We start from the raw sequence: 54,336 nt of genomic DNA, 5'->3' as shown, positions 1-54,336 counted from the left end.
GGCATTGAGCCGGATCGACATCGACCTCGCCCGCACCCATCTGCACCTCATGATCACCGGTAAGGAAGGCGCCTGCGGGATCATCCCCGCCGGTGACGGCAAGCTCCAGTGGTGGTTCGACGTGCGCTGGGCCCCCGGCGAGCCGCGTCCGGCCGCGCCCCTGGCCGAGCTGCGGCGCCGCTTCGGCCACTGGGCGTCGCCCGTCCCCGAGCTGCTCGCCCAGGCATCGGAGGCCGACCTCGACTTCTTCGGCCACCACTGGCAGAAGGTGCGCCGGGAGTGGGGCAAGGGCCGCGTCACCCTGCTCGGCGACGCCGCCCACCTCATGCCCCCCACCCTCGGACAGGGCGCCAACCAGACCCTGGAGGACGTGTGGGTGCTCGGCCGCGAGCTGGCCAAGGGCGGCGACCCGGCGCCACGGCTGCGCGCCTACGAACGGGCCCGCTACCCGCACGTCAACCTGGTGTCCAGGCTGGCCCGGCGCAGCCCCGCCAACTGGCGCATCCCCCCGTTCGTCGGCCGGATGGTCTCCGAGACGTCCCAGAGCGGGTTGCTCGCCCGCTTCAGCAACCGCCTCACCGCCGCCCTCGCCCACTGAGCGCGGGCACGCCGGGTCGCGGGCTCCGGCGCCGGTGGTAGGCGTAGGTGACGGCGGCGAGCAGCGGCCCCCACAGCAGGAGCGGAAGGTAGCAGACGGCGAAGATCGCGGCCTCCCAGCCGCCCGCCTGGCTGGGGAAGTCCGGCGGGATCGGCTCGCCGCGCATGGTCACCCCGGCGAGCTCGGTCACGAAGGCCGCGCTCCACAGGACCGTCAGAATCACGGCGCCCGACGCCGCCGGAACGACGGCGGCCGGCGTCGGCACCCTGCGGCCACGCAACCCGGGGACCCAGCGGGGAAACCGCTCACCCCACGCGGCCACCAGCCCGACGGCGGTGAACGCCGCCAGCTCCGACACGATCGACAGGAGCACGACGTACAGCCGTTCACCGAGCCCGATCCCGCGGTCGAACGCCGCGGGCAACCGCCAGAGGCTGGACGGCAGCACGGTGAACGGCACGGCGTAGGCGGCGATCCGCGCCCAGCGGGGCACCCCGGCCACCGGCGCGTGGGCGGCCCGCCACGCCGTGCGCAGCCGCCCGCCGGTCACCGGCGAGCCCGCGGTCGCGGCGGCCACGGGGAGCGGCGCCGCGGCGCCGCGCGAACGATCAGTTCTCGTCATGGCGCTCACGCTAGGAACGAGCGGGCCGCCCTGCCTCCCCCCGGCGGGGGAGTGCGGCCCCGGCGGCGTCAGCTAACGTCGGTCCACGTGAAACGCCCTCTCGCCCAGGCCGCGCGGGCCGGGGTCTACCAGCTCCTGGGCGCCGCGCTGCTGGCTCCGGTCGCCGCCGGGCTCGGCCTGCCGATCCTGGCCGAGCTGACGCCGGGCCGCCTGCTGGTGCTGTGGGCGGCGTGCCTGCCCGCCTCGGTGCTGCTCGCGCTGCTGCCGCTGACCCGCCGCCTGGAGGTGATCGCGCTGTCGGATCTGCTCGACGTGGACGTGCCCGAACGCGGTGACCGCCTCTACCTGGTGGCCCTGACCAGCCTGCACCTGTACGTCGGCGGGACGCTCAGCGCGGCCGTCCTGGCGTTGTCCCCCGGGCTGCTGCCGCGGGCCTGGCAGGCGGCGCCCGGCCAGGTGGCCGAGGTGCTGCTGCTCATCGCCGTCGTGCTGGCCGCGATGGTCGCCGCCGGGCTCGGCCAGCGCTGGGTCGCGCGGCGGCTGCTGCGTTCCGAGCCGTCCCGGCTGATCGACGAGCTGGACCGCCGCCAGTCGCTCGCCCTGGAGCTGCACGACTCCGTCGGCCACGCACTCAGCGTCGTCCTGGTGCAGGCCATGGCGGCCGAGGCGGCGCTGCGCCGCGCCGCCCCCGAGCTCGCCGCCCAGTCGCTCGGCCACCTGACGACCACCGCCCGCAACGCTCAGCAGGAGCTCGACGTGCTGCTCGGCGTGCTCGACGACGGCGCGGCCGGCCGGACGCCCACCCTGGAAGCGCTCGGCACGCTCACCCGCGGCCTCGACGTCCGGGTCAGCGTCGGCCACCTCGGCAAGGTGTCGCCCGCGACCTCGCGGGCCGCGTTCGCGATCGCCAGGGAGGCGCTCACCAACGCCCTGCGGCACGGGCACGGCCCGGTCACGCTCGCCGTCGCCGTCGCCGCCGAACTGACCCTGACCATGGACAACGCGACCCTGAGCAGGCCGGGGGAGCCGGGGCGCGGCCTGACCGGCATGCGCATGCGGGCCCGGCTCGCCGGCGGGACGTGCACCTGGGAGGAGGTGGGCGGAACGTGGCGCGTCCGGGCGAGCCTGCCGCTGTGATCCGGGTCGTCCTGGCCGACGACGAGCAGCTCATCCGCTCGGGCTGGGCGACCATGCTCTCCCTGCACGACGACATCGAGGTGACGGCCGAGGCCGCCGACGGACGAGCGGCGGTCACGGCCGGCGCCGGCGCGGACGTCGTGCTGATGGACATCCGCATGCCGGTCATGGACGGCCTGGCCGCGACCCGGGAGCTGGCCCGCCGCTCGCCGAGGACGCGCGTCGTCATGGTCACCACGTTCGAGAGCGACCAGCTCGTCTGGGGCGCCCTGCGCGCGGGAGCCGCCGGCTACGTGCTCAAACGCTCGCCCGCCGGCGAGCTGGTGGAGGCGGTCCGCCTGGTGCACCGGCGCGACGCGGTGCTCTTCCCCGACGCGCTGCGCCGCATCGCCGCGCCGCACGTGGGCAGCGCCCGCCAGAGCCTGCCCGTCGAGCCGACGCCGCGCGAGCTGGACGTCCTGCGGCACATCGCGCTCGGGCGAAGCAACGCGGAGATCGCCGCCGCGCTGCACGTCACCAGGGAGACGGTCAAGACGCACGTCGGCAACCTCCTGGACAAGCTCGGCGCCCGCGACCGCACCCAGGCGGCGGTGCTCGCCTACGAGCTCGGCCTCGTCGGCCCGGTCGGGGAATGATCCCTCTCAGGAGGGAGGCGGGGTACCGCATCCCGCTCAAGAGCGAGACGGGACTTCGCCCTCTCCGGCGATGTCCGGCAGGCCGCGGAGAACCAGGATTGGGGAGGTCATCACCGCTAAGGAGTCAACGAGATGAACCCCCGCATCGCCTTCGTCGCCGCCCCCGTGCTCACCTTCACCTACGGCGTCCTCCGCATCCTGGACGGCCTGGACGGCAGCCGCGGTCCCGGCCTGGCCTGGACGGCCGGGCACCTGGCCTTCATCGGCGCCCTGGCGTTCTTCGCCGTGACCTTCCACGAGATGCGCAGGCTGGCCGGCCGCGGCCGTCTGGCGACAGGGCTGGCCGTAGCCGGATATGTCGGCATCACCACGCTGATCGCCCAGTTCTCCATCGACATCGTCGTGGGGTTCCGCTCGGCCGACCACGCCGCGATGGGCGTGCTCTTCGACCAGGTCAAGTCGGTTCCCGGGGTGCAGCAGGTGGTCTACGACTTCGGGCCGATGTTGTTCTTCGTCGCCCAGATCGGCCTGGTCCTCCAGCTCGCCGTCCAGCGCCGCGTCAAGGCGTGGACGCCCGTCCTGGTGGTCGCCGACGTCATGGTGCCGTTCGTGGAGAAGGACCTCATGCCGCTGGGCGCCGCCTGCCTGCTGGTCTCCTTCCTGGCGATGGCCCGGGTGTCGCGGGCGTCCCGTGCGGCCGACGGCCGGCACCGCGTGGCCGAGCCCGCCGTACCGGCCGCCGTGTGACGATCGGGGTGTGACCCGTCGACCGCCTGGTGTCAGCACGCTGCTGAGGGGACGCGGCGCGGAGCCGCGGTTCACCTCCGCGGGCCGGACGGGCCCACGACGCCCGGCGACTGACACCCGGAACCAGCCCCGGGCGCGACGCTCACCGTCCGGGGGCGGCGACGGGAAGGGTGAGGATCATGGTGAGACCGCCCCCGGGGGTCTCGTCGGGCACGAGCGTGCCGCCCATGGCCTCGGCGAGCCCGCGGGACAGGGCGAGCCCGAGCCCGACGCCGGAGTGGTTGTCGCGGTCGCCGAGCCGCTGGAACGGCTGGAAGACGCGGTCGTGCGCCTCCGGCGGGATGCCGGGGCCGCGATCCATCACCCGGATCTCGACGTGGTCGCCGTGCCCGCTGGCGGTGACCAGCACGGTCCGGCCGGGCGGGCTGAAGCGCACGGCGTTGGACATGAGGTTGACCAGGACGCGTTCCAGCAACGCGGGATCGGCCAGCACGTCGGGCAGCTCGACGGAGACGTCGCCTTCGACGCGGTCCCGCAGCGGGCCGAGATCGTCGATGGCGCGCGGCACGATCTCCTCGAGCGCCAGCGGCTGCGCGCTCACCCCGAGCACGCCGGCCTGCAGGCGGCTCATGTCCAGCAGGTTCGCCACCAGCCGGTCCAGCTTGTCCAGCGACTCCTTCGCGGTGGCGAGCAGCTCGGACCGGTCCCTTTCCGACCAGGCGACCTCGGTGCTGCCCAGGCTCTCGACGGCGGCCTTGGCCGAGGCGAGCGGCGTGCGCAGGTCGTGGCTGACGGCGGCCAGCAGCGCGGTGCGCATCCGGTCGGCCTCGGCGAGCGGGCGGGCGAGCTCGGCCTCCTGCTGGAGGCGTTCCTGGCGCAGCGCGACGGCGGTCTCGGCGGCGAACGCCTCCAGCACCGTGCGGTCGGCGGCCTCCAGCGGCTCGCCCCTGGCGGCCAGGACCAGTTCCTCGTCGATGACGACGTCGGTGTCGGACCGTCCCGGGCAGGTGGCGGGGGCGCCGCCGGAGGTCGCGACGATCCGCCAGGCGTCCGGGTCGGACTGCTGGTCGGGCGCGCGCGCGGCCTCGGGCCGCCGTTCCAGCAGGGTGACGGAGGTCAGGCCAAAGGTCTCGCGCATGCGTTCCAGCAGCGAGGACACCGCGGCCTCGCCGCGCAGCACGTGACCGGCCATGGTGGACAGCAGCTCGGCGTCGGCGCCGGCCCGCGCGGCCTCCCTCGTCCGGCGGGCGGCGATGTCCACGATCGTGCTCACCGCCGCCGCCACCAGCACGAAGACGACCAGCGCGAACAGGTTCTCCGGGGCGGCGATGGTGAACTCGCCGACCGGCGCGGTGAAGAACCAGTTGAGCAGCAGCGAACCGCCGACGGCCGCGGTGATGGCCGGCCACATGCCGCCGACCAGGGCCACCCCGACGGTCAGGCACAGGAAGAACAGGATCTCGCTGGGCAGCGACAACATGTCCCGGAACGGCGCCAGCGCGGCCGTCAGCAGCGGCATCCCGGCCACCGCCAGCGCCCAGCCGCTCGCCCGCCGGGTCCGGGTGAGCGCGGCCCGCGTGCGGGCGGGCCGGCGGCGTCCCTGCTTGGCCTCCTCGTGCGTGATCATGTGGACGTCGATGGATCCCGACCGGGCGGTGGTCTCCACGCCGACGCCCCGGGAGAAGATCTGCGCGAACCGCCCCCTGCGCGAGGCGCCGAGGACGAGCTGGGTGGCGTTGACGCCGCGCGCGAAGTCGAGCAGCGCCCGCGGGACGTCGTCGCCGACCACCTGGTGGTAGCTGCCGCCCATGTCCTCCACCAGCGTGCGCTGGCGGGCCAGGCTGGCCGGGTCGGCGCCGGCCAGCCCGTCGGCGCTGGTGACGTGCACCGCGAGCAGGTCGGCGCCCTTGGTGCGGGCGGCGATGCGGGCGGCCCGGCGGACCAGTGTGTCGCCCTCGGGGCCGCCGGTCAGGGCGACCACCACTCGCTCGCGGGTCTCCCAGGTGGTGGCGATGCCGTGGTCGGCGCGGTAGCGGTCGAGCTGGTCGTCCACCTTGCCGGCCACCCACAGCAGCGCGAGCTCGCGCAGCGCGGTGAGGTTGCCGACGCGGAAGTAGTTGGACATGGCGGCGCTGACCTTCTCCGGCGCGTACACGTTGCCGTGCGCCATGCGGCGGCGCAGCGCCTCCGGTGACATGTCCACCAGCTCGATCTGGTCGGCGCGGCGCACCACCTCGTCGGGCACGGTCTCGCGCTGCGGCACGCCGGTGATCTCCTGGACGACGTCGTTGACCGACTCCAGGTGCTGGATGTTCACCGTGGAGACGACGTCGATGCCGGCGTCCAGGATCTCGTCCACGTCCTGCCAGCGCTTGACGTTCTTCGAGCCGGGCACGTTGGTGTGCGCCAGCTCGTCGATCAGCGCCACCTTCGGCCGGCGGGCGATGACGGCGTCCACGTCGAGCTCGGTGAAGGTGGCCCCGCGGTGGACGACGGTCCGGCGCGGGATGATCTCCAGGCCCTCCAGGAGGGCGGCGGTGCGGGGACGGCCGTGCGTCTCGACCAGGCCCACGACCACGTCCCGGCCGCGTTCCCGCGCGCGGCGGCCCTCGCCGAGCATCGCGTACGTCTTGCCGACCCCGGGCGCCGCCCCGAGGTAGACCCGAAGGCGGCCCCTGCTCATGAGCGGTCGAGCGCCAGGTTGAGTTCGAGCACGTTGACGGCCGGTTCGCCCATGAAGCCGACGGCCCGGCCGGTGGTGTGCTCCTTGATGAGCCGCTCGACCTCGGCCTGGCCGAGGCCGCGCTCCCTGGCCACACGCCGCGCCTGGAGCTCGGCGTAGGCCACGGAGATGTGCGGGTCGAGCCCGGAGCCACTGGCGGTGACCGCGTCGGCCGGGACCTTCGCCTCGGCCTCCCCCCGGACCGGGACGGTGCGCCCGGCCGCGTAGTCCTCCCCCGGCTCGGCACACTCCACCCGCCTGCCCTGATAGGTCGCGACGAACGGGGTGGCCGGGCACGCCTGGTTGACGCTGACGGCCCGGTCGGGGAAGACCTTGAGCACCGCGCCGACCCCGTCCGGGGTGCAGTACGGGCGGGCGCCGCTGACGCCCTCCAGCTCGCCGGCCGCCCTGGAACGGGCGCAGACCTGGGTGAGCAGCGACTGCCGGCCCTCCTCGCCGGCGACCGGCAGCGTGTCCACGACGTCCTCGGGGCCGAGGTTGCTCGCGCCGGACGAGGTCGGGTCGTAGCCGTCGCCCGCCGCCGACGGACGGGACTGGAAGTACGTCCTGATCGGCTTGCCGTCGGCGTCGGTGAAGGACTGGCCGATGAGCGCGCTGCCCACGGCCCTGCCGTCCTTCTCGACGATCGAGCCGTTGGCGCGCCCGTTGAACAGGGCCTGGGCGACCCCGGTGGTGACCAGCGGGTAGACGATGCCGAGCAGCGCGGTCAGGACGGCGACGGCGCGCAGGGCGGCGAGGTGCTGGCGGACCCAGCTTGGCAGGCGTTCCATTTATGACATCCCCGGAAGGAACTGGATCAGCAGGTCGATGAGCTTGATGCCGATGAAGGGGGCGACGATGCCGCCCAGGCCGTAGACGTACAGGTTGCGCGAGAGCAGCTTGGACGCGCTGGACGGCCGGTACCGGACGCCTCTGAGCGCCAGCGGGATCAGCGCGACGATGACCAGCGCGTTGAAGATCACCGCGGCCAGGATCGCGGACTGGGGGCTGGACAGGCGCATGACGTTGAGCGCGTCCAGGCCCGGGTAGACGGCCGCGAACATGGCCGGGATGATCGCGAAGTACTTCGCGATGTCGTTGGCGATCGAGAACGTGGTCAGCGCGCCCCGCGTGATCAGCAACTGCTTGCCGATCTCGACGATCTCGATGAGCTTGGTCGGGTTGGAGTCCAGGTCGACCATGTTCCCGGCCTCCTTGGCGGCCGAGGTGCCGGTGTTCATGGCCACGCCGACGTCCGACTGGGCCAGGGCGGGGGCGTCGTTGGTGCCGTCGCCGGTCATCGCGACCAGGCGGCCGCCCTCCTGCTCCTTCCTGATCAGGGCCAGCTTGTCCTCGGGGGTGGCCTCGGCCAGGAAGTCGTCCACGCCGGCCTCGTCGGCGATGGCCTTGGCGGTGAGCGGGTTGTCGCCGGTGATCATGACGGTGCGGATGCCCATGCGGCGCATCTCGTCGAAGCGTTCGCGCATGCCCTGCTTGACGACGTCCTTGAGGTGGATGACGCCGAGCACGCGGCCCCGCTCGGCCACGACCAGCGGGGTGCCGCCGGAGGCGGAGATGCCGTCCACGATGTGGCCGACGTCGTCGGTGGGGTGGCCGCCGTTGTCGCGTACCCACTTCATGACCGCGGTGGCCGCGCCCTTGCGGACCTCGCGGCCGTCCAGGTTCACGCCGGACATGCGGGTCTGGGCGGTGAACTGCACCCATTCGGCGCCGTGGATCTCGCGCTCGCGCAGGCCGTACCGCTCCTTGGCGAACACCACGATCGAGCGGCCCTCGGGGGTCTCGTCGGCGAGGCTGGAGAGCTGGGCGGCCTCGGCGAGCTCGGCCTCGGTGATCCCGTCCACCGGCACGAACTCGGCCGCCTGCCGGTTGCCCAGCGTGATCGTGCCGGTCTTGTCCAGCAGCAGCGTGGACACGTCACCGGCGGCCTCGACGGCGCGGCCGGACATCGCGAGGACGTTGCGCTGCACCAGACGGTCCATGCCGGCGATGCCGATGGCCGACAGCAGCGCCCCGATCGTGGTGGGGATCAGGCAGACCAGCAGCGAGACCAGCACGATGCCGGTGACGCCGTTCGCGTCGAGCGCGAGCGAGTCGGGGACGCCGGGGTTGATCTGCTTGGAGTAGACGGCCAGCGGCTGCATGGTGACGGTGGCGACCAGGAAGACGATCGTCAGGGCGGCCAGCAGGATGTTGAGCGCGATCTCGTTGGGCGTCTTCTGCCGGTTGGCGCCCTCGACCAGGGCGATCATGCGGTCGACGAAGCTCTCGCCGGGCTTCTGGGTGATCCTGACGACGATCCGGTCGGAGAGCACCTTCGTGCCGCCGGTCACCGCCGAGCGGTCGCCGCCCGACTCGCGGATGACGGGCGCGGACTCGCCGGTGATGGCCGACTCGTCCACCGAGGCGATGCCCTCGACCACGTCGCCGTCGCCGGGGATGACCTCGCCGGCCTCGACCACCACCAGGTCGCCCTGCCGCAGCTCGGGCGCGCCGACCGTGTCCCACCCGCCTTCCGCGTCGCCGCGCAGGCGGCGGGCCCGGGTGTCGGTCTTGGCCTTGCGCAGCGTCGCCGCCTGCGCCTTGCCGCGCCCTTCCGCGACGGCCTCGGCCAGGTTGGCGAAGATCACGGTCAGCCACAGCCACACGACGGTCGCCCAGGCGAAGAACGACGGATCGACGATCGCCAGGACGGTGGTGAACACCGCGCCGACCTCGACGATCAGCATGACGGGGTTGCGCCACAGCGTGGCCGGGTTCAGCTTCCTGACCGCGTCGGGAAGGGACCTGACGAGCTGCCGGGGATCCAGCAGGCCGCCGCCCACGCGGCCGTCCCGCCGCGCGGGGGAGGGTTTGTCCAGTACGGGGGTTGACATGTCAGGACAGTCCTTCTGCGATCGGGCCGAGCGCGAGTGCCGGGAGGAAGGTGAGGGCGACGAGGATCATCGTCACGCCGACGACCAGGCCGACGAACTGCGGCCGGTGCGTGGGCAGCGTGCCGGCGCCTTCGGGGACGGGCGACTGCGCCGCCAGCGAACCGGCCAGGGCCAGCACCAGGATGATCGGCAGGAACCGGCCGAAGGCCATGCACAGGCCGAGCGCCACGTCGTACCAGGGGGTGTTGACGGTGAGGCCGGCGAAGGCCGAGCCGTTGTTGTTGGAGGCGCTGGTGAAGGCGTAGAGCACTTCGGACAGGCCGTGGGGGCCGCCGTTCAGCATGCTCGCGCGCCGCTCCGCCGAGCCCATCGCGAACGCGGTACCGACCAGCACCAGGGCGGGGGTGACCAGGAAGTACAGGGAGGCGAGCTTGATCTCGCGGGCGCCGATGCGCTTGCCCAGGTACTCGGGGGTACGGCCGACCATCAGGCCCGCCACGAACACCGTGATCACGGCGAGGATCAGCATGCCGTACAGGCCCGAGCCGACGCCGCCGGGCGCGACCTCGCCGAGCATCATGTTGACCATCGTCATCATGCCGCCGAACGGCGTGTAGGAGTCGTGGAAGGAGTTCACCGCCCCGGTGCTCGTGAGGGTGGTCGAGGCGGCGAAGGTGGCCGAGTTCGAGACGCCGAAGCGCAGCTCCTTGCCCTCCAGCGCCGCGCCGGCCGCCTGCGGCACGGTGGCGTTCCCGGACAGCTCGAAGACGTTGGTGAGCAGGACGCTCGCCAGGGCCAGCACGCCCATCACCGCGAGGATCGCGTACCCCTGCCGGACCTGGCCGACCAGCCGGCCGAAGGTGCGGGTGAGCGAGAACGGGATCACCAGGATCAGGAAGATCTCGAACCAGTTCGTCCAGCTCGTGGCGTTCTCGAACGGGTGGGCGGAGTTGGCGTTGTAGAAGCCGCCGCCGTTGGTGCCCAGCTCCTTGATGACCTCCTGGGAGGCGACCGGGCCGCCGGTGACGCCCTGCGTGCCGCCGGTCAGCGTGGTCACCTCGTGCACGCCCGAGAAGTTCTGCACCAGGCCGCCCGCCACCAGCACCAGCGCGCCGACGAAGGCGATCGGCAGCAGGATGCGCAGGGTGCCGCGGACCAGGTCCACCCAGAAGTTCCCGATCGTGCCGGACCTGCGCCGGGCGAACCCGCGCACCAGCGCCACCGCGACCGCCATGCCGACGGCCGCCGAGACGAAGTTCTGCACGGCCAGGGCGGCCATCTGGGTCAGGTGGCCCATCGTGGACTCGCCGGAGTACGCCTGCCAGTTGGTGTTGGTGACGAAGCTGATCGCGGTGTTCCAGGCGATGTGGCCGGTGACCGGCTCCATGCCGAGGCTCAGCGGCAGCTTGTCCTGCAGGCGCTGGAGGCCGTACACGACCAGGACCGAGATCACCGAGAAGGCCAGCACGCTGCGGGCGTAGACCGGCCAGCTCTGCTCGGTGTCGGCCCGCACTCCGAGCAGGCGGTAGATGCCGCGCTCGACGACGTTGTGCTTCGTCGTGGAGTAGACGCGGTGCATGTAGTCGCCGAACGGTTTGTGCACCAGGGCCAGCGCCGCGATCAGGGAGACAATGAAGATCATTCCGGCCAGGGTCGTACTCATCAGAACCGCTCCGGGAACAGCAGGGCCACGATCATGAAGATCACCAGACCGGCGACCACGATGAGGCCGGTGGCGTTGACGGCGCTCACAGCCGCTCCACCGCCCGCACGACCAGCCCGAAGACCACGAAGATCGCGATCGTCAGGGCGACGAAGATGACGTCGGCCATCCCCACTCCTCAGTTCGATGATGAGACCATTGCCGCCCCTCGACGGGCGGCGCGCAGGTCCAGCAAACGCCGGAAAATGGGGTGTTTTGCCGTTCTTGACGGTTTCCATACGGCCGCGGCCCGAATCTTGACGGCCTCCCTACGCGGCTCGGTCCGGGTTCGGGAGGGGCGCGCGCGGTCCGGGCCGCGCTCCGGTCACGACAGGAGGTCGCGCCAGCGTTCGGCCGACGCCAGGGCGTCCAGGCTGATCCGCTCCAGGAACGCGCCGCCCCTGGCCAGGCGCCGGCCCGCGGGCGTGTCGAGCCCGAGCGTCTGCCCCGCCGCCTTGGCGACCTCCGCCGCCGCGAGCGTCTGCCGGGCGCTGATCATCGTCGAGTGGTACCAGGCGTCGTCGTCGACCACGTAGACGTCGCGCCGTCGTTGCGGATCGCGTTCGCGCCTGATCAGGCCCTGCCGGGTCAGGTAGCCCACCGCCGTGGAGATCGAGGCGGGGCTCACCTTCAGCCCGCGCGCCAGCTCGGCCGCGGTGAGCCGGCCGTCCTCGCTCAGCCACAGGCCGATGAGCACGCGCGCCACCATCTTCGGCAGGCCCATCGCGACCGCCATCTCGACGGCTCCCTCTTCCGCCTCGAAGACCTGGCGGTCCCGGGACTCGGCCGGACGCGCCGGGGCGCCGCGCCGCGCCCGCCGCGCCGTCGCCTGGTGCGCCCGCTCGGGACGGTAGTCGCCGGGGCCGCCGTTGCGGCCGACCTCGCGGCTGATCGTCGAGGTCGGCCGGTCGAGCCGCCTGGCGATCTCGGCGTAGGAGCGGCCTTCGGCGAGACCGGTCGCGATGCGCCGGCGGTCGTGCAGGGTCAACCTTCCTTCTGCCACGACCTCACTATTGCGTTCGGCCGCACACAATGCAACGTTTCATTGCATTCAGCTTCAGCGTCAAGGCATCAGTTTATCGCCCTTGAACTGGGCTTATGCGTTGCCGTTGATTGACACAATTTCTGAAAGCAACGTAGCTTTCAGTCGTGATGAACACGTACTATCGTGACGAGTCGCGCGCCTTCGTCTCGGTGACGGGGCTGCGCAAGTCCTACGGCGCCCACCGCGTCCTGGACGGCATCGACCTGTCCATCCCCGAGGGCACCGTCTTCTCGCTGCTCGGCCCCAACGGCGCGGGCAAGACCACCACGGTGCAGATCCTGTCCACCCTGATCAAGGCCGACGCCGGCGAGCTCCGGGTCGCCGGGCACGACCTGTCCAGGGAACCCGACAAGGTGCGGGCCGCGATCGGCGTCACCGGCCAGTTCTCCGCGGTCGACGGCTTCCTCACCGGCGAGGAGAACCTACGGCTCATGGCCGACCTGCTCCACCTCGGCCGCGCCGAGGGCCGCCGCCGAGCCGGCGAACTGCTGGAGCGCTTCGACCTCACCGGCGCCGCGGGCAAGCCCGCGGCCGCCTACTCGGGCGGCATGCGCCGCCGGCTCGACCTCGCCATGACCATGGTCGGCACGCCCAGGCTCATCTTCCTCGACGAGCCCACCACGGGCCTGGACCCGCGCAGCCGCCGCACGATGTGGCAGATCGTCCGGGACCTCGTCCGGCAGGACGGCGTGACCATCTTCCTGACCACCCAGTACCTGGAGGAGGCCGACGAGCTCGCCGACCGCATCGCGCTGCTCAGCCAGGGCCGGCTGGTGGCCGAGGGCGCCCCTGAAGAGCTCAAGCGCATGGTCCCCGGCGGCCACGTCGTCGTGCGCTTCGCCGACCTCGACGGGTACCGCAGGGCGGTCTCGCTGGTGGGGGCGTGCTCGCGCGACGAGGAGTCCCTGACGGTGCAGATCCCCGACACCGGCGTCGGCGCGTTACGCGAGCTCCTGGAACTGCTGGACGCGCACGCTGTCGAAGTCGCCGAACTGTCGATGCGCACGCCCGGCCTGGACGACGTCTTCCTGGCCCTGACCGAGGAGTCCGCACGATGAGAGCGATCACCGACTCGGCGACGATGTTGCGCCGCCAGATCAGGCACATGTGGCGCTACCCCACGCTGATCCTCACCTACGCGGGCGTCCCGGTGGTGTTCCTGCTGCTGTTCGTCTACGTCCTCGGCGGCATCATGGGCGCCGGGATCGGCGGCGACCGCGCCGCCTACGTCGCCTACATCACTCCCGGCATCCTGATCATGACGATCGCCAGCGCCGCGCAGGGGACCGCGATCGCGGTGGCGATGGACATGACCGAGGGCATCGTCGCCCGGTTCAAGACCATGGCCATCGCCCGCGTCTCGGTCCTGACCGGACACGTGCTCGGCGCGCTCGTGCAGAACTTCACCGCGATCGCCGCCGTGACGCTGACGGCCCTGCTGATCGGCTTCCGTCCCGCCGCCTCGGCGCTGGACTGGCTCGGGGTGGTGGGCGTGCTGGCCATGTTCACCTTCGCCGTCACCTGGCTGTCGGCGGCGCTGGGCATGGTCACCAAGAACGTGGCCACGGCCAGCAACCTGCCGATGCCGCTGATGCTGCTGCCGTTCCTGGGCAGCGGCGTGGTGCCGCCGGAGTCGATGCCGGGCCCGTTGCGCTGGTTCGCCGAACACCAGCCGTTCACGCCGGTCATCGAGACCCTGCGCGCGCTGCTGGCCGGGCGGCCGGCGGGGCCCAGCCTCGCGGCGGCGGCACTCTGGAGCGCGGCCATCGCGCTGGGCGGGTACCTGTGGGCCCGCAGGCTCTACAACCGGTGAGGTTTCCCCTTCGTGCCGGTCTTCTCGCTGACGGACTCCTGGTAGAGGTCGGCGTAGGTGCGGGAGTCCTTGATCAGGCCGTCGGCGAAGGCGGCGACGTCCTCGCCGATGAGTTCCAGGACTCCCTTGCCGGCCGCGACGCCCTCCTCGAAGAAGTCGACGATGCCCGGCAGCAGGGACCCGTCGGTCAGCCCGACCGGCCCGACCTTGAAGAAGTACCGCTGCATCTCCTTGTAGACGATCTGGTAGTCGGGCGGCAGCGCCTTGACCCGCGCCAGGTGCGCCCGCCACTGCTTCTTGCCCTCGATGATGTCCTGGATGCCCACGTCAGCCTCCCAGCCGGCCCAGCTTCTTCGCGACGTTCCTGTTCAACTGCTCGCGCCACCGGTCGCGGAAGCTGCGGCCCCCTGACTCGCCGGCCAGGGCCGCGCAGAATCCCGGGATGTCGTCGCCCAGCACCTCGTGGACGTCCTGCCCGTCGGCCGCCGTCTCCTCCAGCAGCCCCAGGACGCCGTCGAAGATCGGCATCAGGTTCCGGCCGGTGAAGTCCCCGTAGAGGAAGAGGTGACCCTTGATCTGTTCCCAGGCCGCCCGGTGGTCGGCCGGCAGCGCCGCGGCCCGGGCTTCGAACGCCTTGTAGTCCCTGGTGAGGTCGCTGCCGGTGATGGTCTCCCAGAAGCTCATTTCCCGCCCTCCTTGAGCTTGTCGATCCGGGATGTGATGTACGCCCATTTCGCCCAGAAGGTCGCCAGTTCCGCGCGTCCCGCGTCGTTGAGCGCGTAGAACTTGCGCGGCGGCCCCTGCTCGGACGGTCGTTTCGTCACCTGGACGAGCCCGTTCTTCTCCAGTCGCAGCAGGATGGTGTAGACCGTCCCCTCGACGACGTCGGCGAAGCCCAGGTCGTTCAGCCGGCGCGTGATGGCGTACCCGTAGGTCTCCTCGCTGCCGATGATTTCGAGCACGCAGCCCTCAAGCGTGCCCTTCAGCATCTCCGTCAGATTGTCCATGGTGGCTCTTCTTCCGCCGCCTTCCGAAGTACTCGGTGGTACCGAGTACTGCTATACAGTACCACAGAGTAGAGCCTTCGGGTCAGGGGCGCAGCAGGCCGCGTACCCGGTCGATCGTCGCCTCGGCCTGCCGCGCCTGGCCTGGTGGATCAGGCCGAGGACGGTCTCGGCCAGGCGCGCCGACTCCATGCGCATCGCCCGCGGGTCCAGACGCAGGTCCTGGACGCCGGACGCGCAGCTGTACTCGACGCTCACCCAGCCGTCCGGGGATTCGGCCCGGACCGTGGCGGTCTCGCCGGGGAGCCGGCTCAGCCTGCTGAAAAGGTGGTCGGCGTCGGCCGCGAGCGGCGCAGCCGTGCAGCAGCGTGTCGAGCAGCGACTCCACTGCCCGGTGGTTCTCGTACAGGCCGGTCAGGCAGCGGGTGGCCGCGGTCCGGGCGGCGACCAGGCTGAGCGGCGTGAGCGCGGCGGTCAGCACCCAGAGCGCCAGCGCGGCCATGGCCGCCGCCACCAGGAACTGGTACAGGATCATCGCGACGAGCGCGGCGCCGACGGTGCGGAGGACGAGGGCGGCGACGACCGCGCGGATCTCGATCGAGCGCAGGCCGGCCAGGCAGGCGTCCATGCGGCGGTCGAAGGCCCGGCCGTCCTCGCTCCGCCAGCTCGTCGTGGCCACCTCGCCGACCAGCGCCTCGACGTTCAGCCGGGTGGCCGCCACGTCGTCGTGCACGGCCGGCCAGGTGTCCGCGCCGTCGAAGAACGCCCGCGGGTCGTACTGGTGGACGTACATCCTGCCGACGAACGGCCAGGCGGCGGGCACGCCGAGCGCGGACAGCGTCACCGCCGCGCCCGCGCCCGCCATGAGGGCGTCGCGGGCCAGCCCGGCGGCGTTCACCGCATCCTCACGGTGGCGGCGGTCTCGGCGTCCTGCTCGTCCAGCCGCCTGACCGCCTCGGGCAGGCGCGATCGCATCTCCCTGAGCCGGGACCGGTCGATCTCGATCTCGTGGGGGCCGGAAGGTGTCCATGGATTCATCGGCATACGTGGCTCTCGTCCGTGCGGGAATGATCTGTCCAGCCTGTCCCGCCGGGGCGTGAACCGCCGCAATCCTGACGAAATCCCTACGCGCCGCGCCGCGTCACCGCCGCGGTGTCCGCCGGCGGACGACGAGCCGGCCGTGCCGCATGCGGCCGGTCAGGCGGACCCGCAACACCTCGGGCGGGTCGTCGTCGGGCTCCCTGCCGATCGCCAGCGTGCCGTGCCGTACCGAGAGCTCGTCGCTCTCCAGCACCATGCCCGGCGCCAGGACCAGCTCCACGCTGCCGCCGCTCACCCGCAGCTCGATGATCAGCTCGGGCGCGCCGCGCACCGCGCTGGTCAGGTCCAGCAGCACGTCGCTCCACGCGGTGCGCACCGCCAGCCGGTGCGGCAACGTCCAGCGGCCGTCGCGGCGCACCGAGCCGTGCTTCTCCTTGATGGTGAGCAGTTCGGCGGCCGGAGCCCCGGCCGGCGGCAGCGCGAGCGCACCGTGGCTGCCCGGTCCCGCGACCAGGTCGTTGACGAGCGGGGCCAGCGCGTTCACGGTGCGGGCGGACAACGCCACCTCCAGCCGCTGCTCGAATTCGGCCAGGTCGAGCCGGCCGTCGGCGACGGCCGTCCGCAGCAGTTCGGTGACGCGGTCGCGGTCCGCGTCGGAGGCCCGCAGCGTCGGTGAGGAGGGCTTCACGGGACCCGCCGGGAGGTGTGCCATGGGTGGTTCCTCTCTGGAGCTCAGGGATCGGCGCCACCGGGGCGGGGTCAGGCGTCCCAGGTGACGGGGAGGCTCTTGACGCCGTAGATGTCGGCGGACTCCGGGCGCAGGGCGACCTGGTCGGCCGGTACGGCCAGGCGCAGGGTGGGGAAGCGGCCGAGCAGCGCGGGGAAGGCGACGCGCATCTCGACGCGGGCGAGCTGCTGGCCCAGGCACTGGTGGATGCCGTGGCTGAAGGCCAGGTGGCCGCCGTCCTGCCGGCGCAGGTCGAGGGTGTGGGGGTCGGGGAAACGTTCGGGGTCGCGGTTGGCGGTGTTGAGGGACAGGATGACCATCGTGCCGGCCTTGACAGTCTGTCCGGCCAGCTCGACGTCCTCCAGGGCGACCCGGTAGAACTGCTTGGCGACGGACAGGTAGCGCAGCAGCTCCTCGACGGCCTGGTCGGCGAGCGTGGGGTCGGCGCGCAGCGCGGCGAGCTGGTCCGGGTTCTGCAACAGGGCGAAGGTGCCGAGGGCCAGCATGTTGGCGGTGGTGTCGAACCCGGCCGACAGCAGGATCAGGGCCATGCCCTGCAGCTCCTCGTCGGTCAGGTCGCTGTCGAGCAGGTCGCTGAGCACGTCGTCGGTCGGGTGGGCGCGCTTGGCGGCCACGAGTTCGGCCAGGTACTTCTGGGTGGCGAGGTAGGCGGCGATCAGTTCCTCGTCACCGGCCTCGCCGCCGAGGAACTTGTCGATGTTCTCCTGGAAGCGGTCCCGGTCCTCGTACGGCACGCCCAGCAGCTCGCAGATGACGATGGCGGGGATGGGCTTGGCGAACGCGGTCACCAGGTCGGCGGTGGGGCCGGCCTGTTCCATGGCGTCCAGGTGTTCGGCGGTGATCTGCTCGACGCGCTCGGTCAGCAGCCGCATCCGGCGGACGGTGAACTTGCCGACGAGCGGCTTGCGGTAGCGGCTGTGCTGCGGGTCGTCCATGAGCAGGAACTCGCCGGGCGGGGCCGGGGGCACCTCGATGTCGCCGTAGTCGATGGTCGGGTGGTGGCTCATGAGCTCCTTGCGGGAGCTGAAGCGGGGGTCGGCCAGGATCGAGCGGGCCAGGTCGTAGCCGGTGACCAGCCAGCCCTGGTGCCCGTCGGCGAAGGGGAAGCGGCTGATGGGGCCGTGCTCGCGGGCCTCGACGAGTTCCTTCGGCGGGTCGAACGGGCAGCCGGGACGGCGTTCGGCGGGCATCGGCGTGACGGTGTGCAGGGAGTCGGTCATGATCGTCCTTTCAGGAGATCTTGCGGCGGTAGGTGTTCATGGCGAAGACGTAGGCGACGACCAGGATGCCGACGCACCAGCCGAGGGCGATCCAGATGTCATTGCCGACGGGCTGCTCGGCGAACAGGGCGCGGACGGCGTTGACGATGGAGGTCACCGGCTGGTTCTCGGCGAAGACGCGCACCACGGTGGGCATGGTGTCGGTGGGCACGAACGCCGAGCTGAGGAACGGCAGGAAGATGAGCGGGTAGGAGAACGCGCTCGCGCCTTCCATGGTCTTGGCCGACAGGCCGGGGATGACGGCGATCCAGGTCAGCGCCAGGGTGAACAGGATCAGGATGCCCGCGACCGACAGCCAGGCCGACAGGCCCGCGCTCGATCGGAAGCCCATGAGCAGGGCGACGAGCATCACGACCACCAGCGAGACGAGGTTGGCGACCAGCGAGGTCAGCACGTGCGCCCACAACACCGACGAGCGCGCGGTCGGCATGGACTGGAACCGTTCGAAGATGCCGCCCTTCATGTCCATGAACAGCCGGTAGGCGGTGTAGGCGATGCCGGAGGCGACCGTGATGAGCAGGATGCCGGGCAGCATGTAGTTCACATACGAGTCCGACCCCGTCCTGATCGCGCCGCCGAACACGTAGACGAACATCAGCATCATGGCGATCGGCATGATCGCGGTCGTGACGATGGTGTCCGGGCTGCGGGAGATGTGGCGCAGGGACCGTCCCAGCAGGACGGTGGTGTCGCCGAAGAAGTGCTTGCTCATCGTGGGGGTCCTTAGGCTTTCGTGCCGACGAGGGTGAGGAAGACGTCCTCCAGGGTCGGCTGCTTCTCGACGTACTCGACCTTGGCGGGCGGGAGGAGTTGCTTGAGCTCGGCGAGGGTGCCGTTGACGATGATCCGGCCCTCGTGCAGGATCGCGATCCGGTCTGCGAGCTGCTCGGCCTCGTCCAGGTACTGGGTGGTGAGCAGCACGGTGGTGCCCTGGGCGGCGAGCTCCTTGACGGCCTGCCACACCTCGATGCGCGCCTGGGGGTCGAGGCCGGTGGTCGGCTCGTCGAGGAAGATGACCGGCGGGTCGCCGATGAGGCTCATCGCGATGTCGAGGCGGCGGCGCATGCCGCCCGAGTACGTCGCCGCCTTCCGGCCGCCCGCCTCGGTCAGCGAGAACCGTTCGAGCAGGTCGTCGGCGATCTTGCCGGGGTTCTTCAGGTGCCGCAGCCGGGCGACCAGCACGAGGTTCTCCCGCCCGCTGAGGATCTCGTCCACGGCGGCGAACTGGCCGGTGAGGCTGATGGACTCGCGTACCTGGGCGGCCTGCCCGGCGACGTCGAGGCCGTTGACCCTGGCCGTGCCGGCGTCGGCCTTGAGCAGCGTGGCCAGGATCTTCACCAGCGTGGTCTTGCCCGCGCCGTTCGAGCCGAGCAGGGCGAAGATGCTGCCCCGCGCCACCTCGAAGTCCACGCCGCGCAGCACGTGCAGTTCCTTGTACGACTTCTCCAGGCCGTGCACCTGGATCGCCGGAGCTTGTCGTGTCGTCATCACTTGGCCCTGTCTTCTCTTCGGGGGGTCTCGGTGTCGGCTCAACTACTTAGTGGTGCTGACTACCAGCTATATAGTGGCACGAGGTACTGGTACCTAGCAACACCGAATAGTCCTGATCGCCGAGGTGTTCATGGCGTTCACCTTCGCGGGCCGCGCTGACACCGCGCCGACGCCGTGCTGACACGGCACAACCCCGTCCTGACGCCGTCAGGGGCGGCGGGATGAACCTTTCATCGCCCGCGGGACGTTCGCGCTGGTCGCCGGGGCCGTGCGAGGGCCGATCTTGCGGTGGGGGCGAGCCCTGTCGTGCAATTCACGGTGATCGCTTCTCACACAATCCGACCCTTGATGAGGGGAGAGCCGATGCGTCGCGCAATCACCGCCCTGGCGCTTGCCGCGGTCGCCACCCTGGCGCCCGTCCTGGCCATGAGCACGCCGGCGGACGCCACGTCCACGCTCCAGGTCGTCTACACCAGCCTGCCGTACGACATCTGCGTCTCCTTCGGCCAGTCGGGCCAGCAGAACGGGCGCTGGCAGACCTGGTGGTGCAGCACGCACTACCCGCAGAGCTACCCGGGCTCCACCACCTACGACCTGTGGGCGTACGTGGACTGACGCCCTTCTTCCGCATATTCCGCTGGATAAGTTGCGTACATGGGCAATCAGCCCCGAACCTATGATCTCGGGGGACGTACCACATAGAGATCATGAGGGCGGATGGGCACCAAACGGGGCGCGGGGGCAGCCATCGGCTGGGCGGCGCTGTCGATCGTCATTCCGGGCGCGGCCCATCTGCGGGCCGGGTACCGACTGCTCGGGCTCGGCCTGCTGGGGCTGTTCCTGGCCGCGGGCGTGGCGGTGGCCCTCGTCGTGGCCTCGGTGGGCGGGTGGGCCATGGCGACCCAGGCCGCCTGGGCCTCGGCGATCAGCGGTGGCGCCATCGGCGTCGGCGTCGCGTGGGGGCTGCTGGTGGTCGCCTCCTACACCGTGCTGCGGCCGCGGCGGCGGCTGGTCTGGTCGGACGGCGTGGCGCTGCTGCTCGTCGCGGCCGTCGTGTCGCCGTTCGTGGTGGCCTCGCAGACGGTGTCGGAGGCCGACGCCACGCTGACCGACGTGTTCAACGCCCCCGAGCCCACGCCCATCAACCACGCCGACCCGTGGGCCGGCCGGGCGAGGGTGAACATCCTGCTGCTCGGCGGCGACGGCGCGCGCGGCCGCAACGGGACGAGCATCCGCACCGACAGCGTCAACGTCGCCAGCATCGACGTCAGGACCGGCGACACCGTGCTGTTCGCGCTGCCCAGGGAGATGGAGAACGCGCCCTTCCCCAGGGGGAGCGTGATGGGGAGGCTGTTCCCGCCGCCCAAGGGCTTCTACATCGCCGGGGCCGGGCGGGAGTCGGAGGACCTGCTGAACGGCGTGTGGGCCTACGCCGACACCCATCCCGCGCTGTTCCGCAACTCGCCCACCCGGGCCCCGGACGCCGTCAAGGGCGCGGTCGGCGAGATCCTCGGCCTCAAGATCGACTACTACGTGCTGGTCAACATGTGGGGCGTGGCCCGGCTGATCGACGCGCTCGGCGGCGTGCGCATCCATGTCGAGCAGGACATCTGCTACGGCGTGGGCCGCAGCGACGGCGGCGTGATCAAGGCGGGCACCCGCCGGCTGAACGGCAACGACGCGCTCTGGTACGGCAGGGCCCGCGACCACGACGGCTCCAGCTGCGCCGGAGGCGACAACCACACCCGGATGCGCCGCCAGCACTGCGTCATCTCCGCCATGCTCGACCAGCTCGACCCGGCCAACGTGCTGCTGAAGTTCAAGCAGCTGGCCGGCGCGGCCCGGCAGACGTTCCGGACCGACATCCCGCGCGGGCTGCTGCAGGACCTGGTGCCGCTGGCCGACAAGGTCAAGGGCGCCCGGGTGGGGACGTTGTCGATCGTCCCGCCGCGCTACAACCCGGCCTACCCGGACTTCCCGCGCATCCGGGCCGACGTCCGCAGGGCCATCCTCCGCTCGCACCGCGCGCCCGCCACCGTCGCCGCGGGCACGCCGTCCGCCACGCCGTCGGGCACGCCGTCGGGCACGCCGTCGAGCACACCGTCCGCCCGGCCGTCGGGCACGCCCAGCAGGACGGCGATGGCGTCGTCGGGGAAGCTGGCCGACTCCTGCGTGGCCTGAGCTACGGGCGCGCGCAGGGGCCGGTGGGCGCCTTGCCGAGGCTCACCCGCAGGGCGTTCTCGATGAACTCGCTGCTCTGCTTCTTGGACACGGTCTCCGCCTGGGTGAGGGCGCCGGTCATCGCGAGCCGCTGCTTCGGCACGTAGATCTGGAACGCGCCGAAGAAGCCGCTGTGCCCGTAGGCGGCTTCGCCCGTCGCGGTCAGCCGGGCGATGCCCAGCCCGTACGGCGACCCGGCCTTGACGCTCTGCGGGGTGCTGCGCAACATCGTCCGCAGCGTCGCCGGGTTCTTGAAGACCTTGCCCTCGAACAGGCCGCGCATGAACCGGTTGAGGTCGGCCCCGGTGGAGACCAGGCCGCCGCCGCCGAACGTGTCGAACGTCGGGTTGTGGTCGTAGGTGTCGCGCTCGCCGAGGTAGTTGTGGGCGCGCGGGCCGCGGTGCGGCTCCCACCACTCCAGGTACGTGCGGTCCATCTTCAGCGGCTCCAGCAGCAACGACCGGTACAGCCGGTGCAGCGGCTCGCGGCCGGCCCTCTCGATGACCATCCCGGCCAGGACGTAACCCGTGTCGGAGTAGTGGTAGCCCTTGGCGGGGGCGAAGTAGGGCTTGCCCGACCGAAGCGCCCAGTCCACCAGCTCCAGCGGTTTCCAGGTCTTGTTGGGATGGTCGAGCACGTACTGGAACCACTTCTCGTCCCCCACGTAGTCGTACAGACCGGCGGTGTGGTCGAGGAGCTGCCGGACGGTGATCCGCGACCCGTACGGGATGCGGGCGACCAGCTTCCGGTCCAGGTATTCGCTGATGGGAGCGTCCAGGCGCAGGTCGCCGCGTTCGGCCAGGCGGAGCGCGACGGCCGCGGTCATCGTCTTGGTGACGCTGGCCGTGCGGAAGGCGTCGGAGCTGCGCAGGGCGCGTCCGCCCAGCTCGTACACGCCGGCCGCGCCGTCGAAGGCGCGGCCGGGGCCGGTCACGGTGAGGATCGCGCCAGGCACGGGCGGCTTGACGACGTCGTCCAGCAGGCAGCGAAGCTGCTCGTCGGTGGCGTCGGTGGCGTTCGTTGCGCTCCGGGCCGCGGCGGCGGGGACGTGCGCCGTCCGGGCGTGGGCCGGGACGGCGAGGCCGCCGCCGAGCACCACGCCGGCCAGGACGGCGCCGAGCACGCAGGTTTTCTGGGCACGATGATGATTTTTTGACCGCATGGCCAGGATTTAATCCAGATGGTATGAGTGAGACAAGAGGTTCGCCCGGATCTTGCGGTTTCCCGCACCGAGGAGGTGCCGCCATGCCCGACCCCGGCTGGGACGAGTCCCTGCTGCCCCGGGAGCGCGAGGTGCTCGCCCTGATGGCCGAGGGCTGGTCCAACACCGGCATCGCCGACCAGCTGTACGTGTCGCTGAGCGCGGTGGAGAAGCACGTCACCGCGGTGTTCGCCAAACTCGGCCTGCCCGCGTCGACGGCAGGCAACCGCCGGGTGCTGGCGGTGCTGCACTACCTCGCGGCGACCGGCCGGCCCGGGAGACGGCCCGGGGAACGGCCGGGCGAGGGGTGGGGGAAACCGCACAGTCGGTGAACGGGGCTTGCCGCACGCCGTCCGACGGGCTTGAATCCTGGCCATGCGGTCAAAAATCGATCAGGACGGCCAGAAGAAGGCCTCGTTCATCGAGGAGGCCCGGCGGCGGCAGATCGTGGAGGGCGCCATCTCCACCATCGCCAGCGCCGGGCTGCCCCAGGCGTCGCTGGCCCGGATCGCCCAGGACGTCGGCGTCAGCAGGGGCGTGATCTCCTACCACTTCGCCGGCCGGGACGAACTGATCCAGCAGGTCGTCAACGCCCTGTTCACCGAGAGCAACCGGTTCATCAAGGCTCGGGTGGACCGGGCGCCGGACGCCCCGCACCGGCTGCGCGCCTTCATCGAGGCGAGCTTCGAGTTCATGGCGGCCAACCGCGCCAACTTCGTCGCGCTGGTGGACATCTGGGGCAGCTTCGGATCGCCCGAGGCCAAGCGCCGGTTCAACGCCGACATGTACGACCCGTGCCGCCACCACCTGGAGGGCATCCTGCGGCGCGGCCAGGACAGCGGCGACTTCCGCGACTTCTCGCCGCGCACGCTGGCCGCCACCGTCCAGGGCGCGATCGACGGCGTCATGCTCCAGTGGGTCTTCGACGAGGAGGCCGTCGACCTGGCCGACTGCGCCGCCGAGCTGACGACGATGTTCGACATGGCCACCCGGCGGCGAGCGTGACGGCCACGCCGCCGTCCGGCGGGGAAGCGGCCGGGCCGACCGCGGACGGCCTCGGCGGGTTGCTCCGGGACCGGGCCGCCGCGCACGGCGACCGGGTGCTGTTCCGCTTCGGCGGCGCCGAGACCACCGTCGCGCAGGTGGAGCGGCGGACCGACCGGCTGGCGGGCGTGCTGGCCGGGCACGGCGTCCGCCGCGGCGACCGGGTGGCGGTGATGCTCGCCAACGGCGTCGGCTTCCCGGTCGCCTGGCTGGCGATCGCCAAGCTGGGCGCGGTGATCGTCCCGCTGAACCCCGGGTATCGCAGCGCCGACCTGGCCCACGTCGTCAAGGACTCCGCGCCGGTGCTGGCCCTGGCCGGCTCGGCCGCCGCGGCCGGGGCGCTGCTGGCGCTGGGCCTGGGCGAGGTCGGGCTGCTCGACGCCGCCGACGCCGGGCCCGCGCCCGAACCCGTCCCCGCGGGCGCCTTCGACGCGGGGGCCGAGAGCGACGCCGCGTCCGGCGCCCCCGACCTGCCCGACGTCGGCTGGGACGACCTGCTCAACCTCCAGTACACCTCGGGCACCACCGGGTTCCCCAAGGGCTGCATGCTCACCCACCGCTACTGGCTGCACCTGGCCGAGCTGGCGGCCGACGTCGCCGCCGTCACCTCGGACGACGTGGACCTCACCGCCCAGCCGTTCTACTACATGGACCCGCAGTGGAACACGGTGCTGTGCCTGCTGACCGGCATCCCGCTGGTGATCCTGCCGCGCTTCTCCGCCTCCGGCTTCTGGCCGTCGGTGCGCGAGCACGGCGCCACCTTCTTCTACGTCCTCGGCACGATGCCGCTGCTGCTGCTCAAGCAGCCGCCCGACCCCGAACGGGACCGGGCCCACCGCGTCCGGCTCGTCCTGTGCTCGGGCATCGCGCCCGCCCTGCACGCCGCGATCGAGGAGCGCTGGGGCGCGCCCTGGCGGGAGGCGTACGGCAGCACCGAGGCCGGGGTCGTGCTGGCCGTCCGGCCGGAGGACACCGCGTGCGTCGGCACCGGCGCCATGGGCCGGCCCGTCCCCGGCAAGGAGGTCAAGATCGTCTTGGCGGACGGATCCGACGCCGCGGACGACGAGGTCGGCGAGATCATGGTCCGCGGCCGGCCGATGCTGACCGGCTACTGGAACCGGGACGAGCCGCTGCTGCGCGACGGCTGGTACCCCATGGGCGACCTCGGCCGCCGGGACGCCCGCGGCCACTACCACCTGGTCGGACGGCTCAAGGAGATGATCCGGCGCGGCAGCGAGAACATCGCCGCCGCCGAGGTGGAGGCGGTGCTGACCGGCCATCCGGCCGTGCGCGCCGCCGCCGTGATCCCGGTGCCCGACGAGCTGTTCGGCGAGGAGGTCAAGGCGTTCGTGCAGGTCGCCGAGCCCGTCGAGCCGCACGAGCTGGTCGACTACGTCCGGGCGCGGCTGGCCGACTTCAAGACGCCGCGGTTCGTGGAGTTCGTCGAGGCGTTCCCGATGACGCCGTCCGAACGCATCGCCAAGCACCTGCTGCCGCCCGGACGGGACGGCGCCCACGACGCCCGGGAGGCAAACCGATGAGCACCGATCTGCGGGTGCGCCGCGCCGGCTCGGCCCTGGTGGTCGCCTTCGACCGGCCCGAGGTGCTGAACGCCTTCCGCCAGCGCACCTACGGCGAGCTGGTCGCCGTCCTGGACGAGGCCGCCCGCGACGACGCGGTGGGCGCGCTGGTGCTCACCGGCACCGGCCGCGCCTTCTCGGCCGGGACCGACCTGAAGGAGGCCGGCGCGCAGCTCGCCGCCGGGTCCGACGCCGACCTGGTCGAACGGACCGCCGCGCTCCAGGACCTCACCCGCCGCTTCACCACCCACCCCAAGGTGATCATCTCGGCGGTCAACGGGATCGCGGTCGGCGTCGGCGTGGAGCTGGCCATCGCCAGCGACCTGCGGCTGGCCGGCCACGCCGCCTCGTTCGCCTTCAAGGAGGTGCACCGCGGCCTGTTCCCGAGCAACGGCGTGCTGTACTCGCTGCCCCGCCTGGTCGGCCACGGCCGCGCGGTGGACCTGCTGCTGACGGGCGAGACCGTCGGCGCCGCCGAGGCGTACCGCGCCGGCCTGGTCAGCAGGCTGGTCCCCGACGCCGACCTGCTCGACACGGCGCTGGAGCTGGCCGAACGCGTCGCCGCCGCGGCGCCCACCCCGGTACGCCTGATCAAGCAGGCCATGCGGCAGGTCTGGGAGCTGGACCTGGAAGAGGTGCTCGACCTGGAGACCGAAGGGCTGCTGGCCTGCCTGCGCGGCCAGGACGTGCGCGAAGGCGTCCGCTCCTTCGTCGAACGGCGCCCCGCCGTCTACCGCGGCCACTGACCGCTACCACTGACCGCTACCACTGACCGCTACCACTGACCGCTACCACTGACCGCTACCACTGACCGCGGCCACCGACCGCGCCGCCCGTACCGCCCCCGCGATCAACCTGACCCCGGCCCCGCCATGGGCCGGGGTCCGACCTCTCCTATCCGAGAACAGCAGGGAGCCGAACGCCATGACCGGGCACGACAGCGGGGGATCGCTCCACCGCGGACTCAAACGACGCCACATGACCATGATCGGGCTCGGCGGCGTCATCAGCGCCGGCCTGTTCGTCAGCAGCGGCAAGGTGATCGCCGACACCGGCCCGGCGGCGCTGGTCGCCTACGCCCTGGGCGGCCTGATCGTCGTCCTGGTGATGCGGATGCTCGGCGAGATGGCCGCCGCCCGGCCCTCGGCGGGCTCGTTCGCCGACTACGCCCGTGCCGCCCTCGGGCCGCGCGCCGGGTTCCTGGTGGGCTGGTGCTACTGGCTGTTCGCGATCGTCGCGGTCGCGTTCGAGGGCGTGGCGGGGGCCAAGCTGCTGCACTCCCTGTCCGGCGCCGTCCCCGTGCTGCCGACGGCCGTCGCGCTGCTGGCGGCGCTCACCGCGGCCAACCTGGTCTCGGTACGGCTGTTCGGCGAGACCGAGTTCTGGCTGGCCTCGGTCAAGGTCGTGGTGATCGTGGCGTTCCTCGCCGCCGGGGCGCTGTACGTCCTGGGGCTGTGGCCGTCCGGCGGCGGCGCCGGTCTCAGCGCGCTGACCGGGCACGGCGGGTTCGCGCCCAAGGGCTGGGGAGCGGTCCTCACCGCGCTCGTCACCGTGCTGTTCTCCTACTTCGGGGCGGAGATCGTCACCATCGCGGCCGCCGAGTCGGCCGAACCCGCCAAGGAGGTCGCGCGGGCCACCCTGCGGGTGGTCTGGCGGGTGCTGATCTTCTACGTCGGCTCGGTGCTGGTCATCCTGGCGGTCGTGCCGTGGAACCGCGTCCCGGCGGGCGGCGCGGACAGCCCGTTCGCGGCCGCCATCGCCGAGCTCGGCGTCCCCGGCGCGGCGACCCTGATGACCTGGGTGATCCTGGTCGCGGTCGTGTCGGTGATGAACGCCGCGCTGTACGCCGCCTCGCGCGTCCTGTGCGCGATGGCCGCCCGCGGCGACGCCCCCGCCGCGGCGGCGCGGGTGCGGGCGTCCGGGGTGCCCGCGCCCGCGTTGCTCGGCGGCGGCGCGCTCGCGCTGGCCGTGATGGCCGGCGCGTTCGCGGTCGGCGACGACGCCTTCGACCTGCTGATCAACACCGCCGGGCTGCTGGTGCTGCTGCTCTACGTCTTCGTGGCGCTCAGCCAGCTCCGGCTGCGCCGGCGTATGGAGGCCGAGTCGCCCGAGCTGCTGCGGCTGCGCATGTGGGGTTTTCCCTGGCTGAGCCGGGTGGTGGTGGCGCTGCTGGTGCTGGCGTTCGCCGCCGTGGCCTCGTCCGCCGAGGCGCTTCCCGTGGTCGGGGCGGTCGCCGTGGCCGTCGGCGGCACGCTGCTCGCCTACGAGATCAGATCCCGCCGCAAACAGCCCGCCGACGCGGTCGCCTGAACGGTGGCCTGAACGGTGGCCTGAGCGGTGGCCGGTCGGCGGCCCTCAGCGCCGTCAGCGCCGTCAGCGCCAATGAAGGTCGCCGAGCAGCGCCGCCTCCGCGCCTCCGTCGGCGAAGATGATCTGGCCGGTGACGAAGCGGTTGTCGGCGCCGGTGAGCCAGCACAGGAGCTCGGCGATCCACTCCGGCCGCCCGGGGAAGCCGCCGAACGGTTGCGGCGCCGCCGCCTCCACCGCGGCCCGCGCCTCTTCGCTCGCGAAGATCCAGGCGGCTGCCGGCGTGTCCACGACGCCGGACGCGACGGCGTTGAGCGCGATGCCGGCGCCTGCCCACTCCGGTGTGGGGGCGGCTCTGCGCACCCAGCGGTTCAACGCGCGCTTGGCGATCCCGTAGGCGCCGGCCGGGCCGCCGGCGGACGGGTCCGCCTCGACGAGGGCGACGGCGGCGGCTTCGTCGCCGTCCAGGCACGCCTGCATGACGCGCTCGTCGGCGGGGGCCAGCGACGAGGTCGACGACACGACCACGGCACGAGGGGCCCGGCTCCGCGCCAGCACCGGACGTAGACCTTCGAGCGTCGCGACCGCGCCGAAATAGTTCGTCGCGAGCAGCCCGGTCCTGCCGCCCCCGGCGACGGCGAGCACCGCGTCGACGGTCCCGGCCGCGCTCACCTGCTCGACCAGCGACCGCCGGCCCTCGGGCGTGGAGAGGTCGGCCGGGACGTCGGCGTCGTCGAGGTCGCAGCCGATGACCGTGGCGCCGCGGGCGCGGAGCAGGGCGGCGGTCGCGGCGCCGATGCCCGACGCCGAACCGGTGACGACGTACGTCCGCCCGGCGATCCCTTCAGCTGACATCGTGTTCCCCTTCCGGATCTTCCCAGGACTTCTCGCTCGTACTGCGGTCGAAGAGTTCGACCAGTTCGTCCGCGCAGAGGCCGGGGTCGAGCCCGGCGGCGAGGAGCGGGACGACGCTGTCGATCGACGCCCGCAGCGCCGCCGCCATGACCCGCGGGTCGAAGGTGCGGAAGACGCCGGCGCGCTGCCCGTCCGTGAACAGGCCGGCCAGCCGGTCCAGCGACTCGGTGTGGTGCCGTTCCCAGACGCCTTGACCGCTGTTGAGCAGGATCTGCTGGAGCGCCCGCACCTGAGAGGAGTGGGCGGCGATGAACGCCACGTTCGCCCGGATGGCGGTGGCGAGCAGTTCGCGGGCGCCGGTCGCGGCCTCCACGGCGGGACGCACGTGGGCCTCGGCGTCGCCGGCGATCTGGTCGGCGACGGCCGCGAACAGCTCGTCCTTGCTGGAGAAGTGGTAGGTGATCAGCCGGCTGCTGCTGAGCCCGGCCTCCTTGCAGATGGCGTCGAAGGTGGTGGCCTGGTAGCCGCGCTCGCCGAGCAGGGTGATCGCGGCCCGGATGATCTGCTTCCTGCGGGCCGCGGTCGCCGCCTGATGGGGGCCGGGCGGACGGCCTTGATCGCCGTCGCTGTTATCCATACAGATAACGTTATCTAGTCAGATAACAAACGGCCAAGCCATATAGAACTTGCGAATTTTCGCAATTCGTTTAACACTTATCTCGTCAAGGCAGGCCTGAAGGCAGGGGACAGTGTGAGCGAGGCGTTCGCTGCGGCGATCCGGCGCCGGGTGGATGAGGCGGCCGGCGCGCTGCGCGCGGCCGAACAGGACGGCGACGCCGACGCCGCGCTGGCCGCCGCCGGCGGGCTGGACGAGGTGCTGCGGATGGCCCGCGCGCACGGCGTGAACACCGGCGTGAACACCGGCGCGGACCCCGGCGCGGGGCCCGGCGCGGACCCCGGCCCGGCCCGCGGGGGACAGGAGGCGCGCTGATGTCCGTCCCCCTGTACGAGGCCAAGGCCGAGCTGTTCCGGCTGCTCGGGCATCCGGTGCGGATCCGCGTGCTGGAGCTGCTCCAGGACGGCCCGATGCCGGTGCGCGACCTGCTGGCCGAGATCGAGGTGGAGCCGACCGGCCTGTCCCAGCATCTGGCCGTGCTGCGCCGCTCGGAGCTGGTCACCGCCCGCCGCGACGGATCGACCGTCGTGTACGCGCTGTCCGGCGGCGACGTGGCGGAGCTGCTGCGCGCCGCCCGCCACCTGCTGCAGGCCAAGCTCTCCGGCCGGCACGCCCTGCTGAACGAGCTGCTCGAATCGGAGGCCGGCGAACGGTGACCTCAGTGCTCCGGGCGGGCTGGGCCCGTCTGCGCCCCGTCCTGCCCGGCCGGGCCGATCTGGCCGCGTTCGGCCGTCATCCGCGCCGCGACCTGCTGGCCGGGCTGACGGTGGCCATCGTGGCGCTGCCGCTGGCACTCGGCTTCGGCATCTCCAGCGGGCTGGGCGCGCAGGCGGGGCTGGCCACCGCGGTGGTGGCCGGCGCGCTGGCCGCCGTCTTCGGCGGCTCGGCCCTGCAGGTGTCCGGGCCGACCGGGGCGATGACGGTGGTGCTCGTCCCGATCATGCACGCGCACGGCGCCACCGGCGTGCTGACGGTGGGGCTGCTGGCCGGGCTGCTGCTGCTCGGCCTGGCCCTGGCCCGGGCGGGCCGGTTCATGATGCTGGTGCCCGCGCCGGTGGTGGAGGGCTTCACCCTGGGCATCGCCTGCGTGATCGGCATGCAGCAGGTGCCCGCCGCGCTCGGCGTGCCCACGCCCGCGGGTGACAAGGTGCTGGCCGTGGCCTGGCAGGCGGTACGCGACTTCGCCGCCCGTCCGAACTGGGCCGCCCTCGCCATGGCGGCGGCGGTCGCGGCGCTGATCCTGGTCGGCGGACGCCGGCGGCCCGCTGTGCCGTTCTCGCTGCTCGCCGTCGTCGCCGCCACGCTCGTCGCGGAGCTGGCGGGGTTGCCGGTGACGCGCATCGGCGCCCTGCCCGCGGGGCTGCCCGCCCCCTCCCTGGAGTTCCTGGACGTCGCCGCGCTGAGCTCCCTCGTCGCCCCCGCGTTCGCCGTGGCCGCGCTGGCCGCGCTGGAATCGTTGCTGTCGGCCGCCGTCGCCGACGGCATGAGCGTCAACCATCGGCACGACCCCGACCGCGAGCTGTTCGGCCAGGGCATCGCCAACCTGGTCGCCCCGCTGTTCGGCGGCGTCCCGGCCACCGGCGCGATCGCCCGCACCGCCGTCAACGTGCGCGCGGGCGCGTCCTCCCGGCTGGCCGCGCTCGCGCACGCCGCGATCCTCGGCGTCATCGTGTTCACCGCCGCCGGGCTGGTCGCCCGCATCCCGCTGGCGGCCCTGGCCGGGGTGCTGCTGGCCACCGCGGCGCGGATGGTCGAGGTCGGCTCGGTGACGTCGATGCTGCGCTCCACCCGGGCCGACGCCGTCGTCCTGGTCTCGACCGCGGTCGCGACCCTCGTCCTCGACCTGGTCACCGCCGTCATCCTCGGCCTGATCGTGGCCGGGGCGCTCGCGCTGCGCGCCATCGCCGGGAACGTGCGCCTGGACACCGTGCCCCTGCAGGCCGACCTGCCCGGCGACCACGACGCCGAGGAGCACGAGCTGCTGGCCGAGCACATCGTCGCCTACCGGCTGGACGGGCCGCTGTTCTTCGCCGCGGCGCACCGCTTCCTGCTGGAGCTGTCGGAGGTCGCCGACGTCTCGGTGGTGATCCTGCGCATGTCCCGCATCACCACGATCGACGCCAGCGGCGCCCTGGTGCTCGGCGACGCCGTCACCCGCCTGGAACGACGCGGCATCACCGTGTACGTCTCTGGCATCCGGGACGGCCACCACCGGCCGCTGCGCGCCCTGGGCGCGATCGCCCGCCTGGACGAGGCCGGCCAGGTGTTCGCCTCGACCCCGGAGGCCATCGCGGCGGCTCGCCGCCATCTCCACCGCACCGGAGTCCTCCCCGCCCCCATCGGCTGACCGCCGACGAAGGCGGGGCGGGCAGGTGGTGCCGCGATCAGTAGCAGTACCAGGAGAAGGCGTTGCGCTCGTCGTGGAAGGCGGCGTGGGACAGGCCCGCGCCGTGCTGCCAGCGGCACGCGTCGTGCATGTTGATGCCGTGCATGGTGCCGTCCACGCCGACGCAGCGCCAGCTCCAGACCGACTTCGGATTCTGGGCCACCGAGTTGAGGTGGCCCAGGCTCTGGCAGTACGCGTGCAGCCGGTCCAGGCCCGGCTGGCCGGTCGCGGGGCCGGCCGCGGGGGTCGCCTGGGCGGGCGGCGCGGTGGTGGCGAGGGCGGCCAGGCCGAGCCCGGCGGCGAGTGCGGTGGCGGCGAGGGCCGCGGTGACCTTCCCGGTCCGGGGGCGCGGCGCGCTGACTGCGTTCACGGGTCTCTCCTTCGCTGCGGACGGCCCGGTCGGCCGCCTCGCACCCCAGGCAAGCGGCCGGACCGGGGTGTCCAACAGCAGCTCGGACGGACCCGGACGGACTCGGCTGGCACCGTCCCTCCAGTACCGCCTCAATCGGAGGTCTGGTCAAGCAGGCTCTGGGCCAGGCGGCGGACGGCCGTGCGCAACTCCGGTGGCGACTGGATCGTGAACGGGAAGCCGAGCCCGGCGAGCATGGCGGCCATGCCGTCCAGGGACTCGGCGCGCATCCGCAGCAGCACTCCGTCCGGGGTCTCGGTGAGCGTGGCCACCGACGGCGGGATGCGACGGGCCGCCTCCGCGAGGGGCACGCGCAGCACGACCTCGACGAGGTGCGCGTACGGCACCCGGGCCAGCGACGCGGTGACCTGCCGCACCGGGTCGGACTCCGCGGGGATCTCGTAGGAGGCCGTCCCCGGGACGACCGAGGAGATCCGGTCGAGGCGGAAGGTGCGCAGCTCGCCGGACAGATGGTCGAGGCCGGTCACGTACCAGCGGCCGGAGTGGAAGACCAGGCCGTGGCCATCCAGTTCGCGTTCGGTGGTGGAGCCCTTCCAGGAGCGGTAGCCCAGCGTGACCCGGCGGCGGTCGCGGATCGCGGCGGCCAGGGTCAGCACGGCCCGGCTCGCGGGCGTCCGCGCCGCGCGGGCGGCGAGGGTGAAGTCGAGGGTCTCCTCCAGCGCGCCGGCCTGCTGCCGCAGCGTGGCCGGCAGCACCCGCCGGATCTTGGCCAGGGCGGCCTCCGTGGCCTCGGCGGCCAGGCCCAGGCGGCGTCCGGCGAGCAGGCCGAGGACGACGGCGGTGGCCTCGTCGTCGGTGAGCATCAGCGGCGGCAGCTTGTAGCCGGGCATCAGCCGGTAGCCGCCGTACCGGCCGCGTTCGGCGGCGACGGGGATGCCCAGGTCGGCGAGCCGGGCGGCGTAACGGCGGACGGTCCGTTCGTCCACGCCGAGCCGCTGGGCGAGGTCGCGGCCGCCCAGCACGTGGTGGGCCTGGAGCAGTTCGAGCATCGCCAGCATCCGGGTCGCCGGATATGACACAGGTCACCCTCTTTATCCGGGCGGGTTCTGTCCGCTTTCGGCTCTAGCGTAGCGACATCGGCTCACTTGGAAGGACGACGAGATGGCGAACTACGTGCTGGTACCCGGATTCTGGCTCGGCGCCTGGGCCTGGGACGAGGTGGCGCACGAACTGCGCGCCGCCGGGCACCAGGTGCGGGCGGTCACCCTGACGGGGGTGGCGGAGCGGGCCGGCGAGCTGTCGCCGGAGGTCGGCGTGGAGACGCATGTCGCCGACATCCTGGCGGCGATGGACGGATGGGACGACGTCGTCCTGGTCGGGCACAGCGGGGCGAACGTCCCGGTGACCGCGGTCGCCGACCGGCATCCCGAGCGGCTCAGCCGGGTCGTCTACGTGGACGCCGGGCCGCTGCCGTCCGGGGCGGCGGTGATCGACTTCAACGACGAGGACACCCAGAAGGCCTGGCGCGCCCAGGTCGGGGACGGCCACGCGCTCGACGTGCCCGCCTACGAGCAGGGAAAAGGAAAGTTCGCGGGCCTGACCGAGGAGCGCTGGGAGCAGATCCGCGCGAAGGCGACGCCCCAGCCGTGGGGCGCGGTGGTGCAGCCGGCGCAGCGGCCGGAGCGCATCCCGGCGACGCCGAAGACCATGGTCGCCTCGACCATGCCGATGGCGGTGATCCGCGAGCTGATCGACTCGGGGAACCCGGCGTTCGCCGCGCTCGGCACGCCTGAGTGGACGTTCGCCGAGCTGCCGACCGGCCACTGGCCGATGTTCTCGCGGCCGGCCGAGCTCGCCGCGCTGCTCTGACGTCCGCGGCCCGCCGGGGAAGGCCGGCTCAGCGCGGCTGCCCGCGGACGGGGGCCTGCTCGGGCGGCCGCGGCGTGCCGTCCAGGTAGGCGAGCACGGCGCGGACGCGGCGGTGGCCTGAGTCGTCCGGGGCCAGGCCGAGCTTGGCGAAGACGTTGCCGATGTGCTTGTGGACGGCGTTGTCGGAGATGCGCATGCGCTCGGCGATGGTGGCGTTGTCGTGCCCCTGCGCCATGAGGGCCAGGGACTCCCGCTCGCGGGCGGTGAGGGCGGCGAGGGGGTCGTCGGCGCGGCGGGCGAAGAGCTGGGCGACCACTTCCGGGTCCATCGCGGTGCCGCCGGCCGCGACCCGCCGCAGGGCGTCGACGAACTCGGCCACCCGGCCGATGCGGTCCTTGAGCAGGTAGCCGATGCCGCCGCGGCCGTCGGCGAGCAGTTCGCCGGCGTACTCGCGCTCGACGTACTGCGAGAGCACCAGGATCGGCAGCGCGCCGTGCTCGCGGCGGGCCCGCAGCGCGGCGTGGATGCCCTCGTCGCGGAACGACGGCGGCAGCCGCACGTCGACGATGGCGATGTCGGGGCGGTGCTCGGCGACGGCGAGCAGGAACGCCTCGCCGTCGCCGACGACCGCGACGACCTCGCAGCCCCTGGCCGCCAGCAGCAGCTTCAGCCCGCCGGCCAGCAGGACGTTGTCCTCGGCGATCACGACCCGCAAGGGACCTCCTTCGACGGTCACGACGCGCACGGCATCCGGACGGCGAGCGTGGTGGGTCCGCCCGGCGGGCTGTCGAGGCGCAGCGTGCCGTCGAGGGCGGCGACCCGCCGGCGGATCCCGGGGATCCCGGTGCCGCGCGCCTCGTCGGCGCCGCCCCTGCCGTCGTCGGTGACCTCGACGGACAGCACGTCGCCGGCCCGCTCGATCCGCAGGGACGCCCTGGTGGCGGCGGCGTGCTTGGTCACGTTCGTCAGCGCCTCGGCGATCACGTAGTAGGCCACCGTCTCCACGGACGGCGGCAGCGCGCCCAGGTCGGCGAGCTCGATGTGGACCGGCACGCTCGACCGGGCGGCCAGCGCCGTCAGCGCGCCGTCGAGCCCGCGGTCGGCGAGGATCGGCGGGTAGATCGTCTGGAGCACCGCGCGCAGCTCGGCCATCGCCTCCTCCGCCGTCTCGTGCGCCTCCTGGAGCAGCAGGGCGACCGTGTCCGGGTCGTCGGCGAGCGACTCGCGGGCCAGGCCGAGGTGCATGGCGATGGTCACCAGGCGGGCCTGCGTCCCGTCGTGCAGGTCGCGTTCGATGCGCTGGAGCTCCGCGCCGTGGGCGTCGACCACGCCGACCCGGCTCCTGGTCAGCACGTCGACCCGCTCGGTGAGCCGCTCGCGGGCCGACGGCGCGAGCAGCGCCAGGGACAGCCGGGCGTGCAGCCGGGCCAGCGCGGGCAGCCCCCACCAGGCCGCCGCGCCGAGGACGACGATCTGGGCCGACCCTCCGGCCAGCGCGGTCGTCCAATCGTCCACGGGAACGTCGAAGAACGAGAACAGCGTGGGACGCGCGTCCGCCGGGAACGCCTGCCACGCGACCATCGCCACCGCGGCGACCACGATGTTGCCCAGGCACAGCAGGGCGGCCAGCCCGAGCGGGAACCCCGTGGCGACGTGCGCGAGCGCCCAGGCGAGATCCCGCCGCCCGCCCGGCACCCCGTCGCCCGGGGCGCCGAGCAGCCGGCCGGCCCGCCGGCGGTGCCAGGCCGCCCAGCCCCGCCCCGCCGCCGGCGCGAGCAGCACCGGGAGCGCGAGCGCCGTGGCCACGGCGGTGGCCAGCGTGCCCAGCAGGTAGCCCGAACCGGAGAACAGCCGGGAGACCGAGCCGGACGACAGCCAGGACATCGAACCGGGGAAGGCACGGTCACGCATGCGCACCTCCTGACCTGCGTACCGGAGCACCAGTATCCCGTCACCGTCCGGGGCCGGACACTACAGCGGGCTGTACCAAGGGCGTGCGGCCGGCTGTATCGTGCCGGGCGTCCGGCCGGAATAGCGTCCCCGGCCATGAAACCGACACGTGTGCGGCCGCTCGGCCGTCTGGTCCAGGCCCTCGCCCTGATCGCCCTGTCCGTCGCCGTCGCGCCCCCGGCCGGAGCCGACGCCGGCGCGCCCGCGGCGACCGGAGGGAAACCCCCGGCGCTCGACTGGAAACGCTGCTCCCTGGGCCCGGACGACGCCGTCGGCAGGCAGCTCGACCAGGCGGGCGCGCGCTGCGCGGAGCTCGCCGTCCCGCTCGACCACTCCAGGCCGGGCGGCCGCGCCATCAAGCTCGCGCTGTCCCGCATCCCCGCGACCGACCGCGCCCATCGCATCGGCACCTTGGTGCTCAACAGCGGCGGCCCCGGCGAGAGCACGCTCGGCATGCCCCTGCGGACCCGCGCGGCCATGAAGGACGTCGCCGCCCGGTACGACGTCATCGGCCTGGACCCGCGTTTCGTCGGGCGCAGCACGCCGCTCGACTGCGGCTGGCCCATCGGCCTGTGGCTGCGCTCGGCCGGCTCGACCCGCGCCCGGTTCGACCACCAGGTGGCGGTGCAGCGCGACCTGGCCGAGCGCTGCGCCCAGCGGCACGCCGACGTGCTCCCGTACGCCAACACCCGCGACACGGCCCGCGACATCGACCTCGTGCGCCGCGCCCTGGGGGAGCGCCGGATCTCCTTCCTCGGCTACTCCTACGGCAGCTACCTGGGCGCGGTCTACACGCAGATGTTCCCCGGCCGCACCGACCGGGTGGTCCTGGACAGCGCGGGCGACCCGGGCAAGTGGGGCCCCAGGGCGATGCGGGGCACCGAGGACGAGGCGGACCGCGCGCTGCGCGCCTGGGCGTCCTGGGCCGCCGGACGCCACGGAACCTACGGGCTCGGCGCGACCCCCGCCCGCGTGCTCGCCACCGTGGACACGATCGTCGCCGCCGCGGAGGAGCGTCCGCTGCGCGTCGGGGCGTACGAGGTGGACGACCAGGCGGTCCCGTACCTGCTCTCCGTCGGCTCCGCGAACGACCGTCCCGAGGCGCGCGCCGAGTTCGCCGCCACCGTCCGGACCCTGAACGAGGCCGCGCACGGCCGCCCGGCCGAACCCGGCGCCGAGCTCGCCGGATTCCTGGCGTTCGTCCTGACCAGCGCCGGTTCGCCGCTCGCGAGCCCGGCCGCCGCGATCACCTGCGGCGACCGGGCCGCGCCGGGCGACCCCGACGTCTACTGGGACGACGTCCAGCGCAGCCGGGCGCGTCACCCGCTCTTCGGCCCGGTCAAGAACAACATCTGGCCCTGCGCCTTCTGGCCGGACGAGCCGCGCGAGCCGCTCACGCACGTCGCCAACCCCACCCCCGCGCTGATCGTGTCCGCCACCGGCGACACCGCCACCACCTACGAGGGCAGCAGGGCCATGCACCGGGCGCTGACCGGCTCCCGCCTGCTCACCCTGCGCGGCGCCATCGCCCACGGGATCTACGGCGAGTACGGCAACGCCTGCGTGGACGCCAAGGTCAACGCCTACCTGGCCACCGGCGCACTCCCCGCCACCGACCAGACCTGCCGCCCGCGTTAGCGGCCTCGCACCCGTACCTCCGCCAGGGCGAGCGGGTCGGTGCCGGAGGAGAGCTGGATGCGCACGTGCCGGCCGGTGGTGCCGGCGGGCAGTTTGACCGTGCTGGGCCGGCCGGCCTGTTCCTGCACGTGCACGGCGGTCACGCCCGGCGTCGTGCGGGCCGCCTCCAGGCCGTCGCCGGTGATCGGCTGCTCGGAGGACATCACCCAGTAGTCCCGCAACCGTTCGGCGCAGCAGTCGGTGCGGTTCCAGATCTCCACGCTGTCCAGCGCGGCCGAGGCCCCCAGATCGACCTGCCACCAGGCTTCCCTGGCCGGTTCCTGGGTGTGGGTGACCGAGCCGTTCCAGAAGCCGCCGTCGGTGTTGCCGTCCACGGCCCGCGCGGCCGGGGCGTCGTAGCCGGTGCTCTGCTGGGTGGCCGGCTTGCCCTGGGCCAGGTTCGGCAGCACCACCGAGACGGGGAGCAGGTACGCCGCGCGCAGCCGTCCGGACCTGAGCGTCGCCTGGATCCCGAGCGCGGCGGGCTCGGCCCCGGGCGGCACGGTCACGGTGACGGGCACCTCGGTGCTCGCCCCGGCGGCCAGGTGGCCGATCCGGGTGCTGGCCGGGGTCACCGTCCAGCCGTCGGGCGCGGCGAGGGTCAGCGAGGCCGCGCGCAGCGGCGTGGAGCCGGGGTTGGTGACGGTCACCTTGCCGGTGAGGGTCTCACCGGCCTGCGCCTGCTCGGGCAGGTCGGTGCCGAAGCGCGGCAGGGCCGTCACCCCGGGCGTCTCGATCTTGAACGAGTAGGCGTACTGCCCGGTCTCGGCGGGCGTGGTGACGACCACCCGGCCCTGCTCGTCGCGCTGCCACGGCAGCGGGCCGGCGTCGGAGCCGAGCAGCGTGATCCGCGTCCCGGGGCCCGCCGGCACGTCCGCGCCCAGCGTGAGCCGCTCGCCCGGCCACTTCAGCGCGGTCGCGTAGAGGACGCCGTCCTTGACGGTGTACCGGACGTCGTCCGGGCCGCCCTTCTCCTCGGCGCGCGTCCAGTACGTGGTGCCGTACATGGCCTCGCCGTTGACCTTCAGCCAGGAGCCCATGTCCAGCAGCCGTTCCCGCTGCACGTCGGGGATGGTGCCGTCGGCCTTCGGGCCCACGTCCAGCAGCAGGTTGCCGTTCTTGCTGACGATGTCCACGAAGGAGTCCACGAGCTGGTCGGAGGTCAGGTAGTCCTCGATGGGCTCGTTCTGGTTGTAGCCGTAGGAGTGCGCGATGCCGCGGCTGGCCTCCCACTTGACGGGGTCGATGTCCGGCTTGACGGAGTACTCGGGCGTCTGGAAGTCCAGCTCGTGGCTCTCCAGCGCGCCGCTCTCGATCTTGCACCGGTTGGCGACCGCGACCTCCTTGCCCTTCTTGGCCGCCTTGTTGTAGTAGTCGGCGATCACTCCGGCGGTCTGCCACTGGGCGGCCGAGCGGTCCCACTGGCCGTCGCACCACAGGATGTCGGGGTCGTAGCCGTCGATCAGCTCGCGCATCTGCGGGAGCATGTAGTCCTTGACGTAGTCGCCGCTCTGCGGAGCTCCGGTGTAGGGCACGGGCTGGCCGGTGTACGGGTTGGTCGCCGGGTGGCCGGTGAACAGCGGGTTGTACCACTCCATGAGCGAGTAGTAGAAGCCCGCGCGCAGCTTCCCGTCGGCGCGGGCCGCGGTGAACAGCTCCTTGGCCAGGTCACGCTTCGGGCCCAGCGCCATGGTGTCGCGCTCGCTCACCTTGCTGTCCCACAGGGCGACGCCCTCGTGGTGCTTGGAGGTGAGGACGAAGTACTTGGCCCCGGCGTCGTTGAAGAGCTTGACCCAGTCGGCGGCGTCGAACTTCTCGGCCTTCCACTGCTCGGCGAAGCGGTCGTAGGCGAAGTCCGGCCCGTAGGTGTCCCGGTGGTAGCTGTTGGTCGCGTTCCCGGGGGAGTTCATGTAGTACCAGTACCACTCGGCGTAACTGCCGCGCGGGCCCCAGGCCGGGACGGAGTACCCCCCCAATGGAGGAAGATGCCGAACTTGTCGTTGTTGAACCACTTAGGGGTCGGGTGACTGTTCAGGGATTCGACGGTCGGCTCGTAGGGGCCGTCCGTAGCGGCCTGAGCAGGAGCGGGAAGACATCCGATGATACTGAGCATGGAGACGGCGAGAAGTCGACGTAAGCGGGCCATGTCCACTCCAAAGCGGGTGAAGAGATTGGAGGAAAGGTAGCCCGATCTTTGTTCTCTCGGCAAGAGCTGCACGGAGATTCATCCGATGTCTGCCCGGAGAGGCGTAGCTGTCAGAAGTAGTCCGCCGGCCAGTGGGCGGCGTTCTCCGCGCCCACCACGGGGCCCGGGTCGCCCAGGATCGCGCGGGCCATCCCTGTGCGGTCCCGCTCCCGGACGACGCTCGCGAACAGGTGCGGCAGGGCCGGGTCGTCCCAGGTCAGCCTGGCCCTGCCGGTACGGACGCCCCTGGCCGCCGCCTCGGCGGCCAGCGCGGAGAGCACCCCGGGCAGGTCTCCGGCCACCTCCAGCACGTCGAGGACGCCGCCGTCCCAGCGCACGGCGGCGTACCCGGCGTCCCCGGCCAGCAGCTCGACCGGGTCGCCGTACCAGATCGGCAGCCGGTCCCGCCAGTGCGCCTCGTCGCGCACGGCGGTCAGCGGACGCCGCGCGTTGTGCCGCTCGTACACCTCCCGCAGCACCGCCGCCTCGCCTACCGGGATCCTGCGCAGCCCCCGCCCGGCCGGGCCGGTCCGGCGCAACGGGCCGGACACCGTCCGCAGCTCGAAGCCGGTCCAGTCCTTGTAGACCCCCGGCGTGCCGGTGAACAGCAACGACCAGGCGCAGCCGTCGGCCGCCATCGCCTCGGCCGCCAGCGCCAGCAGCCGCCGGACGTGCCCGCGCCCGCGGACCGACGGATGGGCGGCGACGTTGGCCACGCCGCCCGCCCGCACCTCGCCGCCCAGGCCGTCGTGCAGCCGGCGCGGCAGGTAGTACACGCAGGCCGACACGTCGCCGGTCACGAACGTCCGGCCGTACCGGCCGGGGTCGGTCTCGTACAGGGGCACCACGTGCGGGGCGTCGAAGCAGGCGGCCCACAGCGCGTAGAGCGCCTCCCGGTCGCCCGGACGGGCGGTGCGCAGGGACGTCATCCCATCCTCCCCAGCAGCTCCGGCGTCACCTCGTGCGCCAGCGGGAGGCCGCCGGCGTACCGGGCGATCTCCTCGACCACCACCCGGCCCTGACGGGCCCGCCCCGAATCGGTGCCGGCCGCCTGGTGCGGGGTGAGCAGCACGTTCGGCAGCGCGCGGAACGGGTGCCCGACCGGCAGCGGCTCCTCGTCGAAGACGTCGACCGCCGCGTCCAGCCGTCCCGAACGCAGCTCGGCCAGCAGGGCGGCCTCGTCCACCAGCCACGACCTGGCGGTGTTGACCAGCCCGGCGCCGTCGGGCATCAGCGCCAGCTCCCGCGCCCCGAGCAGGTGGCGCGTCTCCGGCAGCGCAGGGGCGTGCACGGCCACGATCCGGCTGGTGGACAGCAACTCGTCCAGCTCCACGGCGTCCTCGTGGTAGGGGTCGGCGACGGTGACCTCGGCGCCGAGCGCGCGGACGAGGTCGAGGTAGGCCCGGCCGGTCCTGGAGGCGCCGATGACGCCGATCGGGCAGCCGAGGATCTCCCGCCTGGCCGGCGCCCGCTCGGCCGCCTCCCACGGCCGGCCGCCGCGCAGGGCGTGGTCGAAGCGGTGCACCTGGTGCAGCAGCGCCAGCGTGAACGTCAGCGCCACCTCGGCCACCGACCGGGCCATGGCCGCGCCCGCCTGCGTCACCCGGACGCCCCGCGCCCACAGCTCGCCGGTGACGAACGGCTTGACCGTCGCTCCGGTGTGCGCGACCAGCCGCAGCCCCGGCGCCCGGTCGAGCAGCTCGGCGGTCAGCGGCGGCACCCCCCAGGAGGTCACCAGCACCTCGGTGCCGGGCAGCGCCTCGGGCAGCGCGCGGTGGTCGTCGAGCAGCCGCACGTCCCCCAGGGCCAGCAGCGCGGCGGGGTCGGGGAAGAACTGCGCGCGCAGCGGCGGCGGGACGCTGACCAGGACGCGCACGGCGGAGTCAGCCGAGCCAGGCATCGCGGTGCTCGGCCACGAAGTCGTCGTCGGTCAGCCACGGGTAGGCGGCGCCGACCCGGGTCAGCTCCTCGGCCTGGCCGGGGGAGAGGCCCTCGTCCGGGTCGAGGCACCAGGTGCCGGCCAGCAGGCCCTGCCTGCGCAGCACCTCGTGCACGCCGGCGATGCAGCCGGCGAAGGCGTTGGCGCTGTCGAAGACGGCGGCGTTGGCGTCGGTGAGCGCCGTGGCCCGGCCCCACCACCGCGCCGGGTCGTCGCGCAGGCCCTCGACCATCTCCACCGCAGCCCGCGTCCACACCGCCCACTGGCCGAGCAGGCCGCCGGCGAAGCGCAGGCCGCCGGGCAGCTCGGCCAGCAGGTCGCCGATGATGTGGTCGTCGTTGCCCGTGTAGAGGGCGACCTGGTCGGCCCGGTCGGAGGCGGCCACGCCGTGCGCCACGTCCAGCGAGCGGTAGCGGTCGAACGCCGCCACCTTCACCGCGACCGTGGAGGGCTGGTCGGCCAGGGCCCGCCAGAAGCCGCGCGACAACACCGGCCCGCCGATCGCCGCCTGGAGGTAGAAGCCGACGACCGGCAGCACCTCGCCCACGGCCCGCGCCCGCGCCAGCAGGTCGTCCTCGGAGGCGCCGGGCACCACCGGCGAGAGCAGCACGGCGTCGTACCCGAGCGAGGCGGCCAGCTCGGCCTCGGCCACCGCCTGCGCGGTCGGCCCGCACGCCCCGGCGACCAGCACCGGCCGCTCCCGGGCCGACTCACGGGCGGACTCACGGGCGGACTCATGGGCGGACTCACGGGCGGACTCGCGGGCGACGTCGGCGGCCAGCCGGAGGACCGGCTCCAGCAGCCCGGCCCCGCGGATCGCGAACTGGGTCGTGTGCACGCCCACGGCCAGGCCGCCGGCCCCCGCCGCCAGGTAGTACCGGGTGAGCGCGGCCTGGCGGCGCTCGTCCAGCGTCCGGTCCGCGGTGAGCGCCAGCGGGTGGGCGGGGATGACGGTCCCCGCCCGCAGGCGCGACAGCGCGGGATTCGGCGTGGGCATCAGAATCTCCCGTCTCGTACGGCGAACTTGGTGGGCTTGCCCGACGTCGGCAGCCCGGCGGCCAGCCAGTCGGCCTGCCAGTCGACCAGCGTGCCCAGCGGCACGTTCGGGTAGCCGAACAGGCGGTGGCACAGCGTGGCGTCGTTCAGCAGCGCCGTCGCGGCCTCCGCGCCCTCGAAGGACACCGGCGTGCCGAGGCGCGCGCCGAAGGCGGCGGCCACCCGGCGCACCGAGGCGGTCTCGGGGCCGGTCAGGTTCAGCGTGAACGGCGTGCCCGCCGTCGCGTGGGCCAGCGAGCGCAGCACGACCTCGTTGGCGTAGCCCTGCCAGACCACGTTGACGTGCCCGGTCGTCACGTCCACCGGAGCGCCGGACAGCACCCGCTGGCCGATGTCGGCCAGCACGCCGTACCGCAGGTCCACGGCGTAGTTGAGGCGGACGATCGTCACGGCCGTGCCGCGGGCGGCGGCCGCGTGCTCGAAGACGCGCTCGCGGCCGAGGCAGCTCATCGCGTACTCGCCCACCGGCCCGACCGGGTCGCCCTCGACGCTCCCGCCGGAGGACAGGGGCACCAGCGGGTAGACGTTGCCCGTGGACAGCGCGGCGACGCGCGCACCGCCGTACCGCTCGGCGACGCGGGCGGGCAGGGCCGCGTTGACGACCCAGGCCAGGTACGGCGCGGCGGACGTGCCGAACTTCGCCCCGACCATGAAGACCACGTCCGCGGCGTCGGGCAGCGTGCCCAGGTCGCCGTCGAGCAGGTCGAAGGGGACGACGTCCACGCCGTGCCCGGCGAGGGCGCCGGCCGCCGCGCGGTCGGACCACCGGGAGACGGCGAAGACGCGGTCGGCGCCGCGACCGGCGGCGTCCAGGCCGCGCCGGGCCAGGCGGCACAACGTGGGCCCCATCTTGCCCCCGGCGCCCAGCACGACCAGGTCGCCGGAGCCGGCGGCGAGGTCGGCGACGAGCGACTCGGACGGGCGGGTGAGGTGCTCTTCCAGATCGTCGACGGAGGTGAACATCAACCCTTGATCCCCGACATCGTGACTCCTTCGGTGAAATAACGCTGGCCGACCAGATAGGCGGCGAAGATCGGTACGAACGCGACCGTGGCCCCGGCCAGCACGACGCTGAGCGGGACGTTCTCCGTCTGCAGGGAGGCGATGCCCACGGTCAGGGTGCGCATGTCGGCGCCGCCGCCGATGATGAGCGGCCAGAGCAGGTCGTTCCAGTGCCACAGGAAGACGAAGACGCCCAGCGTGGCCAGGATCGGCTTGCACAACGGCAGGACGATCCTGATGAAGATCCGCCATTCGGAGGCGCCGTCGAGCCGGGCCGCCTCGAACAGCTCGTCCGGCAGGCCCATGATGAACTGCCGCATGAGGAAGACGGCCTGCGCGTTGGCGAGCGTCGGCAGGATCAGCCCCCAGTACGTGTCCACCCCGCCCAGCTCGGCGATGAGCATGAAGGTCGGGATGAGCGTCACGTGGTAGGGCACCATGACCATGGCCAGGAACGACCAGAACATGGGCTCGCGGCCGGGGAACCGTTTCTTGGCGAAGGCGTATCCGGCCAGCGAGGCCAGCAGCAGCACGGCCACCACGCTGACCACGGAGTAGATGAGCGTGTTGACCGTCCAGGTGACCAGGTCGCGGCCGCCCAGCACCTCGCCGTAGGCGCTGAAGTCGACCGGCCAGGGCAGCATGCTCTCCGGGAACGTCACGGCCGTGCCCGGCTTCAGCGACAGCACGACCATCGCGTAGAAGGGGAACAGCGTGACGGGCGTGGCGACGGCCAGCAGGACGAACCTGGCCACCTTCCCGCCCCTGGTCGGCTCCAGCGCCTTGTACGGGCGGTATGTCGTCACTTCGACCTCCCGATCATCAGGCGCTGGACCAGCGCGACCACGAGGGTCATGACGAACAGCGCGACGCCGATGGCGCTGGCGTAGCCGAAGTCGAAGTTCTTGAACGCCTGCTCGTACAGGGCCATGACCAGCGTGAAGCTGCCGTGCGCCGGGCCGCCGCCGGTCATCACGTAGACCAGGTCGAACACCTGGAAGGAGTTCGTCGTCTCGATCACGGCGACGAAGAACAGCGCGGGGCGCAGCTGCGGGGCCACGATGTAGCGGAACCGCTGCCAGGTGGAGGCGCCGTCGGTGAGCGCGGCCTCCTCCAGCTCCCGCGGCAGGTCCTGCAGCCGGGCCAGGACGATCAGCATGCCGTACCCGAACCTGGACCAGACCGAGACGATCACCAGGGCCGGGATGACCAGCGTGGTGGAGGCCAGCCAGGACTGTCCGGTGAGCTTGGTGATCGGCCCCTCGGAGGAGAACAGCCAGGTGAAGACCGTCCCGGCCAGGACCAGGCTGGTGACGACGGGCAGGAAGAAGACCGAGCGGAAGAAGGCCGCCCCGCGGAAGGCGCGGCGCACCAGCAGCGCCATGCCCACCGAGGCGGCCATCGACGCCGGCACGTACAGGATCGTGTAGATCAGCGTGATGCGCAGCGACTCCCAGAAGACGGGGTCGGCGGCCATCCGCCGGTAGTTGTCCACGCCGGTCCACTCCGGGCTGGCGCCGATGGAGGAGTCGAAGAACCCCAGCAGCACCCCCGCGACGGACGGGCCGAACCGGAACAGCAGGAAGAGCAGGAGGCACGGCAGGACGAACAGCAGTCCGGTCCGCGCCTCCCACCGCCTGACGTCGATCGCCGCCATCAGCCACCCAGCAGCGCGTCCGCGGCCTTGGCCGCGTCGGCGAGCGCCTGCTCGGGCGTCTTCTTGCCGATCAGCGCGGCCTGGATCTCGGGAGCCAGGACGCCCATCACGTCACGCGCCTTCTCGTGCAGCGGCCCGGCCGTGGTCAGGTCGAGCGCCTTCTCCACCTCGGCCTGCACCGGGTCGGCCGCGTACAGCGAGCCGGTGGACTTGCGCGGGGAGAAGTAGCCCGAGGCCAGGTCGTAGGCCTTGCTCGGGGCGGCGCCGGTGGCGAAGCCGATCCACTTGCCCGCCGCCTCCTTGTGGTCGGACGCCTTGAGCAGGGCCAGCGAGCCGACCGTGCCGTAGGCGACCTGCTTGGCGTCGGTCAGCGGCGGCAGGACCTTGATGTTCTCCTTGCCCCAGAACGACTCGACGTCGGCGGGCAGCTGCTGCCAGGTGCAGGCCACCTTGTTCTGCGCGGTCCTGGTCTGCTCGAACTTGGGCAGCCCGGTCAGCAGGTCCTTCTCCACGTAGCCGCCGTCGGCCAGCTTCTTCAGGAAGGTCAGCGCCTTGACGCCCTCGGCGCCGCCGAAGGCCGCCGACTTGCCGTCGGGGCTGAACACGTCGCCGCCCGCCTGCCACAGCAGCGGGTAGAACGACTGGTTGAGGGTGGCGGCGGGGTCGGCCCAGTAGTTGGTGACGTCGACGTCCTTGGCCTTGAACTTCGGGGCCAGGGCGAGCACGTCGTCCCAGGTCTTGGGGAACTCGGTGACGCCGGCGGCGTCGAACGCCTTCTGGTTGCAGACCAGCGGGTTGGCCGACATGAGGATCGGCGCGCCCATGACCTTGCCGTCGATGGTGACCGACTTCAGGGCGTTGTCCCGGTAGTCGGCCTTGTCGGCGAGGTAGGCGTCCACCGGCTCCAGCGTCCTGGCGTACTTGGGGAGCTGGTCGGGGATGAGGTAGACCACGTCGGGCGCCTTGTTGCCGGCGATCGCCGTGGACAGCGCCTCGTCGCGCTTGGCCCACGGGTAGATCTCGACCTTGACGTCGATGTTCGGGTTGGCCGCCTCGAACGCCTTGGCCTGCTCGTCCCAGAACGCCTGGTGCTTGGGCTGGTCGGCGATGTTCGGGTAGATCCACATGGTCACGGTCTGCTTCTCGTCGCCTCCGGAGCCGCCGCCGCAGGCGGTCAGCGTGCCGAGGGCGGCCGCAGCGGCGGCCAGCGCGCGCAGTCGCATGATGGTTCCTTCCTAGAATGCGGGCACGGTGACGACCGTGCCGCTGTGCCGGGCCTTCTCGGCGGCGAAGACCGCGAGGTGGCTGTGGAGCGACTCGGTGGGGCCCGAGCGCACGTGTGCGGGGTCGCCGGTGGCCAGCGCGGTGACGAAGGCGTCCATCACGCCGTCGTCGCCGCCGCCGTGGCCGTCGCCGGCGTTCGAGCCGGTCTCGGTGACGTTGCGGCGGCTGCTGCGGCCGTCGCGGAAGTCGAGGACCTCGACCGACTCGCCGTCCCCGATCAGCCGTCCGTGGGTGCCGAAGATCCTGGTCTGGCGGTGGGTCTGCTCGGTGAAGGCGGTCATGGTGAAGGTCGCGGTCGCGCCGCCGGTCAGCTGCATGGCGAGCACCTGGTGGTCGACCACGTCGTTGTCGCAGGCGTAGACGCACCTGCCGTACGGGCCGGTGCGCAGGGCGTGCATGACCTGCTCCTCGTTCTCGCCGAGGACGCTGGTCGGCCAGTCGTAGCCGCGGTCCAGGTACAGCCGGGGAGCCGAGTACGGGCACCGGGGCTCCAGGACGCAGTCGAGGCAGCGGTCGGCGGCCTGCTCCGGGCGCCGCTCGGGCCTGAAGTGGCCGAGCGAGCCGAAGCTGGCGACCTGCTCGATCCTGAGCCCGGTGACGTAGGTCAGCCAGTCGAGGTCGTGGGAGGACTTGGCCAGCAGCATCGGGCTGGCCAGGCGCTCGCTGCGCCAGGGGCCGCGCACGTAGGAGTGCGCCTGGTGCCACCAGCCGACCGGCTCCAGGTGCTCGACGCTCATGACCTCGCCGAGCACGCCGCTGTCCACGGTCTCCTTCACCAGCGCGGTGTAGGGCGTGTAGCGCAGCACGTGGCAGACGGCGAGCAGCACGCCGGTCTCGCCGACGGCCGAGACGATCTCGCGGCACTCCTCCTCGGTCGGCGCCATGGGCTTCTCGACGAGCAGCGCGTAGCCCGCCCGCGCCAGGGCGATGGCGGGCTCGACGTGCAGGCGGTCCTGGGTGGCCAGGACGACGGCGTCGGCCACCCGCTCGCGCAGCAGGTCGCGCCAGTCGCCGAACTCGCGCACGCCGGGGTCGGCCAGCTTGGCCCGGCGGGCGGGGTCGGGGTCGGCCACCGCGACCAGCTCCGCGCGATCGGGGTGCGCGGCGATCCAGGAGGCGTAGGTCTGCCCCCGGTTGCCCGCTCCCGCGACCGCCAGCGTTATTTTTCGCACCTAAATCACCAGATTTCCTGATGTGAGGACCTTCGGGCCGTCAGCCGGCAGCTCCCTGGCGACGCCCTCCTCGACGTTGCCCGTGTGCTGGACCACCTCGAAGGCCTTGATCGACAGGCGGCCGCCGCCGAACTGGCAGCCGGTCGCCGCGTAGCGGTTCCGGCCGGCGTCGAGCTGGACGTGGGCTCCGGCGTTCTGGCTGCGGACCCCTGCGAGCTGCCAGGAGACGAGCCCGGCGGCCTCCACCCGCGACAGCCCGGCCTCGGCCAGCTCGGTGCCGCCGTCGAGGCGGATGCGCTGGTCGGCCTTGCCGGCGGCGGCCAGGCCCACGTTCTTCACCGTGCAGCCGGTCAGCGCCACCGAACCGGCCAGGACCAGCGGGGCCGCGCCCTCGGCGCCGTTCAGCGTCGAGCCGGACAGGCGCAGGTCCGCGCCGTTGAAGGCGTTGCCGTTCAGGCCGTGGAAGGTGGTGCGGCTGACGTGCAGCGGCGCGGTCACGTTCGCCTGGACGATCTCGCTCTTGGCCGGGACGTTGAAGACGCAGCCCTCGATCAGGTTGGGCCGCCGCGACACCTTCGACTGCTGGGAGACGATCAGCGTGTGGCTGGCCGAGCAGCCGCGCATCTGCACGCCGTCGGCGTTGACCCAGATCATGCCCGAGCCCTCCAGCGACGGCTTGCCGATGACCTGGAGGTCCTCCAGCGTCAGGTCGGTGACCTTCACCCGGGCCACGAACCACGAGCAGACGTGCTTGCGCACCGTGATGCGCTTGGCCGCCGAGCCCCAGGCCGCGCCGGAGTTGGCGAAGGTCATCAGGCCGGAGTTGCCGGTGTAGGTCAGGTCGTGCTCGTACTGGCCGTGGGTGACGAACGGGCCCTGGTCGTCGCCGTCGCCGTGGCAGTTCTCCACGTAGCAGTAGGCGCTGGCGGTGAAGTCGTTCAGGTGCCGGGCGTTGGCCGTGTGGCAGTCGCGGACGTGGCCGTACAGGCAGTAGATCTGCTGGGTCAGGTAGCCCGCCCCGCCCCAGGTCACGCTGGCGGGGTTCTTCAGCGTGCAGCGTTCGGTGCGGAAGTGGGTGGCCCAGCGCCGCATGATCAGCGGCCAGAACGTGCCCGTGCCGTGGATGCCCTCGACGTCGCAGTGGACGGCGTACTCGTAGGCCAGCGGGTGCGAGCCGGTGTACTGGTCGCCGTTCGCGACGCCCTCGAAGCGCAGGTTGCGCACGTGCACGCGCTCGACCGGCTCGACCAGGGTCCAGGTGATCGTGCGGCCGGCGGCCAGCTCCCAGCCGTTCTTGTAGTTGACCCGGATGTGCGTGCCGTCGACGATCTGGGTGACCTCGACCAGCTTCTGCAGCTCGCGCTCCCAGCGGCCGGACAGCGCGTTGACCTCGGCGCTCCACCACTGCCCGACCTTGAAGGCGGCGGAGTCGGCGACCTCGAAGACGTCCGACAGGTCGGGCACCGGGGCGCTCAGCTTGTGGCTGACCGTGGTGCCGGTGACCTTGCCGCGGAAGAACATCACCGCCGCGAACGGGTCGTCCTGGCCCGCCTTCTCGATGCCGACGGTGCGCATCGTGTGGCCGCCGAAGTCGAGCACCAGGTTCGAGCGCTGGAACTTGTGGCGCTTGACGAAGTTGAGGTCGGTGTGGGCCTCGATCCTGGAGACGGCGGGGTCGCCGACCATGGCCTCCAGAGCGTCGTCGGCGGGGGTCTTGTCGTCGAAGACGCCGAAGGCGCGGAAGTCGAGGCAGCCGTCGTGCAGCTGGATCCAGCGGCCCTTGGGCGCGGAACCCAGCACGGTGCCGCCGTTGGCGGGCGCGGTGGCGGCGGCGTCCCAGCGGACGAGCTTGCCGCCGCCGTCGCCCGGCTTGAGATAGCCCGCGACCTGCGCCAGCGTGCCGTCCGCCAGTTTGGCGGCCTCGAAGGCGAGCAGCTCGGCCACGGTGGCGACCGCCTGCACCTCGTCCTTGGGCTTCTTGTCCGGCTCGGCGAGCGCGGGCTTGGCCATCAGGACGGTGCCGACAGCCGCTAAACCGGTGACGCGCAGGATGTCACGACGTTCCATGGGGGTGGTTCCTTACAGTGCGAGGGTGTCGGCGATGAGGACGCGGGGGCCGGCGGGCGGGAAGGCGCGCTCGACGCCCTCCTCGGTGCAGCCGGTGTGCACCAGGACGGTGGTGGCGGTCAGGTCGAGCCGGCCGCCGGTGAACCGGGAGCCGGTGGCGCGCCAGCGGTTGTCGCCGGTGGCCTGCTCGACGCGGGTGCCGGTGGCCGTGCAGGCGGCCAGTTCCCAGGTCAGGACGCCCGGACCGGCGGCCCGGCCGAGCGAGGCGTTCTCCAGCGTGACGCCCTCCAGGCGCAGCCGCTGGTCGCGCACGGCGCTCAGCTCGACGCGCACGCCGTCGAGCCGGCCGCCGCTGATCACGACGTCCGCCGAGCCCACCGAGACCTTGCCCGCTCCGCTCAGGACGCAGCCGGTGAAGCGCAAGGGGCCGGAGCCGCGCAGGGTGGCGCCGTCGAGACCGGTGATGGCGCACTCCTTGAAGTGCAGCGCGTTGCTCACCGGCGTCTGCACCAGCACCTGCTCCTTCGGCAGCTCGAAGGAGCAGCCCTCGATGACGTTGGGCCGGCCGGAGCGGTTGGACCGCTGGCCGATCGCGACGGTCCTGGCCGAGCAGCCGCGCATGTGCAGGCCGTCGGCGTTCACCTGGAGCGTTCCCGCCGGATCGAACGTCGAGCGCGGGATCACCCGGACGTCCTCCAGCGTCAGGTCGGTGATCTTCGTTCCGGCGACGAACCACGAGCACAGGTGCTTGCGCACGGTGATGCGCTTGGCGCTGGTGCCCCAGAGTGCGCCGCTGTTGGCGATGTCCATGAGGCCGGAGTTGCCGGTGAAGACCAGGTCGTGCTCGTACTGGCCGTGGGTGGTGAAGGGGTTGCCGCCCTCGTCGTCGCCGTCGCCGTGGCAGTTCTCGACCGTGCAGTAGGCGCTGGCGGTGAAGTCGTTGAGATGGCGGACGTTGGAGGTGGTGCAGTCGGCGACGTGGCCGTACAGGCAGTAGATCTGCTGGGTCAGGTAGCCGGCTCCGCCGTACATGACGGTCGGGGGGTTCTTCAGGCTGCAGCGCTCGGTGCGGAAGTGGGTGCACCAGCGTCGCATGATCACCGGCCAGAAGCTGCCGGTGGCGTGCACGTCCTCGACGTCGCAGTGGACGGCGTACTCGTAGGCGATCGGGTGCGAGCCGGTGTACTCGTCGCCGCCCGGGGCCGCCTCGAAGCGCAGGTCGCGCACGTGCACGCGCTCGACCGGCCGGACCAGCGTCCAGGTCAGCGTACGGCCGGCGGCCAGCTCCCAGCCGTTCTTGTAGTTGACCCGGACGTGCCGGCCGTCGACGACCTGGGTGATCTGGACCAGGCGCTGGAGCTCGCGTTCGTACGTGCCGGCCAGCGCGTCGACCTGCACGGCCCACCACTGGCCGACCTGGAACTGCCGGGAGTCGACCTCGAAGACGTCGGCCAGGTCGGGGAGCGTGGCCGTGAGCGTGCCGGTGACGGTGGTCCCGGTCCGCTCGCCCTGGAAGAACAGGACCGCGCCGAAGGGGTTGTCGTGGGAGTTCTTCTCGATGCCGGCGGTGGTCATGGTGTGGCCGCCGAAGTCGAGCACCAGGCCGGAGCGCCGGAAGGTGTGGCGCTTGACGAAGTTGAGGTCGGTGTGGGCCTCGATCCTGGAGACGGCGGGGTCGCCGACCATGGCCTCCAGGGCGGCGTCGGCGGGGGTCTTGTCGTCGAAGACGCCGAAGGCGCGGAAGTCGAGGCAGCCGTCGTGCAGCTGGATCCAGCGGCCCTTGGGCGCGGAGCCGAGCACGGTGCCGCCGTTGGCGGGCGTGGTGGAGGCGGCGTCCCAGCGGACGAGCTTGCCGCCGCCGTCACCGGCGCGGTGATAGCCCGCGACACGCAGCAGCGTGCCGTCGGCGAGTCGGGAGGCGTCGAGCGCGAGAAGGCGCGCGACGTCGGCTACATGGTTCATGGGGGGAGGCCTTCGGGAGCGGGGTGATGGGAAGGCCGGGCGACGTGCGAAGGCGGGCAGGCGGCGGTGCTGCGGCCCAGACGTCCGGCGCCGGGGGCCGCGGCGCTCGGAGTCGGATCTTCGCCCGAAACGATTGGCGAGGACGCTAGACAGTGGATGAGGCATCTGTCAAGCCGTCACGTGGCATGCCCGAGATGCTGGGAGATCATCGCCGCCGTCTCTCTCACCTCCCGGCCGAGCTCCTGGTAGCGCCAGGCGGGCAGGTCGCGCTTGAGCGAGGTGATGCTGATCGCGCCGACGCAGGCGCCGGTGTGGTCGCGCAGCGCGCTGCCGATGCAGAAGATGCCGTCGGCGTCCTCCTCGTCGTCGACCGCGTAGCCGAGTTCCCTGACCGTCTTCAGGTGGGCCAGCAGCAACGGCAGCTCGGTGATCGTGTTGCCGGTGCGGCGCGGCAGGCCGACGTGGCCGACGACCCTGGCGACCTCCTCGTCGTCCATCTCGGCCAGCAGCGCCTTGCCCAGCCCGGTGCAGTGGGGCAGCTCCCTGGTGCCCATCCGCAGGTCGACCTGGATGCGCTCGCCGTTGCTCACCTGGTCGACGACGACCGCCTGGCCGGCCTCGGGCACCGCGAGCCTGGAGTTCATCCCGGTGCGTTCGGTGAGCGCGACCAGCGCGGGGCGGGCCACGTCGCGCAGCGAGAGCTGCTCCTGGGCCCTGGCGCCCAGCCTGGACAGCGCCATGCCCAGCCGGTAGCGGCGGTTCATGCCCTCGCCGTCGTCGGCGACCAGGCTGTAGCCGCGCAGCGTGTAGAGGGTGGCGAAGGCGGCGCTCTTGCTCAGCCCGCAGGCCGCGGCGACCTCGGTCACGCTCATGCCGCCACCCGGCCCCACGCGGGACAGGACCTCCAGCACCTCGGCGGCGCGGGCGACGCTGCGGACCCAATATCGCGATTCCTCAGCAGCAGTGTTCGTCACAGCCGAACAGCTTAGCGGAATTCATCGTTGACCCCCACCCAATCTCGTGTTTCAATCTCCCTCGTCTGTTCGGTATTGCCAAACACTGTTCGGAATTTGTGGCGGACGATCAGCGCTTCCCAGGCCGGGCCGGGCCGGGAGGCGCGTCGGAGGAGAGAGATTTGAAGCACCTAGCCGAGCGCGCACGCCAGGTCATCCCCGGCGGCGTGAACAGCGGGCAGCGCAGCATTCCGGGGCTCACCGACCTGGTGATCACCCATGCCGCCGGCGCCCGCTTCCGCGACTCGCAAGGACGGGAGTTCGTCGACTACCACGCCGCCTTCGGCCCGCCGCTGCTCGGCCACAACGACCCCGACGTCGGCGCGGCCGTCGCCGAGGCCGGCCGCACGGTGGACCTGTGCGGCGTGGGCGTCACGGCCGGCGAGGTCGAGCTCGCCGAGACGCTGGCAGAGCTCGTGCCGAGCGTGGAGAAGGTGCTCCTGACCAGCACCGGCAGCGAGGCCACCTTCCACGCCCTGCGCGTGGCCAGGGCCGCGACCGGCCGCCGGCTCGTGGTCAAGTTCCAGGGTTGCTACCACGGCTGGCACGACGCGGTCAGCCTCAACGTGATCTCCGCGCCGGAGAAGGTCGGCACCCACGACCCGATCTCGACCGGCATCCTGCCCGAGGTGCTGCAGGCCACGCTGGTCCTGCCGTTCAACGACCCCGAGGCGGTACGCCGGGCGTTCGCCGAGCACGGCGACGACATCGCCGCCGTCATCCTGGAGCCGGTGCCGCACAACGTCGGCTGCCTGCTGCCCGAGCAGGAGTTCCTGCAGACGCTGCGCGACGAGTGCACCAAAGCGGGCAGCGTGCTGATCTTCGACGAGGTCATCACCGGCTTCCGCCACCACCTGGGCGGCTGGCAGGCGATCTGCGGGATCACCCCCGACCTCACCACCATGGGCAAGGCGATCGCGAACGGCTACCCGGTGGGCGCGCTCGGAGGCCGCGCCGATCTCATGGAGCTGTTCAGCTCGCGACCGGGCGGCCCCGCCTTCTTCGCCGGCACCTACAACGGCCACCCCGCCGTCGTGGCGGCCGCCCTGGCCACGCTGCGCAAGCTGCGCGAGGAGCCGGTGCACGAGCACGTCTTCCGCCTCGGCGAGCGGATCAGGACCGGCCTGGCCGAGGTGTTCGCCTCGCTGGACATCCCGGCGCTGGTCGGCGGGTACGGCTCGGTCTTCGTCGGATATTTCATGACCGGACCCGCCCGCACCTACGACGACCTGCTGCGCAATGATGCCAACATGTTCATCGGGTACCGCCGCCGGCTGCTGGAGCACGGCGTCTTCGAGCTGCCACTGAACCTCAAGCGCAGCCACGTCTCCTACGCCCACACCGACGCCGACGCCGACCACCTGCTGGAGGCGGCCGCCACC

At 72.4% G+C, this 54,336-nt stretch carries 54 protein-coding genes and 1 pseudogene (2 of these 55 running past the window's edge); 19 read left to right on the top strand and 36 right to left on the bottom strand.

Translation table 11 applies throughout. The features are described from left to right. On the top strand, nucleotides 1-598 hold the 3' portion of the coding sequence (locus ACIBQ6_RS06600) for an FAD-dependent oxidoreductase (protein ID WP_397210537.1). 527 nt of this gene lie to the left of the window's left edge; only the last 598 of its 1,125 coding nucleotides appear in the window; its start codon lies beyond the left edge, outside the window; it ends in the stop codon at nucleotides 596-598. On the opposite strand, the gene ACIBQ6_RS06595 is transcribed toward ACIBQ6_RS06600, so the two are convergent. Beyond that, nucleotides 576-1,220 (bottom strand): hypothetical protein, encoded by a 645-nt coding sequence (locus tag ACIBQ6_RS06595; protein WP_397210536.1) that lies wholly within the window; start codon nucleotides 1,218-1,220, stop codon nucleotides 576-578. The two genes, ACIBQ6_RS06600 and ACIBQ6_RS06595, sit on opposite strands and share 23 nt — an antisense overlap. An 87-nt stretch (nucleotides 1,221-1,307) precedes the next feature. On the opposite strand from ACIBQ6_RS06595, the gene ACIBQ6_RS06590 reads away from it, so the two are divergent. The 3 genes from ACIBQ6_RS06590 to ACIBQ6_RS06580 all read left to right on the top strand — a co-directional run bounded on the left by ACIBQ6_RS06590 (nucleotide 1,308) and on the right by ACIBQ6_RS06580 (nucleotide 3,739). Then, nucleotides 1,308-2,357, top strand: a complete 1,050-nt coding sequence (locus tag ACIBQ6_RS06590; protein ID WP_397210535.1) for a sensor histidine kinase — start codon at nucleotides 1,308-1,310, stop codon at nucleotides 2,355-2,357. Beyond that, complete coding sequence (locus tag ACIBQ6_RS06585; protein WP_358301281.1) at nucleotides 2,354-2,992, top strand: response regulator transcription factor; 639 nt, start codon at nucleotides 2,354-2,356, stop codon at nucleotides 2,990-2,992. The genes ACIBQ6_RS06590 and ACIBQ6_RS06585 overlap by 4 nt, the downstream gene beginning before the upstream one ends. 132 nt (nucleotides 2,993-3,124) lie before the next feature. Next, entirely contained in the window at nucleotides 3,125-3,739 is a 615-nt protein-coding gene (locus ACIBQ6_RS06580; protein ID WP_397210534.1) for a hypothetical protein, read from the top strand. A gap of 142 nt (nucleotides 3,740-3,881) precedes the next feature. On the opposite strand, the gene ACIBQ6_RS06575 is transcribed toward ACIBQ6_RS06580, so the two are convergent. The 6 genes from ACIBQ6_RS06575 to ACIBQ6_RS06550 form a co-directional block, all read right to left on the bottom strand. Continuing rightward, a complete protein-coding gene (locus ACIBQ6_RS06575; protein WP_397210533.1) occupies nucleotides 3,882-6,422 on the bottom strand; it encodes an ATP-binding protein in 2,541 nt (846 codons plus the stop codon). Further along, nucleotides 6,419-7,252, bottom strand: a complete 834-nt coding sequence (locus tag ACIBQ6_RS06570) for a potassium-transporting ATPase subunit C (RefSeq protein WP_397210532.1) — start codon at nucleotides 7,250-7,252, stop codon at nucleotides 6,419-6,421. The genes ACIBQ6_RS06575 and ACIBQ6_RS06570 overlap by 4 nt, the downstream gene beginning before the upstream one ends. Then, nucleotides 7,253-9,358, bottom strand: a complete 2,106-nt coding sequence (kdpB, locus tag ACIBQ6_RS06565; RefSeq protein WP_397210531.1) for a potassium-transporting ATPase subunit KdpB — start codon at nucleotides 9,356-9,358, stop codon at nucleotides 7,253-7,255. 1 nt (nucleotide 9,359) lies between these two features. Further along, nucleotides 9,360-11,021 (bottom strand): potassium-transporting ATPase subunit KdpA, encoded by a 1,662-nt coding sequence (gene kdpA / locus ACIBQ6_RS06560; protein ID WP_397210530.1) that lies wholly within the window; start codon nucleotides 11,019-11,021, stop codon nucleotides 9,360-9,362. Continuing rightward, nucleotides 11,021-11,110, bottom strand: a complete 90-nt coding sequence (kdpF, locus tag ACIBQ6_RS06555) for a K(+)-transporting ATPase subunit F (RefSeq protein ID WP_397210529.1) — start codon at nucleotides 11,108-11,110, stop codon at nucleotides 11,021-11,023. Before kdpF ends, kdpA begins: the two co-directional genes overlap by 1 nt. 275 nt (nucleotides 11,111-11,385) lie before the next feature. Next, a complete protein-coding gene (locus tag ACIBQ6_RS06550) occupies nucleotides 11,386-12,063 on the bottom strand; it encodes a helix-turn-helix domain-containing protein (protein ID WP_397210528.1) in 678 nt (225 codons plus the stop codon). 149 nt (nucleotides 12,064-12,212) lie between these two features. Here ACIBQ6_RS06550 and ACIBQ6_RS06545 point away from each other — a divergent pair, with 149 nt between their 5' ends. Then, nucleotides 12,213-13,163 carry an ATP-binding cassette domain-containing protein gene (locus tag ACIBQ6_RS06545; RefSeq protein ID WP_397210527.1) on the top strand — a complete coding sequence of 317 codons (951 nt, stop codon included), beginning with the start codon at nucleotides 12,213-12,215 and terminating at the stop codon, nucleotides 13,161-13,163. Next, nucleotides 13,160-13,918: an ABC transporter permease gene (locus tag ACIBQ6_RS06540; protein WP_397210526.1), complete on the top strand. Its 759-nt coding sequence runs from the start codon at nucleotides 13,160-13,162 to the stop codon at nucleotides 13,916-13,918. Before ACIBQ6_RS06545 ends, ACIBQ6_RS06540 begins: the two co-directional genes overlap by 4 nt. On the opposite strand, the gene ACIBQ6_RS06535 is transcribed toward ACIBQ6_RS06540, so the two are convergent. The 9 genes from ACIBQ6_RS06535 to ACIBQ6_RS06495 all read right to left on the bottom strand — a co-directional run bounded on the left by ACIBQ6_RS06535 (nucleotide 13,906) and on the right by ACIBQ6_RS06495 (nucleotide 19,479). Next, nucleotides 13,906-14,244 carry a DUF1048 domain-containing protein gene (locus ACIBQ6_RS06535; protein ID WP_358301253.1) on the bottom strand — a complete coding sequence of 113 codons (339 nt, stop codon included), beginning with the start codon at nucleotides 14,242-14,244 and terminating at the stop codon, nucleotides 13,906-13,908. The genes ACIBQ6_RS06540 and ACIBQ6_RS06535 overlap by 13 nt on opposite strands. A 1-nt stretch (nucleotide 14,245) precedes the next feature. Then, the gene (locus tag ACIBQ6_RS06530) at nucleotides 14,246-14,602 is read right to left on the bottom strand and encodes a DUF1048 domain-containing protein (protein ID WP_397210525.1); all 357 of its coding nucleotides are present in this window, start codon (nucleotides 14,600-14,602) and stop codon (nucleotides 14,246-14,248) included. After that, the gene (locus ACIBQ6_RS06525; RefSeq protein WP_352356106.1) at nucleotides 14,599-14,925 is read right to left on the bottom strand and encodes a PadR family transcriptional regulator; all 327 of its coding nucleotides are present in this window, start codon (nucleotides 14,923-14,925) and stop codon (nucleotides 14,599-14,601) included. Before ACIBQ6_RS06525 ends, ACIBQ6_RS06530 begins: the two co-directional genes overlap by 4 nt. 82 nt (nucleotides 14,926-15,007) lie before the next feature. Then, on the bottom strand, nucleotides 15,008-15,820 hold the full coding sequence (locus tag ACIBQ6_RS06520) for a hypothetical protein (protein ID WP_397210524.1): 813 nt from the start codon (nucleotides 15,818-15,820) through the stop codon (nucleotides 15,008-15,010). After that, nucleotides 15,817-15,960 carry a hypothetical protein gene (locus ACIBQ6_RS06515; RefSeq protein WP_397210523.1) on the bottom strand — a complete coding sequence of 48 codons (144 nt, stop codon included), beginning with the start codon at nucleotides 15,958-15,960 and terminating at the stop codon, nucleotides 15,817-15,819. The genes ACIBQ6_RS06520 and ACIBQ6_RS06515 overlap by 4 nt, the downstream gene beginning before the upstream one ends. 103 nt (nucleotides 15,961-16,063) lie before the next feature. Further along, nucleotides 16,064-16,675 carry a DUF1707 domain-containing protein gene (locus tag ACIBQ6_RS06510; protein ID WP_397210522.1) on the bottom strand — a complete coding sequence of 204 codons (612 nt, stop codon included), beginning with the start codon at nucleotides 16,673-16,675 and terminating at the stop codon, nucleotides 16,064-16,066. Nucleotides 16,676-16,722: 47 nt separating this feature from the next. Continuing rightward, a complete protein-coding gene (locus ACIBQ6_RS06505; RefSeq protein WP_397210521.1) occupies nucleotides 16,723-17,931 on the bottom strand; it encodes a cytochrome P450 in 1,209 nt (402 codons plus the stop codon). A 10-nt stretch (nucleotides 17,932-17,941) separates the two neighbouring features. Further along, entirely contained in the window at nucleotides 17,942-18,703 is a 762-nt protein-coding gene (locus ACIBQ6_RS06500; RefSeq protein WP_397210520.1) for an ABC transporter permease, read from the bottom strand. 11 nt (nucleotides 18,704-18,714) lie between these two features. Continuing rightward, nucleotides 18,715-19,479, bottom strand: a complete 765-nt coding sequence (locus tag ACIBQ6_RS06495) for an ATP-binding cassette domain-containing protein (RefSeq protein WP_358301232.1) — start codon at nucleotides 19,477-19,479, stop codon at nucleotides 18,715-18,717. 366 nt (nucleotides 19,480-19,845) lie between these two features. On the opposite strand from ACIBQ6_RS06495, the gene ACIBQ6_RS06490 reads away from it, so the two are divergent. Both ACIBQ6_RS06490 and ACIBQ6_RS06485 read left to right on the top strand, forming a co-directional pair. Further along, a complete protein-coding gene (locus ACIBQ6_RS06490; protein ID WP_358301230.1) occupies nucleotides 19,846-20,097 on the top strand; it encodes a hypothetical protein in 252 nt (83 codons plus the stop codon). Nucleotides 20,098-20,199: 102 nt separating this feature from the next. Next, entirely contained in the window at nucleotides 20,200-21,663 is a 1,464-nt protein-coding gene (locus tag ACIBQ6_RS06485; RefSeq protein WP_397210519.1) for an LCP family protein, read from the top strand. 1 nt (nucleotide 21,664) lies between these two features. On the opposite strand, the gene ACIBQ6_RS06480 is transcribed toward ACIBQ6_RS06485, so the two are convergent. Beyond that, nucleotides 21,665-22,825 carry a serine hydrolase domain-containing protein gene (locus ACIBQ6_RS06480; protein ID WP_397210518.1) on the bottom strand — a complete coding sequence of 387 codons (1,161 nt, stop codon included), beginning with the start codon at nucleotides 22,823-22,825 and terminating at the stop codon, nucleotides 21,665-21,667. Nucleotides 22,826-22,947: 122 nt separating this feature from the next. Here ACIBQ6_RS06480 and ACIBQ6_RS06475 point away from each other — a divergent pair, with 122 nt between their 5' ends. From ACIBQ6_RS06475 to ACIBQ6_RS06455, 5 genes are all read left to right on the top strand, one after another. Next, nucleotides 22,948-23,235 (top strand): response regulator transcription factor, encoded by a 288-nt coding sequence (locus tag ACIBQ6_RS06475; RefSeq protein ID WP_397210517.1) that lies wholly within the window; start codon nucleotides 22,948-22,950, stop codon nucleotides 23,233-23,235. A gap of 43 nt (nucleotides 23,236-23,278) precedes the next feature. Next, on the top strand, nucleotides 23,279-23,908 hold the full coding sequence (locus ACIBQ6_RS06470; RefSeq protein ID WP_387678471.1) for a TetR/AcrR family transcriptional regulator: 630 nt from the start codon (nucleotides 23,279-23,281) through the stop codon (nucleotides 23,906-23,908). After that, nucleotides 23,905-25,488, top strand: coding sequence for an AMP-binding protein (locus tag ACIBQ6_RS06465; protein ID WP_397210516.1), 1,584 nt, complete (start codon nucleotides 23,905-23,907; stop codon nucleotides 25,486-25,488). Before ACIBQ6_RS06470 ends, ACIBQ6_RS06465 begins: the two co-directional genes overlap by 4 nt. Further along, nucleotides 25,485-26,273, top strand: a complete 789-nt coding sequence (locus ACIBQ6_RS06460; protein WP_358301216.1) for an enoyl-CoA hydratase-related protein — start codon at nucleotides 25,485-25,487, stop codon at nucleotides 26,271-26,273. Before ACIBQ6_RS06465 ends, ACIBQ6_RS06460 begins: the two co-directional genes overlap by 4 nt. Nucleotides 26,274-26,451: 178 nt before the next feature. Next, on the top strand, nucleotides 26,452-27,837 hold the full coding sequence (locus tag ACIBQ6_RS06455) for an amino acid permease (protein ID WP_397210515.1): 1,386 nt from the start codon (nucleotides 26,452-26,454) through the stop codon (nucleotides 27,835-27,837). Between the two features lie 63 nt (nucleotides 27,838-27,900). Here the strand turns inward: ACIBQ6_RS06455 and ACIBQ6_RS06450 are convergent, their stop codons facing one another. Together ACIBQ6_RS06450 and ACIBQ6_RS06445 are read right to left on the bottom strand one after the other, a co-directional pair. Further along, nucleotides 27,901-28,689: an SDR family oxidoreductase gene (locus ACIBQ6_RS06450; RefSeq protein WP_397210514.1), complete on the bottom strand. Its 789-nt coding sequence runs from the start codon at nucleotides 28,687-28,689 to the stop codon at nucleotides 27,901-27,903. Continuing rightward, nucleotides 28,679-29,326 (bottom strand): TetR/AcrR family transcriptional regulator, encoded by a 648-nt coding sequence (locus tag ACIBQ6_RS06445; protein WP_397210513.1) that lies wholly within the window; start codon nucleotides 29,324-29,326, stop codon nucleotides 28,679-28,681. Before ACIBQ6_RS06445 ends, ACIBQ6_RS06450 begins: the two co-directional genes overlap by 11 nt. A gap of 114 nt (nucleotides 29,327-29,440) precedes the next feature. Between ACIBQ6_RS06445 and ACIBQ6_RS06440 the strand changes: the two genes are divergently transcribed. From ACIBQ6_RS06440 to ACIBQ6_RS06430, 3 genes are read left to right on the top strand one after another with little or no spacing between them, the layout of a single operon-like run. After that, a complete protein-coding gene (locus tag ACIBQ6_RS06440) occupies nucleotides 29,441-29,680 on the top strand; it encodes a hypothetical protein (RefSeq protein ID WP_397210512.1) in 240 nt (79 codons plus the stop codon). Next, nucleotides 29,680-30,021 (top strand): metalloregulator ArsR/SmtB family transcription factor, encoded by a 342-nt coding sequence (locus tag ACIBQ6_RS06435; protein ID WP_352327141.1) that lies wholly within the window; start codon nucleotides 29,680-29,682, stop codon nucleotides 30,019-30,021. Before ACIBQ6_RS06440 ends, ACIBQ6_RS06435 begins: the two co-directional genes overlap by 1 nt. Then, nucleotides 30,018-31,712: a SulP family inorganic anion transporter gene (locus tag ACIBQ6_RS06430; protein WP_397210511.1), complete on the top strand. Its 1,695-nt coding sequence runs from the start codon at nucleotides 30,018-30,020 to the stop codon at nucleotides 31,710-31,712. The genes ACIBQ6_RS06435 and ACIBQ6_RS06430 overlap by 4 nt, the downstream gene beginning before the upstream one ends. Nucleotides 31,713-31,749: 37 nt before the next feature. Here the strand turns inward: ACIBQ6_RS06430 and ACIBQ6_RS06425 are convergent, their stop codons facing one another. Next, nucleotides 31,750-32,121, bottom strand: coding sequence for a hypothetical protein (locus ACIBQ6_RS06425; protein WP_397210510.1), 372 nt, complete (start codon nucleotides 32,119-32,121; stop codon nucleotides 31,750-31,752). Nucleotides 32,122-32,252: 131 nt separating this feature from the next. After that, nucleotides 32,253-33,200 (bottom strand): helix-turn-helix transcriptional regulator, encoded by a 948-nt coding sequence (locus ACIBQ6_RS06420; protein WP_397210509.1) that lies wholly within the window; start codon nucleotides 33,198-33,200, stop codon nucleotides 32,253-32,255. An 82-nt stretch (nucleotides 33,201-33,282) separates the two neighbouring features. On the opposite strand from ACIBQ6_RS06420, the gene ACIBQ6_RS06415 reads away from it, so the two are divergent. Then, the gene (locus ACIBQ6_RS06415; RefSeq protein WP_358301193.1) at nucleotides 33,283-33,990 is read left to right on the top strand and encodes an alpha/beta fold hydrolase; all 708 of its coding nucleotides are present in this window, start codon (nucleotides 33,283-33,285) and stop codon (nucleotides 33,988-33,990) included. A 28-nt stretch (nucleotides 33,991-34,018) separates the two neighbouring features. Here ACIBQ6_RS06415 and ACIBQ6_RS06410 read toward each other — a convergent pair whose 3' ends face one another. Then, nucleotides 34,019-34,705, bottom strand: coding sequence for a response regulator transcription factor (locus ACIBQ6_RS06410; protein ID WP_358301190.1), 687 nt, complete (start codon nucleotides 34,703-34,705; stop codon nucleotides 34,019-34,021). Between the two features lie 17 nt (nucleotides 34,706-34,722). Then, nucleotides 34,723-35,901, bottom strand: a complete 1,179-nt coding sequence (locus tag ACIBQ6_RS06405; RefSeq protein WP_397210508.1) for a histidine kinase — start codon at nucleotides 35,899-35,901, stop codon at nucleotides 34,723-34,725. A gap of 135 nt (nucleotides 35,902-36,036) precedes the next feature. On the opposite strand from ACIBQ6_RS06405, the gene ACIBQ6_RS06400 reads away from it, so the two are divergent. Beyond that, a complete protein-coding gene (locus ACIBQ6_RS06400) occupies nucleotides 36,037-37,578 on the top strand; it encodes an alpha/beta hydrolase (RefSeq protein WP_397210507.1) in 1,542 nt (513 codons plus the stop codon). Here the strand turns inward: ACIBQ6_RS06400 and ACIBQ6_RS06395 are convergent. The 13 genes and pseudogenes from ACIBQ6_RS06395 to ACIBQ6_RS06335 all read right to left on the bottom strand — a co-directional run bounded on the left by ACIBQ6_RS06395 (nucleotide 37,575) and on the right by ACIBQ6_RS06335 (nucleotide 52,915). Further along, entirely contained in the window at nucleotides 37,575-38,624 is a 1,050-nt protein-coding gene (locus ACIBQ6_RS06395; protein ID WP_397210947.1) for an NEW3 domain-containing protein, read from the bottom strand. The two genes, ACIBQ6_RS06400 and ACIBQ6_RS06395, sit on opposite strands and share 4 nt — an antisense overlap. A 63-nt stretch (nucleotides 38,625-38,687) precedes the next feature. Then, nucleotides 38,688-39,730: pseudogene (locus tag ACIBQ6_RS06390) on the bottom strand (alpha-L-fucosidase); the annotation flags it as partial. Nucleotides 39,731-39,873: 143 nt separating this feature from the next. After that, on the bottom strand, nucleotides 39,874-40,731 hold the full coding sequence (locus tag ACIBQ6_RS06385) for a GNAT family N-acetyltransferase (protein ID WP_397210506.1): 858 nt from the start codon (nucleotides 40,729-40,731) through the stop codon (nucleotides 39,874-39,876). Next, nucleotides 40,728-41,702, bottom strand: a complete 975-nt coding sequence (locus ACIBQ6_RS06380) for a hydroxyacid dehydrogenase (RefSeq protein ID WP_397210505.1) — start codon at nucleotides 41,700-41,702, stop codon at nucleotides 40,728-40,730. The genes ACIBQ6_RS06385 and ACIBQ6_RS06380 overlap by 4 nt, the downstream gene beginning before the upstream one ends. Beyond that, nucleotides 41,686-42,738 (bottom strand): dihydrodipicolinate synthase family protein, encoded by a 1,053-nt coding sequence (locus ACIBQ6_RS06375; RefSeq protein WP_397210504.1) that lies wholly within the window; start codon nucleotides 42,736-42,738, stop codon nucleotides 41,686-41,688. Before ACIBQ6_RS06375 ends, ACIBQ6_RS06380 begins: the two co-directional genes overlap by 17 nt. Continuing rightward, nucleotides 42,738-43,760: an NAD-dependent epimerase/dehydratase family protein gene (locus ACIBQ6_RS06370; protein WP_397210503.1), complete on the bottom strand. Its 1,023-nt coding sequence runs from the start codon at nucleotides 43,758-43,760 to the stop codon at nucleotides 42,738-42,740. Before ACIBQ6_RS06370 ends, ACIBQ6_RS06375 begins: the two co-directional genes overlap by 1 nt. Continuing rightward, nucleotides 43,760-44,605, bottom strand: coding sequence for a carbohydrate ABC transporter permease (locus ACIBQ6_RS06365; protein WP_358301166.1), 846 nt, complete (start codon nucleotides 44,603-44,605; stop codon nucleotides 43,760-43,762). Before ACIBQ6_RS06365 ends, ACIBQ6_RS06370 begins: the two co-directional genes overlap by 1 nt. Then, a complete protein-coding gene (locus ACIBQ6_RS06360; RefSeq protein ID WP_344207378.1) occupies nucleotides 44,602-45,456 on the bottom strand; it encodes a sugar ABC transporter permease in 855 nt (284 codons plus the stop codon). The genes ACIBQ6_RS06365 and ACIBQ6_RS06360 overlap by 4 nt, the downstream gene beginning before the upstream one ends. Then, a complete protein-coding gene (locus tag ACIBQ6_RS06355) occupies nucleotides 45,456-46,679 on the bottom strand; it encodes an ABC transporter substrate-binding protein (RefSeq protein ID WP_397210502.1) in 1,224 nt (407 codons plus the stop codon). Before ACIBQ6_RS06355 ends, ACIBQ6_RS06360 begins: the two co-directional genes overlap by 1 nt. Nucleotides 46,680-46,691: 12 nt before the next feature. Continuing rightward, entirely contained in the window at nucleotides 46,692-47,912 is a 1,221-nt protein-coding gene (locus tag ACIBQ6_RS06350; protein ID WP_397210501.1) for a Gfo/Idh/MocA family protein, read from the bottom strand. Beyond that, complete coding sequence (locus ACIBQ6_RS06345) at nucleotides 47,913-49,979, bottom strand: hypothetical protein (RefSeq protein ID WP_397210500.1); 2,067 nt, start codon at nucleotides 49,977-49,979, stop codon at nucleotides 47,913-47,915. A gap of 12 nt (nucleotides 49,980-49,991) precedes the next feature. Further along, nucleotides 49,992-51,941 (bottom strand): hypothetical protein, encoded by a 1,950-nt coding sequence (locus tag ACIBQ6_RS06340; RefSeq protein ID WP_397210499.1) that lies wholly within the window; start codon nucleotides 51,939-51,941, stop codon nucleotides 49,992-49,994. A 176-nt stretch (nucleotides 51,942-52,117) separates the two neighbouring features. After that, entirely contained in the window at nucleotides 52,118-52,915 is a 798-nt protein-coding gene (locus tag ACIBQ6_RS06335; RefSeq protein WP_397161899.1) for an IclR family transcriptional regulator, read from the bottom strand. Between the two features lie 161 nt (nucleotides 52,916-53,076). Here ACIBQ6_RS06335 and ACIBQ6_RS06330 point away from each other — a divergent pair, with 161 nt between their 5' ends. Then, nucleotides 53,077-54,336, top strand: the 5' portion of a protein-coding gene (locus ACIBQ6_RS06330) for an aspartate aminotransferase family protein (RefSeq protein WP_397210498.1). Its footprint extends 78 nt past the window's final position; 1,260 of the gene's 1,338 nt are visible here — the first part of the coding sequence; the start codon lies at nucleotides 53,077-53,079; its stop codon lies beyond the right edge, outside the window.

The organism is Nonomuraea sp. NPDC049655 (genome assembly GCF_044465465.1).
GTDB lineage: Bacteria > Actinomycetota > Actinomycetes > Streptosporangiales > Streptosporangiaceae > Nonomuraea.
Note: the sequence above shows the minus strand (reverse complement) of the source record. Positions and strands in the feature narration are given on the sequence as shown.

What these genes read in the sequence shown, in the direction of transcription:
- ACIBQ6_RS06595 (WP_397210536.1), bottom strand. Translation starts at nt 1,220, where the DNA reads ATGACGAGAACTGATCGTTCGCGCGGCGCCGCGGCGCCGCTCCCCGTG.
- ACIBQ6_RS06580 (WP_397210534.1), top strand. Translation starts at nt 3,125, where the DNA reads ATGAACCCCCGCATCGCCTTCGTCGCCGCCCCCGTGCTCACCTTCACC.
- ACIBQ6_RS06575 (WP_397210533.1), bottom strand. Translation starts at nt 6,422, where the DNA reads ATGAGCAGGGGCCGCCTTCGGGTCTACCTCGGGGCGGCGCCCGGGGTC.
- ACIBQ6_RS06570 (WP_397210532.1), bottom strand. Translation starts at nt 7,252, where the DNA reads ATGGAACGCCTGCCAAGCTGGGTCCGCCAGCACCTCGCCGCCCTGCGC.
- kdpB (WP_397210531.1), bottom strand. Translation starts at nt 9,358, where the DNA reads ATGTCAACCCCCGTACTGGACAAACCCTCCCCCGCGCGGCGGGACGGC.
- kdpA (WP_397210530.1), bottom strand. Translation starts at nt 11,021, where the DNA reads ATGAGTACGACCCTGGCCGGAATGATCTTCATTGTCTCCCTGATCGCG.
- ACIBQ6_RS06545 (WP_397210527.1), top strand. Translation starts at nt 12,213, where the DNA reads ATGAACACGTACTATCGTGACGAGTCGCGCGCCTTCGTCTCGGTGACG.
- ACIBQ6_RS06540 (WP_397210526.1), top strand. Translation starts at nt 13,160, where the DNA reads ATGAGAGCGATCACCGACTCGGCGACGATGTTGCGCCGCCAGATCAGG.
- ACIBQ6_RS06530 (WP_397210525.1), bottom strand. Translation starts at nt 14,602, where the DNA reads ATGAGCTTCTGGGAGACCATCACCGGCAGCGACCTCACCAGGGACTAC.
- ACIBQ6_RS06525 (WP_352356106.1), bottom strand. Translation starts at nt 14,925, where the DNA reads ATGGACAATCTGACGGAGATGCTGAAGGGCACGCTTGAGGGCTGCGTG.
- ACIBQ6_RS06515 (WP_397210523.1), bottom strand. Translation starts at nt 15,960, where the DNA reads ATGAATCCATGGACACCTTCCGGCCCCCACGAGATCGAGATCGACCGG.
- ACIBQ6_RS06510 (WP_397210522.1), bottom strand. Translation starts at nt 16,675, where the DNA reads ATGGCACACCTCCCGGCGGGTCCCGTGAAGCCCTCCTCACCGACGCTG.
- ACIBQ6_RS06505 (WP_397210521.1), bottom strand. Translation starts at nt 17,931, where the DNA reads ATGACCGACTCCCTGCACACCGTCACGCCGATGCCCGCCGAACGCCGT.
- ACIBQ6_RS06500 (WP_397210520.1), bottom strand. Translation starts at nt 18,703, where the DNA reads ATGAGCAAGCACTTCTTCGGCGACACCACCGTCCTGCTGGGACGGTCC.
- ACIBQ6_RS06495 (WP_358301232.1), bottom strand. Translation starts at nt 19,479, where the DNA reads ATGACGACACGACAAGCTCCGGCGATCCAGGTGCACGGCCTGGAGAAG.
- ACIBQ6_RS06490 (WP_358301230.1), top strand. Translation starts at nt 19,846, where the DNA reads ATGCGTCGCGCAATCACCGCCCTGGCGCTTGCCGCGGTCGCCACCCTG.
- ACIBQ6_RS06485 (WP_397210519.1), top strand. Translation starts at nt 20,200, where the DNA reads ATGGGCACCAAACGGGGCGCGGGGGCAGCCATCGGCTGGGCGGCGCTG.
- ACIBQ6_RS06475 (WP_397210517.1), top strand. Translation starts at nt 22,948, where the DNA reads ATGCCCGACCCCGGCTGGGACGAGTCCCTGCTGCCCCGGGAGCGCGAG.
- ACIBQ6_RS06470 (WP_387678471.1), top strand. Translation starts at nt 23,279, where the DNA reads ATGCGGTCAAAAATCGATCAGGACGGCCAGAAGAAGGCCTCGTTCATC.
- ACIBQ6_RS06460 (WP_358301216.1), top strand. Translation starts at nt 25,485, where the DNA reads ATGAGCACCGATCTGCGGGTGCGCCGCGCCGGCTCGGCCCTGGTGGTC.
- ACIBQ6_RS06455 (WP_397210515.1), top strand. Translation starts at nt 26,452, where the DNA reads ATGACCGGGCACGACAGCGGGGGATCGCTCCACCGCGGACTCAAACGA.
- ACIBQ6_RS06450 (WP_397210514.1), bottom strand. Translation starts at nt 28,689, where the DNA reads ATGTCAGCTGAAGGGATCGCCGGGCGGACGTACGTCGTCACCGGTTCG.
- ACIBQ6_RS06445 (WP_397210513.1), bottom strand. Translation starts at nt 29,326, where the DNA reads ATGGATAACAGCGACGGCGATCAAGGCCGTCCGCCCGGCCCCCATCAG.
- ACIBQ6_RS06435 (WP_352327141.1), top strand. Translation starts at nt 29,680, where the DNA reads ATGTCCGTCCCCCTGTACGAGGCCAAGGCCGAGCTGTTCCGGCTGCTC.
- ACIBQ6_RS06415 (WP_358301193.1), top strand. Translation starts at nt 33,283, where the DNA reads ATGGCGAACTACGTGCTGGTACCCGGATTCTGGCTCGGCGCCTGGGCC.
- ACIBQ6_RS06405 (WP_397210508.1), bottom strand. Translation starts at nt 35,901, where the DNA reads ATGCGTGACCGTGCCTTCCCCGGTTCGATGTCCTGGCTGTCGTCCGGC.
- ACIBQ6_RS06400 (WP_397210507.1), top strand. Translation starts at nt 36,037, where the DNA reads ATGAAACCGACACGTGTGCGGCCGCTCGGCCGTCTGGTCCAGGCCCTC.
- ACIBQ6_RS06395 (WP_397210947.1), bottom strand. Translation starts at nt 38,624, where the DNA reads ATGTACGGCACCACGTACTGGACGCGCGCCGAGGAGAAGGGCGGCCCG.
- ACIBQ6_RS06385 (WP_397210506.1), bottom strand. Translation starts at nt 40,731, where the DNA reads ATGACGTCCCTGCGCACCGCCCGTCCGGGCGACCGGGAGGCGCTCTAC.
- ACIBQ6_RS06380 (WP_397210505.1), bottom strand. Translation starts at nt 41,702, where the DNA reads ATGCCTGGCTCGGCTGACTCCGCCGTGCGCGTCCTGGTCAGCGTCCCG.
- ACIBQ6_RS06375 (WP_397210504.1), bottom strand. Translation starts at nt 42,738, where the DNA reads ATGCCCACGCCGAATCCCGCGCTGTCGCGCCTGCGGGCGGGGACCGTC.
- ACIBQ6_RS06370 (WP_397210503.1), bottom strand. Translation starts at nt 43,760, where the DNA reads ATGTTCACCTCCGTCGACGATCTGGAAGAGCACCTCACCCGCCCGTCC.
- ACIBQ6_RS06360 (WP_344207378.1), bottom strand. Translation starts at nt 45,456, where the DNA reads ATGGCGGCGATCGACGTCAGGCGGTGGGAGGCGCGGACCGGACTGCTG.
- ACIBQ6_RS06355 (WP_397210502.1), bottom strand. Translation starts at nt 46,679, where the DNA reads ATGCGACTGCGCGCGCTGGCCGCCGCTGCGGCCGCCCTCGGCACGCTG.
- ACIBQ6_RS06345 (WP_397210500.1), bottom strand. Translation starts at nt 49,979, where the DNA reads ATGGAACGTCGTGACATCCTGCGCGTCACCGGTTTAGCGGCTGTCGGC.
- ACIBQ6_RS06340 (WP_397210499.1), bottom strand. Translation starts at nt 51,941, where the DNA reads ATGAACCATGTAGCCGACGTCGCGCGCCTTCTCGCGCTCGACGCCTCC.